A 56,129-nucleotide genomic window follows, 5' to 3' on the forward strand; every position below is an offset into this window, starting at 1 on the left:
TGTGGTCACCTTTCGTCCAGGGCAGAAGTTGAAGGCCCGAGTTGAGGCTTATGCTGGAACCAAGTCATAACGACGAACTACCCGTCATCCCGGGCAAACGCTATTTCACCATTGGTGAAGTCAGCGAGCTGTGTGCGGTAAAACCGCACGTGCTGCGCTATTGGGAGCAGGAGTTTCCTCAACTCAACCCCGTCAAACGCCGCGGAAACCGCCGGTATTATCAGCGCCAGGACGTGCTGATGATCCGGCAGATCCGCGCGCTCCTTTACGATCAGGGGTTCACCATCGGCGGCGCACGCTTGCGTTTGTCCGGCGATGAAGCCAAAGACGACACCACCCAATACAAGCAAATGATCCGCCAGATGATCGCTGAGCTTGAAGATGTACTGGTGGTGCTCAAGAAATAAAAAGCTGCGTTTGAATACTTCCAGTTTTCAAAAGCTTGCGATATATTCTTGAGCGCTCTTCGAGACGAAGGGCGGTTTCAAACCAGTCGGGGCGTAGCGCAGTCCGGTAGCGCGCTAGCATGGGGTGCTAGGGGTCGAGTGTTCGAATCACTCCGTCCCGACCATATAATTCAAGGGGTTGCGAGATTTTTCTCGCGACCCCTTTTTATTCTATAGCGCTTTTCCCCCTACAAAACGACTGGCTCTTGCTGGAATCTTCTATCAGAACGGCTTGCTCCAGCCCTTGCCTGATCGCGCTAATTGGATTGAAATAGGCTTGATGGCTTTATAGTGGCTTTTTCTACATTGCTCATTAACGATCGACGGCATTTTGGCCTCGATGCAGGGAGGCAAATTGATGCGAGCTCTTTTGAGGTATCCGACGCAGGTTGGCACCTTCTACATTGCCCACTCGACTGACGGGCGATTTCACCCAGTGTTTGATGATGAGAGCCTGGGCAGCTATCGAAGCATTACCCATGCGATGAATGATCTGACAAGTGATGCAACTAGCTCGGTGCTGCACCCCAAAACATTTGAGTTGCTGGATACTTCTGTTCTCGGATTACCAGATAATCCTGGCGAGTGGATCCGCGTTTAGGTTTCATACGTCCCATGGCGTCGCTTCTCGGGTGCCTGCGGGCAACGTTCCTTATTTATTTACTTTCTTAGAGCGTCGTATGGTGAGTATGAAAAAAATAGGTTTGTATGCGGGGATTTTAGGCGCTTTGGCGTCAGTAGCTGCGCTGGTATTACCAGGAACCGCCGTGTCGCAGAGTAGCAGCGGGGCAAATAGTCCAGTCATTTCTGGGAACGGCAATACCGTTAACTACCAGTCGCAGACTGGGTTCCCTAGCGCTGAAACAATCAGGGCACAACGCCCTAATATCAGTGAGCGGCAGTACCAAGCGATACAACCGGGAATGACGTATGACGAGGTACTAGAAATCGTGAAAATACCCGGTAAAGAAGCCGCAAGTACGGGGAGGGTTCAGGTCTACACTTGGGGTACTGAAGTGTATGTCTACATGACGGTGACACTGGTGGATGGCAAGGTCCAATCAAAGTCTCATTGATACCGATTCCCTTACTCAGGCGTCTTGTGGTGTCGTCGATGAGTAACTTTACCTTTTAGCAAGAATTTGCCGGCGCAGGACAGCGCTAAGTAAGCATTTTGTCCGTCATAAATATTAATGAGTTTCCTGCCTTCTTTCGTGCCTACAACTGGTCGAACGTGAACCACAAGGCGCGAGGGTATCCGGGCGACATATATCCCGCCTTCCCATGGATAAAGTCGTTAGAAGATCGTGGCAGTTGGCTTGTTAAACAGCCGATAATTACTGAGGCTCCGACGGACTATGTCCGTGAGCTTCTCGCCTGGGGGGCCGGAAAGAACGATCCCCGAATGAGATTTGAGGTCGGTCTGGGCAACGTTTCACTGCTGAGTATCTTCGAACCAGTAGTTGCCAATATCGGTAGTCCAAAGGCCGCGATCACTGCGGCGCTTCAGATCCCCGGGTGCGGGTTGACCTACGCATCGAAGCTGCTGCGGTTCTTGCGGCCGGATGTGCACGCTAGCCTTGATGGGCGTATACGCGAAGCAATGCTTAAAGCCGGATTGCTTAAAAAAATTTACGACAGTAATGAAAATTCGATGGTCCGAGGCTACGTTGCATTCCAGGCCTTCTGCGCTGACCTGGTTACGCAACTCGATGAGGCGAAGATCGCCCGGCTGGGATGTAATCTTCTGGCGGCGCCAACAGAGACAGGCTGGCGAGTGGCAGACGTAGAAATGGCGTTGTTCACTTGGGCCGACCGCTCGAACCCAGGATCAGGTGCTGAGAGCCAGATAACTAACCCTCAGTGAAAGAAGTGTGGCCCGTGCCTTGGCCGCAATCAGCGTTATAAGCCTTTAAAAACCGTTACTTGATCAAAACAAACGCCCGCACGGCACCAGCAGCCTGGAGAAGGAAAATCCTCCTTGTGCTAGCCAGCAGCCTAAGGGCAAGACCAATGGATCAACGAGCAATGAGCTTTAAACCTCGTTAGTGACTCCAAACGGAATATGTACAGATGGCACTACTGTGCTGGCTGAACGTAGATGGCCCGACTGGTCATCGAAGAAAATATGCGGTCTTAGCACACCCAATACCTTCCTTTTTTCGATACCACCCAGAAAAAACGCGTCATTGGCCATCACGCCCCAGCTTTTTAGCGTATTTAAAGCCCGTTCATGTGAAGGCGCATTGCGCGCTGTGACGATAGAAACACGGAAGCGATTTTCGTAACTGGGATCGGCTCTTTTGCGTTGCTCTTCTGCAGCCTGAATCTTCCCCATCCGCACGAGAAACTCCTGCAAAGGGCCAGGATTGTGTGGTTGCATCACGTTTTTAACCTCATGGGCATGAAAGTTCGTAAGACCTTGGCTTTGCATCACCGCCTCGGACTCGTCACCCGCCAATACCCCATCGAAGTCGAATGCAATACGCAGTGAGTTGTCCTGTTCGTCGTCGACGATCGTTGAGTCCAGCACTTGACCAGCAGGGTAGCGAGCCTTGATCGCGGCATCTACGTCCTCTTTGTTGGCAGACAGAAACAAGGCTATGTTCAACGCGGGAATGAACTCATAGGGCGAACGCCCCTGCATGAAAATAGCGCGAGTGATGCCCAGACCGTAATGCTCGATGGTTTTCATCACGCGCAGTCCTGTGTCGGGATCATTTCTGGATAGTAGAACCACCTCCACCAAGGGATCATTTTCGGGATCTGTGCTCAGGTCATTAAGTGATAGCAAGCGCCTGACGAATGAGAACGCAATACCCTTTGGCAAAGGAGTTGTCAGGTTTTCTTCTTGAAATTTTCGATAGTGTTGCTCACCTTGACTTCTGAATACTGCGTCCGACTCGGAGAGGTCGAATACGGCGCTAGATGCAACGCCGATGACTAGACGATTTTCTAAATCGTAGGGCATGAAATGTCCCTCTGAGTGATTGAGTACACGCGACCTTCCCTGTAGGTGTGGTCTGGATGAAGCTCTAAGGTAGCGCACGACGGGGTATGTTTGAGTGCCTGTTTTTCTGTCCACAGTGAATCTTCCACTATTGACTACACTCGACGAGCGGGCATCGCTTTGGCTAATCCTAAAAGTCACTAGAGCTGGCATTTGGACGACAGAGCATCTGAATGGACTTTTGATGAGGTCAGAATCAAATGCAAAGGCAAGGCGATTCGATTTTTCTTAGTGCTTCTGACTTGGTTGGGCATCTTAACTGCCGGCACTTAACGAGTCTTGACTTAGCTGTGGCGAATGGCGAGCTAGAACGCCCTGCTATCTGGGACCCATTGCTGCAGATTCTTTGGGAGCGTGGCGCGCGACATGAACAAGGCTTTGTCGAGCACCTACGATCCCAAGGTCTATCCGTGACATTCATTGACGGTATCGGAGTTGATGACGAATCGGTTGAGCGCACAAGGAGCGCCATGTTCGCTGGGGATGAGATCATAGTACAAGGCGCGTTTCGCGCGAATGGTTGGGTGGGGCGCACGGATGTCCTCAGGCGAATAGAGGCCGAGAGCGATCTTGGAGCATGGTCTTATGAGGTGATCGATACCAAGCTTGCTCGTGAGACGAAAGGTGGAACTGTCTTGCAGCTTTGCTTGTACGCTGATCTAGTCGGCACCATCCAAGGGGGTTGCCCGACACATAGCTATGTAGTTGCCCCATGGTCCGGGTATGAGCCACAGATGTATCGAATGGATGATTACGCAGCGTACTTCCGACGAGTCAAAAGCAGCCTTGTAGCTGCTATCGAGCACGCGGGGGAGGTGATCTATCCTGAACCGAAGGAGCATTGCGACATCTGTCGTTGGCAGAGTCGTTGCGACCGTAAACGTCGAGAGGATGACCATCTCTCGCTTGTGGCCGGAATCACCAAAGTACATATCGATGAGTTAAGGCGGCACGGCATAGAAACTATGACGGATCTAGCAGCTATGCCGGTTCCGCTTCCATGGAGGCCCTCGCGCGGGGCAGTACATTCGTACGAGCGGGTACGAGAGCAGGCGCGCATTCAGGTCGAGGGACGCGACACAGGGAACGTGCTTCACGAACTTTTACCTGTGACGGAAGGATTCGGTTTAGCGAGCCTACCCGAACCCTCAGTCGGGGATATCTTCTTCGATCTGGAGGGCGATCCATTTGCTGGGGAAGGCGGCCTTGAGTACCTGTTTGGTTATACTTTTATTGATGGTAACAATGGCATCGCTTACACGGTTGACTGGGCGCTATCTCGTGAGGAGGAAAAACTGAATTTCGAGCGTTTCATCGACTTCGTCATCGCTCGACAGGAGCAATACCCGGATCTGCACATTTACCATTTCGCACCCTATGAGCCGGCTGCTCTAAAACGGTTGATGGGGCGGCATGCAAGTCGTGAGGAAGAGATTGATGCTCTTTTGCGCTCTAAACGCTTTGTTGACCTTTACAGCGTGATACGAAATGGGCTACGAGCGAGCGTGGAAAGTTACTCGATCAAAAAGCTTGAGCCCTTATATGGTTTCATCCGAGATACAGCGCTTTCAGAAGCAAACATGGCCCTTGCTAAGGTTCAAGCATGTCTTGAGCTGGGAGATTTAGCATTCATCAGTGATGCTGATCGTTATGTTGTGACTGGATACAACCGAGATGACTGCGTATCTACATGGCGCCTTCGGGACTGGTTAGAAATACGGCGCACCAATTTGATCGATGTTGGCAATATCATTCTCCGACCGGAAGTGCCTGAGAGCGTGCCAAGCGAGGCCCTTGGTGAATGGCAAGAGAAGATCAATGGGCTTATCGAACGGTTGACGGACGGGGTTCCTACTGATGCGGCGGAGCGCACGGCCGAGGAGCATGCTCGATGGATTCTCGCGCATTCGCTCGACTGGCACCGCAGAGAACAGAAGGCGCTTTGGTGGGAGTATTTTCGCCTTTCCGACCTTATGGCAGAAGATTTGCTCGACGAGCGAGCTGGACTTTCAGGTCTAACATTTGTGGGTGTGAATGGGGGAACCGCTAAGGCCCCCATTCATCGCTACAGCTTCCCTCCTCAAGAAACGGAGATGCGCGGCAGTGAGGATTTGCACACTTTAGGAGGCAGGAAGCTAGGCAGCGTCGACGCAATTTCTCTGGATGAACGTTGGGTCGATATTAAGAAAAGAGGGGACAGTGCAAATATTCATCCTGAGGCAGTTTTTTCCCACACAGTTATTAATACTACTGTCCTCGCCAATGCGCTTGTTCGCATCGGCGAACATGTCGTTGCTCATGGGATGGAGGGAGGCGGACCCTTTCAGGCCGCTCGTGATCTTCTGATGCGTCTGCCCCCTCGTATAGGCAATCAACCGATCCAGCATGATGGTGAGCCTGCCCTAGATGCCGCACTCCGTGTTGCGGCACATATCGAAAGTGGACTGCTTCCAATCCAAGGGCCGCCAGGTGCCGGCAAGACGCACACAGGCTCACGCATGATCTGTTCTCTCGTACAAACCGGGAAGACTGTTGGAGTAACTGCCAATAGCCACAAGGTCATCCGCAATCTTCTCGATGGAGTTGTGAAGGCTTCTGAAGAAATGGGAATTGAAGTTTGCTGCTTTCAAAAACCTTCGGAGATGGAACCAGATCAGCAGCGATTGCGGTTTGTAAAAAGTAATGCTGATTTGCTAAGCGCCATCGGCAGCAGAGCAAATGTGGCAGGAGGGACTGCTTGGCTGTGGGCGTTGCCTGATGCAGCACACTCCGTAGATGTACTGTTTATTGATGAAGCGGCGCAAATGGCGCTTGCGAATGTAATTGCGGTATCACAAGCGGCGAATAGCGTTGTGTTGCTAGGCGATCCGCAACAACTCGATCAGCCGATGCAGGGTAGTCATCCAGAAGGCACTGATGTTTCAGCTCTGCATCATATTCTTGGTGAAGAGCAGACGATTGCGCCTGACCGAGGTCTTTTTCTTGCGGAGACATGGCGTCTTCATCCGGATATTTGCTCCTATACGTCCGAACTATTCTACGAGGGGCGTCTTCATCCTCGCCCAGGATTGGAGGTTCAAGCAATTCGCTCACCCGGACGCCTCAATGGTTCAGGCCTCCGCTATGTTGCAGTCCTTTCTGAAGGCAATCAGAGTTCCTCGCCGGAAGAGGCTGATTGCGTTCGAACGCTCGTGGAGGAAATCCTTGCGTCAGGCACGACCTGGATCGACAGGCATGGTGTTGAGCGACTGATATCGCTTCAAGATATACTAATCATTGCTCCCTATAATGCGCAGGTGTTCGAGCTACAGGATCGCATTTCGGGAGCTCGGATCGGAACGGTCGACAAATTCCAAGGACAGGAAGCACCGATCGTTATTTACTCGATGACAACATCAAGCTACGTCGATGCACCGCGTGGAATGGAGTTTCTCTACAGCCTAAACCGACTGAATGTCGCTACATCACGTGCGAAATGTGTTTGTGTACTCGTTGCGTCGCCTACATTGTTTGAGGCTCAATGCCGAACACCCCGCCAGATGCAACTCGCCAATGCTTTCTGTCGGTACGATGAACTTGCGATGAGAATATGAGAAGAGCGTACTAACCCTGACTTCTGAGGGGCACGCCGCGCAAGGTAATGGATACAGTGGTCAAGTTATTTTGAACGCTGGCTTGGGTTTATCCGGCCAGTGATTCAGCCTCTGCTGACGTCCTATATTGTGGGCAAAAATCTTCGGGAAAGTAGATGTCATATTGAAGGACGGTGACGCTATGCAGATAGCCACTTCATCATTAAAGGTGAGCAATTCGAGACGTATAGAATGTTTGCGGGTAACGCCTCGTTGCCGATGATGATGCGGTACTCTCATATCTCACCTGACTATTTACAGGGAACCATTCAGTTCGGTCCGACACTACAATAAGCTAAATTCCAATTGTCAGGGAGTGGAAATGAGGAAAACGGTAGATATCAGCAAAGTTGCCGGGATTGAGTATCACGGTAGTTCTGGAATTACTCAGAACTCCATCGACGCCATCGTGAATATCATCAACTCTGGCGAGCAGATCAAGTCAGCCTGGATTTTATCTTGGTTCGATGGAAGCATTGGTGAGCATAGTTTTTTACTAAGTATATTCCCTGCGCGACAGGTGCTTATAAAGACAGGCTTCACGTCGGGGTATTCAGGAGAGGGGCCGAGTGGGCTTTCCACCGCTCTGAAGATCCTACAACTGCATAGAGTAGAGATTGAAGAGTACGACATCGATCGAGCGATGAAGCATCGGATTGAGGCTGGATGCCTACTTTCATCTGATTTGGAAAGACTGGAAAAATCTCGCCCTATTCGTCCAACTAGATTCTACGACTACATCCTACGACAACCAAATTTGCCGCAAGAAACTGACGTCCGTGATGTTCAGCAATGCTTTCCTGCTGCTATCAATTTAGGGCTTCTCGACGAGAGACTTGTAGAGTTGGCGATCAGCCTCCTTGAGAGTCCGGACTCAGCGATTAATACCGCCTTTCGTCGATTAGAAGACATTGTCAGAGATAGAGTAGGCATTTACGACAAGAGTGGCACTCATCTGTTCAAGAAAGCTTTTGAGGGCGACAAGTCCCTGCTCCACTGGAACGATCTGGACGGCGGCGAGCAGGCAGGAAAAGCGGGACTGTTCGTGGCGGTTTTTCTTGCCTACCGTAATCCCCGGGCTCACCGTGAAATCCTCTGCAATCCCCAGGAAGCCGTGCGCGAGTTCATGCTGATCAACCAGCTCTATCTCTTGGAAGCATCGGCGGTGGAGCGGATCACCAACGTCGTCTCCTCTGAATGAGGAGCGGAGTAAGCGCTGGTTATGAATCGCCCCAGGTTTCGTAGACACCTCTTTGCCTTAAACTGACCGTCTTGGCGAAGGGCTGTCGGTGCTGTCCGGGCGATGTGGTCGATTCCATTGGCAGCTCTACTGGCGCGTGTCTAAACTTCAAAGTGCTATCATCGCCGCGTCCAAGTGTCATAGATTAGAAAAAGCGAGCGTTGTAGATGGCAAGGATGATTCCGGAGCATGGACCACACCACACTGAAAGCTACGGTGAGCGTCACCTGTACTCAGTCCTCAAATCCCAGCTACCTGACGAATACACCGTAATCCATAGCCTGCCATGGTTGTGCTCCGCAGTAAGCAAGCTCGACAAACGAGCGAGGCCGACAGGAGAGATTGATTTTCTGATAGTCCATCCAGAAGATGGGGTCTTAGCCCTTGAGGTTAAGAGTGGTGTTTATCGAATCGAGAATTCTTTCTTTGTACATGTCCGCAATGGCTACAAGATAGACCCGCTCAGTCAAACCAAAAAAAATGTCCATGGATTCGCGTCGTGGCTTGGTGCTGACCCGGCACTAGGCCTGAAAATCGGATACGGGTTTGTTTTTCCTGATTCGGATTTTGATCGATCTAATATCCCAGGAATGTACGATACCCAATCCAATCCGCCTCAGTCGCTCTATATAGATTTTGAGGCGTACCCTGACGTCGCTCAGAAAATCATAGACCTCATGAAGTATTGGAAGAGAGCACTTCGAAATTCTGATTTGGGTCCTTCCAGAACCCAAGAGCTGATCGACTACCTTGCGCCAAAAATTGATGGTCAGCCTCGGTGGGCGAGTCGAATTCGCTATGACAATAAAGTTTGGCTTCAGTTAACAAGCGAGCAAAGTTTGGTCGTCCGTTCTGTGCTGAGGAACAAGGACTCACTGATCACGGGCTGGCCAGGTACTGGGAAAACCTTGATAGCTATCGAGGCTGCGAGGAAACTCTCGGTGGAGGGCAAGCGGGTATTGGTCCTCTCATTCAATGCACGGCTCACTGAGCATATTCGTGCGCAGCTTGAAGGCTATCGAACCTGCACAGTGATGACTTGGCACGGTCTCTGCCGTCAAGCAGCAAATGCGCTGAATCATTTATCGGAGGGGGAGGAGTGGTATAAGGTCAAGTGTTTAGAAGATCTCGATATCGCTATTAACAAGGGATTGCTAGGAGAGTATGACGCCCTTGTCGTAGATGAATCGCAAGCCTTAGCAGAATCTTGGTGCAAGACGCTTGTAAGTTGGTTTGATGGGAAGCCAAAAGCATTTTTCTGCGACGAAACTCAAGTATTCAAATTCGAACGCAACGGCGTGACCTTAGACGGCTTGACGGAGATTTTAGGAGTAGCTGCTTTTCCGCTTTCGATCATCTTACGCATGCCGAAAGCAGTTACCGAAATTCTTTCAGAGGTAGTTCCTCCCAAGATCCAGTTGTCCTCACCACGAGTAGCTGAACCGGAAACTGCGCTTGAAATCATCACGTTGACCCCCTGTGAGGAGCTTCTACGTATTAAGTCTGAACTAGTCGCGGGTGGCGTTGGTTCTGAGAATATCGTCGTTTTGACAGGGTCGATAATTGATAGGCAGTATTTTGATTTTTTGAAAGCTGAGAAACTAGCTACTGAAAATATAGCGAAATTTCGTGGTTTAGAAGCTGCCGTTGTTATTGTTTTGGGCGCTGAAGCATTAGATACAGCCGAGCTTTTCAGCGCCTACTCCCGCGCAACGACGAAGTTTGTAGCTATTTACAATGCTCATAATCGTCAATGGAAAGGCCGTCTGGATTTTCAATCGCGGTTGCAGGGGAAGCCTGAAAGTGCAGCGATTTTGAAAAAAGCCCAAGTCCCGCTTCGCATTAGGAATATGGTGGCGCGTTGCACTTCTATTAGACCCTTGGGCATGAAGAGCTTGGATGTAATGTGGGCTGGGGATTGGGGGGCGATGCTGGTTGAATTTAAAGCGCACGAAACTCAACTCGTACTATGGGTTAATTATCTGTCCCGAACTATCTCTCATCCTATATTTATATGGTATGGAGATACGCTCACTAAATTTTACATGGTTGTGCCCGAGTTAAATGGAGAGATTGAATCGTGTGGTCATTATTCTCTGGCTATGGAAGAGTGCAAGGCATGCGGTTCCCTTACTCCGCACAGTGATACTGCGAAAATCAAGTGTGCACTTTGCTATACGGTGGAGAGCAGGTTGTTGCCGCCCGATCAGGATATCATCGACCAAATTTCTTTGTATGATGCAGTGATCACCTCGAGGCTGCCGACACATCAGACTCTACAGTTGCGACCCCATCTTCCTTTAGAGGTGGCAGCAGTAGCAGCACTGATGCGCGCGAATAAAAATAAAGTTCGAAGCAATATCCTCTTGGTCCAATTACCTTCCGGACGAAACCTGTATGCGACCGCGTTCGTGTTTGCACAATCCAGGATCGCAGTCTGCTTGCCTAAGACAACTATGTCGGTAGATGTTCTCGCGGATGAGATTTACTATCGCTACAGGGAATTGGAGCAGATTTCGCTAGCAGAGTGGCGTTCAATTGTTGCGAGCGCCTTCGCCACTTTCAAGCAGAAAGGTTATGTGGTCAGAATTGGTAAAAAGCTATATCAGCCCGTGGAAGATGTAGATGCACCAGTACCTAAGCGGTATGCCAATGATTAATGAGGATGTGCGCAGATGGTGGCTGGTAGAGAATTTAGTGCTGCTCCCAGGGGTAGGTGAGGGGAGTTATGGTCGTTCGAAGTCAATGTCAGAGGTCCTAGACCGCATGCCTGGCGACTCCTGTGTTGGGGGGCTCTGTTATCTCGGCTAATCGAGGTAGCCGTCCATGAGCTTCGACGTTTTTGCGCTCTTTAGCCATTGACTCACTAGCGCGTGAGGCTCGGTTAATTGATAGGGGGCTTCAAACGTTCCCCGGACTATAGGTGAGTTCAAATCAGTGCCAGTCGTGGCGAGCGAGGTGTCACGGTCGAGCACCTGGAATCGGACATTGCCTTCGACCTGAGGAAGTTTGGGTTTGGGTTTGCGTTGCAGTTGTTTTTCCGATTTGGCCCCAGAGGGCCACGGCCAGGCCAAGGAGAGGGATGCCGGGTTTGCAGCAAGCTTTGGCGACGGCGACGTCGGAAACACCAATGTCGTGGGCTAACTTGACCATGGGCATTTGCCATACTTTTTCGAACAGTTCCGCAACGGTGACGCTTACGAATGCGTACATGCAGTCTTTCACTGATGGTGATTTTAGCCATAAAACGGACTACCCCTACTTTTCCCCCCACAAAAATGCCGGCTCTTGATGGACGTTCCTAGACTTTCGTAGAGCAGAACACCGCTGGAGCTCAAGTTAATACTTGCTTAGAAAAATCCAGAGTGAAATTTTGGAAGCTTTCAAGAAGTATAAAAAAGAAGATGGGGTGCTAGGGGTCGAGTGTTCGAATCACTCCGTCCCGACCATATTTCCTGAATAAAATCAGACACTTAAGCCGATCATCCAGATCGGCTTTTTTGTGCTTGCACAAAATCCGCGCAAAACTTGCGCAAAACTACCCGGTGATTTCGCTGATATTCAGGTCAGGGATTGCCTCTGACCAGACGATTTCTGCGTGGTCTTTCTGGAAGCTCTTCGTCATGAGCGCGCTGGCGTGGCCGGCGATCCTCTGACCGTCTTTCGTTAAAAAGAAGTCTGATATAAAAGCGATTAAGGCTATTCATTTGAGGCCAACACCAAATCAAGAGTTATCACAGAGGTCCATTGAAGCGCTGCTCACAAGATTGGGCTTGGCTGACATTCCAGTTATTTTTCACGTGCCGGGAAGGCTGCAGCCTGATTTCCTCTTCGCTGCGGCTTTCTCTGACCGTTCCGCATTGCTCTTGGCCATGGCCTACCTCTTCAATTCCGCTGGTCGGACAAGTCCAGCCAGGTCTGTCGGCCTCGGTGGTGGGCACGCTTGGTGATTCGTCTCACGCAGCTACCTTCAACTGGTGCCATGCACCTCCTTGTGTGACCGTGCTGGCACAGTTTGATGGCACTATCGTGTCAATTCGGTTATGTTTTCCCTTCGGCATGAGGCCGATGGAGGGGGACATGGCTACTAATCGTGAAATTGCGTTGGAGCAGGCGCTTGTCGCAACGTTTGCTGCAGCCAAAAAACTTGGTATCGATCAAGGCACATTGCAACAAGAGTCTCGTGAGATTATTCAGCGCTACAGCCAGTTCGTGGAGCTGGATCAGCCTCATGTCGCCGACGCTCGAAAAGAGCTGGCAGGTGCTTGGGATCAGTTCAAAGCAATTGCGGGCAAATAATTTCGTCCTCTGGCTCACCGGGTGAGTCGTGCAGGATTCGCAAGCTTTCGTTGCGGAACTCCTGCGACACCTTTCCAACAATAATAAAAGGTGTCGTGACACTCCTGAGCATCAATGCCGCAGTTCCGAACTCCGCGGCGATCACATTCCGCAACAGGTTCTGATACGCCTCCTGCTGGTTGTTGAAACCGTGTTCTTTGATCTGACGCCTCAGGTCGGGCTTGAACACCCCGGCGACCTCAACCGTAAACTTCTCGACGCTGTTTTGAGCATTGTGCTTATCGCCGTGGGTTTTTCGCCTACGGATCTACTACGGCTCAAGGCGCGGCATTGATCGCGGGGGTATCGCCTCAACTGCGGGTGGCGTAATTCAGATGCTGAGTCCGCAGGTAAAGGGTTTGTCGCAAAGCGCATCTCCTGAAAACTCACCGTCCTACACCTTTGGCAGCGCCAAAACCACAACAGCGAGCGGCAAACCGGTACCGATCTGCATCGGCGAGCGTCGATGGGGGGGATGATCATCTCGGCCTCGATCCTGGCTGAAGACAAAGTGTAAGCAGAACAGCAGTAAACCAACCGCCCGCGAGGCGGTTTTTTTATGCCTGGAGGAAAGCATGGGCGCAGCGCAACAGATCGAGATCTACGGCGAGAGGGCGGCAGCAGCAAGCCGAAGTCGCCGGTAGAAGCCAGCGACAGCCTAAAGCTGCTGATCGCCGTGGGCGAGGGCGAGTTTGATAGTGTCCCAACCGATTACGACATCTACCTGGACAACACGCCGATCCGCGATGCCAGCGGCAACTACAACATCCCGAACGTGAAGTGGGGCTGGCGCCCGGGCTCGGTGGATCAGGCCTACATCCCGGGCATGCCGTCCGTGGAGAACGAGACCTCGCTGAACATCGAGTTGCGCAGCGATTCGCCATGGGCGCTTATTACCGAATTCCGCTACCGCAAAGTTGCGGTTCAGCCTGACACACTGTTCGTGTCGATATCCCAGTCTGGCGAAACAGCCGACACCCTGGCCGCCCTGCGTAATGCCAAAGAACTCGGATTTCTCGCCAGCTTGGCCATTTGCAACGTCAGCATCAGCTCGTTGGTGCGAGAGTCCGACCTGACCCTGCTAACCCAGGCGGGTCTCAGCGCCTGGAACTGTACGCACCAAGGGTTTAAAAGGCTGGACGTTTTCATTGAAGTACGAGGCGACGTCCGAAACGCTCCTGGCCATTCAGCCTCGCATGCGTGTTCGCGGATAACTCCGAAAGGGATCCCCCAGGACGCCCTGGCCGAGGCATTCCATGACAGCTCTTTACCCGTTCGGGGCGGGGGTATTGATGCAACAAAACTCGGATGCACTCGTTCGCTCCGCTGGTTGCCGTTGGGCGCGGAGGCGAGTGCATTCGGGATAGGTCGGGAAATTGATGACTAGTTGCGCGGACTCACTGCGGTACGACACGCAGAAAAAAGCCCGCGAGAGAGGCGGGCTTCAGGGAGGGGCTTCAGAGGCAGTCGGATTTGCCTATCTGAAACTCGACTACCGGTGAGCTGGTTGAATCTTTGTAGAGGAGGTCAATGGCAAGACCCGATTTCACGAACTGTCCCAAACCTTTTTCATTACAGAAGGCAGTAGCTGCAAGCGCTCTTGCGTCTTTGGTGAATTCATCAGAATCGATTTCGTCTTTCGTAACTTTTGTGAGTGTGTAAGAGATACGCATGACTTCATCGCTGTAGGTCACAGAATCGGCACGAATTGAATCGTCAGATACTTTTCCGGACTGGACACTCATGATGAGCGCGAGCCCCTTGAGTTGGCGCTCCCGCTCCTGCTTTTTCTCTTCCGGGCCAGATTTTGCGTGCCATACCTGTACCAGGATAAAGAGCAAAGTCATTGCCGAAAAAAATATGATTATTCCGCGATACTGTTTCAAGTGAGATTACCGTAGCAAAAGGCCATTACTCATTTGACCATGCCGGTAGCACCCTCTCAAGTCGGAGCAGTTACAACATTGACACCGCAAAATGCTCGACAGCATCCATCCGTTCAGCGGACTGTCTCTGGACGTCGAGGGAATCCAATTCTGGTACGATTGGAGAATGCGCGCAGCACGCCTCAATGCAGAACCCTGCGACTCTCACCAATCCTGATCCGGTCCAGCGCCCGGTTCAATGCATCCAGTGCATCCAGAAGCGCCTTCGCTTCTGCCTCTCGGCCATCGCCCCATAAACGTTCCGCCATTTTGTTCAGGGCCTGGATTGAGCGTTCGATGTCAGCGGCGGTCGCTGATGTCTGGGGTTGCGCTTCTTTACTGGGCATACGGTCATTCATCTGAGGGTATTGGCAATCCCCAGCATGATCGGCGTTCATTGCCGTTCAATCCAGTGGTTACTGTTTCGGCTTGCTCTGAATATCTTCCGAGTCGCTGGAAGTTGCCGCGTCTTTCTCGGTTTCTTTCGATTCTGCACCCGAATTCGAACCCGAGGCTTCTTCACCTTTCTTGTTGGCTTTTTCTTCGTTGGATTCGGATTTGTTGCTGGATTGATTCACGCCCGGAATGGCCGTGGGCGGCGCGGCTGATCCTGCTTTCTCGCTTGCCAGAGTCAAGCCAGAGCCAGCCAGCATCAGGCATGCAAACGTCAGGGTTGCAATCTTCTTGTTCATTTTTTTGGCCTTGCGCTGAGGGGTGTACCGCATTGGAGGCGTCAGTCGCGCCAAGGTGCTGGCGGTTGGACGAACGGTTGTCTCTGCGCAAATGCGGCAAATTGCTGGCCCCCAGGTTTTTCCTTACCGGGCAAAATCGCCTTTTTTCAAAAGGTTAGGTTGGCTATATGCGGACGATTGTCATAACCGTTGCAACGCTTTCCCTGGCTGCCTTCGCTTCGGCCACTGAAGCGAGGGAGTTGAGCAAGAGTCACCGGTTCGCCTGTACCTGGGGCTCGGACATCGCTGCCGGGGCGCAGCAGTCGAAACTGTCGGGGATTTCGTTGTATGGCGCGCGCAAGCAGTTGCAGGTACGCAAGTTCCAGCAGCCGTGGATGCGCATGACGGCGATGGGGATTACCGAGCAGACCTACAACAGCTCGTCGAAGCTCAAGCCGGCGGCGGTCAAGCAGACCTATTACGAACAATGCGTGCGGCATGAGCTGGCCCAGCGATAAATCAAAAAGCCCAGCCTGAAGCGGTTGGGCTTTTTCATGCCTGACGAACCGTCAGCGCTACTTGTCTGTCTCGCAATTGACCATCCACGACACGCCAAAGCGATCGACCAGCATGCCGAAGCGGGCGGCCCAGAACGTCGCTTCCAGCGGCATGTCGACGCGACCGTCCTTGGCCAGCGCATTGAATACCCGCTCGGCTTCGGCAACGCTGTCGACGTTAAGCGATATTGAACAACCGCTCATGCCGCCGGTTGGCCGGTCGGGCGTGGTGTCCGAGGCCATGATCATCTGGTCGCCGACTTTCAGGCAGGTGTGGATCACCAGATGATGATGCTCTTTCGGTACGTGTTCGGCGGCGGGTGTTTCGCCGAAGGTCATGATTGCTTCGAGTTTGCCCTGCAAGGCTTGTTCGTAAAAGGTGAAAGCCTCGCGGCAGTTGCCGTTGAAGATAAGGTAAGGATTGATTCGCATGGCGGCGTTCCTGACAGTAGGCGCGGAGAGAGGCGATGTTCGCCAGGTTCCGCGAAAGGCGGTTAAACCATAGCAAAGCATTGGACGTCGCAACGGCCAGAGTTTTCCAGATGTTTTTCTTCTGAAAACGCCGCGCTTCAGCACGGATAAAACCTGCGGAGTACCATGGCACCTGTATGACCTTTCGAGCTTAATCTGGCATGCCTTTGATTTCCCGCTTCCACGCTTTGTTTGATCAGGCCCGGCGCGCCTTGCTGTTGGTCTGGGCAACATCACGCGGGTTGTTTCTGGGCCTGGTGCTGGCGACCTTGATTGCGGGGGTTCTGCCGGCGCTCGCCGCGTGGTTGGGTCAGCGCATTGTCGATGCGGTGGTGACAGCGATGCAGTTGCACGCGCAGCAGGGCGATGCAGCGCTGTGGCCGGTGTTGCGTTACGTGTTGATGGAAGCGGGGGTACTGGCGCTGTTATCCGGTACGCAACGGGCGCTGTCGGTGCAACAATCACTGTTGCGAGTGCAATTGGGGCAAAAGGTCAACACGCTGATTCTGCAAAAGGCGCAGACGCTGTCGCTGGTGCAATTCGAGAATTCCGAGTTCTACGATAAGCTGGTGCGCGTACGCCGCGAAGCCTCGACCCGGCCGCTGGCGTTGGTGATGAAGTCGCTGGGGCTGATCCAGAACCTGATCATGCTGATCAGCTTCGGTGTGCTGCTGGTGCATTTTTCGCCGTGGGCACTGCTGTTGCTGGTGATCGGCGCGTTGCCGGTGTTCTTTGCCGAGGCGCATTTCTCCGGCGACGCTTTCCGCTTGTTCACTCGCCGGGCCCCGGAGAGTCGGCAGCAAAATTACATCGAAACCTTGCTGTCCCACGAGGCCTATATCAAAGAGGTCAAGCTGTTCGGCTTTGCGCCGTTGCTGCTGCAGCGCTATCGGGACACTTTTGCCAAGCTCTACGCCGAGGATCGGCGCCTCACATTGCGTCGCGATGGCTGGGGGTTCGGCCTCGGACTGCTCGGCACCGGAGCGTTCTACCTGGCGTATGCCTGGGTGGTGATCGATGCAGTGCATGGCAATATCAGTCTCGGCCAGATGACCATGTACCTGGTGTTGTTCAAGCAGGGGCAGAGCGCGGTCGGCAGCAGTCTGAGTGCGATCAGCGGCCTGTACGAAGACGGTCTGTATCTGTCGAATCTGTACGAATATCTGGCCGAACCGGTGCTGGCCGATTCCGGCCATCTCACCGTCGGCGCGCAACCGGGCGATGGCCTGCGCTTTGAAAACGTCGGTTTCCGTTATCCGGGGGCCAGCCGTTCTGCACTGGAAGGCATCGACCTGCACCTGGTGCCGGGCAAGAGTGTGGCGCTGGTGGGGGAAAACGGCTCAGGCAAGACCACGCTGATCAAATTGCTGACGCGCCTGTATCGGCCCGACCAGGGACGCATCCTGCTTGATGGCAGCGATTTGCAGGATTGGGATGAGAACACGTTGCGGCGGCGTATCGGGGTGATTTTTCAGGACTACATTCGCTACCAGTTCACCGTGGGCGAAAATATTGGCGTGGGCGATACCTCGGCGTTCAACGATGAATCGCGCTGGCAGGCCGCAGCGGCGGAAGGCATGGCCGCGCCGTTCATTGAAAGCCTCGACCGTGGCTATGCCACGCAGCTGGGCCGCTGGTTTGCTGGCGGTCAGGAGTTATCGGGCGGGCAATGGCAGAAGATTGCCTTGTCCCGGGCTTACATGCGCCGCGATGCCGACATCCTGATTCTCGACGAACCGACCTCGGCGCTGGATCCGGCAGCGGAAGCGGCAGTGTTCGAGCATTTCAGCCAGCACACCGAAGGGCGCATGACCCTGCTGATTTCCCATCGTTTTTCCAGTGTGCGCAACGCCGATCAGATCATGGTGCTGGAAGGCGGACGGATACTCGAGCAGGGCGCTCACGACAGCCTGATCACCGCCAACGGACACTACGCCAAACTGTTCGATCTGCAGGCTCGCGGCTATCGCTAGGAGTTCTGCGCGTTGCGTACCAGTGCGGGGCCGGCCACGCGCGGCGCGGGTTTTGATTGCATCAGCGCGTCGATCGCCTTGCGATAATTCTGCCCGCCCAGCGCCATGCTGTTGTTATGAGTGGCGCCTGGCACCAGCAGCAGTCGTTTCGGTGGTTGGGCGGCGTTGAACAGCTGCTCGCTGAAGCGCGGCGGCACGAACGCGTCGGCCATGCCGTGCACCACCAGCAGTGGCATGTGAATTTCGGCGATCTTGTCGATGGAGTCGAATTTCTGCGACAGCAGCCAGCGCACCGGCAGCGAAGTATTGGCCACGGCGGCGGCCACGTCGGCGAGAGAGGTGAACGTCGACTCGATCACCAGGCCTTTGACCGGCAGCGGGGTATGGTCCCGAGCAGCGTCCTGGCCGAGTTCGGCGGCCAGATCAATCGCCACGGCACCGCCCAGGGAATGACCGTAGATCAGGCGTTTGCTCGGGTCGGGCTGCAGCAGTTTGAAGCGTTCCCACGCCACACGGGCGTCTTCGTACACGCTGCTTTCCGAAGGCAGGTCACCCTTGCTCTGGCCGAAACCACGGTAGTCGATGGCCAGTACCGAGTAGCCGGCCGCGCGCAACTGCTCGATGCGGAACAGCTGCCCGGTGAGGTTCCAGCGCACGCCGTGCAGATAGAGAATCGCTGGAGCGTTCGGCCGTTCTGCGGGCCACCACCAGGCATGAATATTCTGCCCGGCCTTGAAACTCTTGGGCTGCAAGTCGAGTTCCTGCACGCTGCCCGGCAAGCCGTGATACCAGCCGGCCGTGCCCGGTTCGATGCGAAACAGCAGTTTGCGCTCGGTGTGTTCGAGCACCGCACAACTCGTCGGCACGCCAATGATCAGCGCAGCCATGCAGGCGAACGCCAGACGGCGGCGGCGCAAACGAGTCATGAAGGACAGGAACATTAAACGGTTCACCACAGCGCAGACAAAGAAGGCTTTTTACCAGAAGGCTCGGTCTGCGCGTGATTTTTTCGACCACCGTCTACTCGCAACGATTTCAAAATGCTGCAGCTCAATCCACGCGCAGGACGATTTTGCCGATGTGGTCGCCACCTTCCATGCGTGCATGTGCCTGGGCCGCGTCGTTCAGCGAGTAAACCTTGTCGATGATCGGCAGGCAGCGTCCGGCGGCCAGCGCCGGCCACACATGTTCGCGCAATTGCCCGGCAATCTCGGCCTTTTCCTCAGCGGTTCGCGCACGCAGCAGCGAACCAGTGATCACCGCGCGCTTGGCCATGATCGCCAGCAGGTCGATGTCGTTGGCTTTGCCGCCACCGAGAAAACCCAGCATCACCAATCGGCCATCCATCGCCAGCGCGCTGACATTACCGTTGAGGTACGAGGCGCCCATGATGTCGAGGATCGCGTTCACCCCTTGGCCAGCCGTTTTTTCGGCGATGACCGTGGCGAAATCCTGCTCGCGATAATTGATTGGCTGCCCACCCAGTTTGCTGATTGCCGCACATTTATCGACGCTGCCGGCGGTGGCAAAGGCTTCGATGCCGAATTCGCGGCAGAGCATCAGCGCGGTGGTGCCGATGCCGCTGGTGCCGCCGTGGATCAGCACGCGCTGACCACGCTGGGCGTGGCCGAGGCCAAACAGGTTGGCCCAAACGGTAAAGAACGTTTCCGGGATAGCGGCGGCCTGCACCCAATCCAGTCCTTCGGGGATCGGCAAGGTTTGCCCGGCCGGGACGTTGCAGTATTCGGCGTAACCGCCACCATTGGTCAGCGCGCAGACCTTGTCCCCCAGCGCAAACTGACTGACACCGGCACCCAGCGCCACCACTTCGCCGGCCACTTCCAGACCGGGGATCGGATTCATGCCCGGCTTCATCGGATACTTGCCGGCCCGCTGCAGGGCATCGGGACGGTTGATCCCGGCGGCATGCACGCGGATCAGCACTTCCCCGGCTGCAGCGACGGGCAGGGGCACGTGTTTGGCCTGCAAGACTTCGGGGCCACCGGGTTGAATGATTTCGATACGGGTCATTTCGCTGGGCAGTGTCATATCCGGTCCTGTTGCGTAGGAGGTCTGTAGGTGGGAGTTCAAAGGGGGGGCAATGATTCCCTGCAAAAGCATTCAAGGCATGAGAACAGTGGTGAGGATATCGGCTATCGTTGCCGCTTTAACGCAGCGATTTGGCGGCATAGTGATGCAAATTTGCATCGGCAGGAGATCAGATGAATTGGGATGACGCACGGGTGTTTCTCGCCGTCTGTCGCGAGTCGACACTGCGCGGGGCCGCGCGAGTATTGAATGTGGATCAAGCCACCGTCGGGCGGCGGATCACTGCGCTGGAAAAGTCCCTCGGCGCGACGCTGTTCCTGCGCACGTCCGAGGGCTACGCCCTGACTGCGGTAGGCGAAGCGGCGCTCAGGTCGGTGGAGAAAATGGAACACTCGGCGCTTGAGCTTGAGCGGCAGATTCAGGGCCTGGATGATCGCCTGACCGGCACGGTGCGGGTCAGCACCACCGATTCGCTGGCCATCGATTTCCTGATCCCGGCCATCGCCCGCCTGCACGAACTGCATCCGGACGTGCGCGTGCAACTGGACGCTTCCACGCAGATCCTCAGTCTGGCCAAGCGCGAGGCGGATATCGCCGTACGCAACACCCGGCCCGACAATCCGGACCTGATCGCCCGGCGCATCGCGCGCTGGCCAACCGGGTTATTCGCTTCAAAGGCTTACGTCGACGCCAATGGCGAACCCGAGCCCGGCAGTGCTTTCGCCGGGCATGACCTGGTGGTTTATCAACCGTATCTGCAGAGCAATCGGGACCTGAACCTGGTGGGGGAGCCGATCAGTCGCGGGCGAATCGTCGCCAGCCTCGGTTCCAGCCTGTTGATGCGGCGCTCGATTGCTGCGGGTATTGGTGTAGGAGAAATTCCGGTGTACATGGGCGAGCGCGACGGTCTGGTCAGGCTCTGGCCACAGCGTACCCGCCCGCAACCGTACGAAGTGTGGTTGGTGACCCATGCGGATCTGCGCCATACGGCGCGGGTGAGGGCGGTGATCGAGCAGATCGTCGAAGTGTTTGCGTCGGAAAACGAGTAAGGCGCGTTTTCTAGGCGAACTCACAAGGTCTGACGAAATGGCCTACGCCGGACGCAGAATTCGCTGGCTTGTAGGCCGAAGGACCGGGGGCTATCGTTGCCAAAGGCTGGTGCGAGGCCGCACGCTTGCACTGGAGTGACATACCACGGACGGTATCGGTAGCCCGATAAAGGTGTCGAATTGGAAGCCAGGGAATTCAGTCACTTTCAAAGCAGTGACATAACGGGTAACGGTCAGAGTACGCAAGTCATGGGCGCCATCAGTCGAGAAGAATTCAATGCCAGGATCGAGACCATCGAGACACGAATGGATGCTCGACTGGACGCGGTATCAATGAAAATTGACGGGTTTTTATCTGTTCAGGGAGAACGGGACAAAACTCAAGTCGAACGAGACAAACGCTACGACTTGATTACGCAAGAGATGCGCAGAATCGCCGACGGCGCGCAGGAAGCAGCAAGGCAGGGCGCCACCGTCAAGGCCAACGTCTGGGCAGCAACGGCCGTCCAGTTACTTGGAATAGTCACCATCGTCGTTGGGGCCTATTACGCCAATCAAGCCAACATGTACGTAGCTATACAAACCACCCTAGCGGCGGTCCAGGCGGGCAAGGATGCCCACACACCCAAATCGCCGGAGTTGCCAACGCCGCCACCACCACAATAAAAAACGGCCTTCATATGAAGGCCGTTTTTGCAGATGATAAAACCCTGCCTCATGGCATTTGCGGCAACTCCTGCGGCCGCAGATCGAACACCAGCACTTCGGCATCCACGCCATTGCTCAGGGTCAGTGCCTGTTCTTCACGAATCCGCACGCCGTCACCTTCCTGCAGTTGCACGCCGTTGAGCTCTACGCTGCCACGCGCCACATGCACGTAGGCATAACGACTGGCCGGCAGTTTCAGCGTCGCGCTTTCCTGGCCGTCGAACAGGCCGGCGTAGACACGCGCGTCCTGACGTACTTTCAGCGAGCCATCAGCGCCGTCCGGCGAGATGATCAGTTGCAGGCGACCGCGTTTTTTCTGCGCGCTGAAGTGCTCTTGCTGGTAGCGCGGCTTGGCGCCGGCCACTTCCGGCACGATCCAGATCTGCAGAAAGTGCACCGGCCGGGTGGCCGAATGGTTGAATTCGCTGTGGGCCACGCCACTGCCGGCGCTCATCAGTTGCACGTCACCGGGGCGGATCACCGAACCGGTGCCCAAGGTGTCTTTATGCTCCAGCGCGCCTTCAAGCACATAGGAAAAGATCTCCATGTCACGGTGCGGATGCTGGCCGAAACCCTTGCCGGCCGCCACGCGGTCATCGTTGATCACCAGCAGGTCGGAAAAACCCTGTTCACGCGGGTCGCGGTAGCTGGCAAAGGAAAAGGTGTGGAAGGATTTCAACCAGCCATGATTGGCGAGGCCGCGGTCGGAAGCTTTGCGAAGGGTCAGCATGATGAATTCTCCTTGCAGGACGTTGATTCGTCCGAGTGAGGAGAAGGTTACTGTTAATCGTTTGGGGCAATAAGTAGGTGGAAATTGAAATACTGTCCTGCTCAGGTTGACAGTTTTGCGGAGTCGATCACGCATTCTTTTCGCCGCTCTTTACGCACTTGGCCATAATGCGAGGCCTGCTTCCTTTTCCTTGATTTCAGTGATGTTCACCTATGAAAACCGTGGCAATGGTGCTGTTTCCCGACTTTCTTCTGCTCGACATGGCCGGCCCCATGGAGGTGTTTTCGGTCGCCAATCGCTACTTGAAAGCCGAAGATCACTACCAACTGATCACCTTGGGTACCGAACGCGGGATGCTGCGGGCTTCCAATGGCGTACAGGTACAGACCGACTCTCATATCGACGACCCGGCCCAGGCCTTCGACCTGCTGCTGGTACCGGGTGGACCGGGCGCCTATAACGAAAAACATCCGGCGCTGCTCGCCTGGTTGCAACGCTCGGTGGGGCAGGCTGGTTGCTACGGTTCGATCTGCACCGGGGCTTTTGTGCTCGGGCATGCCGGGCTGCTCGACGGTTATCGCGTGACCACGCACTGGAACTACACCGAGCGGCTGATCAAGGCGTTCCCCGAGGCGCGGGTGGAGACCGATCAGATCTACACCGAAGACCGCAATCTGATCACTTCGGGAGGCGTGACCGCCGGCATCGATCTGGCGTTGGCCGTGGTTGCCCGGGATCACGGGAAAAAAGTCGCCCAGGACGTGGCCAAGGTGCTGCTGGTGGTGATGAAACGGCAGGGCGGGCAAGCGCAGTTCAGTCCGTTGATGGCCGCGGTGGCACCACAGGAAACCGCGATCACCCGGGTGCAGAACCATGTCTTGGAACACCTCGACGAAGCGTTTACGGTCGAGCGCATGGCGGGGCTGGCGAACATGAGCACCCGGCACTTTGCGCGGCTGTTCGCGCGGGATGTGAACATGACGCCGATGGAGTTTCTGCAAAACGCCCGCATTGACTGCGCGCGTAATCTGCTGGAAACCACCGAACTGCCGTTGAAGACCGTGGCCTACAAAAGTGGTTTCGGCAGTGTGCGCCACATGCGTTTTCTGTTCGCTGAAAAGCTCGGTCTGACCCCGGCACAATACCGCCAGCAGTTCAGCTAGAGCGGTTGTGTCCGTGCGGTGCATCCGGATGTCCGTGTTGCGCCCCGTACGGAGGTTGTGCCGTCACCTGCAGCTGCCAAGATAAACGGCAACGCTTGGAAGGGAGAAGTGCTGGACGCCGAGGGCATGCTGCCCGCGCGCGCTGGCGCTGGAAAACGGCATGCACAGCCACAACGACTTACCCGCTGCATCGGTGTTGTATTTTGGGCCATACGCCTTTCATCTGCGCCAACGGTTGATCCTCGACGGGGATCGACAGTTGCGCATGGGCGGGCGCGCCCTCGATATTTTGCAGGTGCTGGTCGAACACGCCGGTCGCGTGGTGCGCAAGGAGCAGTTGATTGCCTGGGTGTGGCCGGACAGTGTGGTTGAAGAGATCAACTTGCGGGTGCACATCGCCGCGTTGCGCCGGGCGTTGGGCGATGGTGAGAACGGCCAGTGCTATATCGTCAACGTGCCGCAGTGTGGTTATAGCTTTATCGCCCCGGTGCACGGCGACAGCGTCGCGCAAGTGGTGTTCGAAACCCAGCAGGCGCCGCAACACAACCTGCCCGCACGCTTGACCCCGGTCATCGGCCGCGATTCGCTGGTCGGCAGTCTGGTGCGGCAATTGCCGCTGTGTCGCCTGATGACGTTGACGGGCCCGGCCGGCATCGGCAAATCCACGGTGGCGCTGCGGGTGGCCGAGTTGCTGTTGCAGCATTACCGCGACGGTGTCTGGTACATCGACCTGTCCATTGCCGAGGATGCGCCGTCGTTGCTCGACTACCTGCTGCACACCCTCGACACCTCGTTCGAGACGTTAGCCTCGCGTCATGCCTTGCTGGTGCTGGATAACGGCGAGCGGCGTCGTGAATCGTGCCGGGCGCTGGTGGAGCGGTTGCTGCTGGCGGCGCCGCGACTGGCGCTACTGGTCACCAGCCGCGAACCGCTGCAGGCCAATCTCGAGACCCTGCAACCGATTGCGTCATTGACCTTCCCCAAGGCATCGGTGCCAACCAGTATCGACGAGCTCATGGGCTATTCGGCGGTGCAATTGCTGATCAGCCGCGCGCGTGCCCGGCAGCACGATTTCAGCCTGCGCGAGCAGGATCTGCACACCGTGTGCGCGATCTGTCGGCGGCTGGACGGTTTACCGCTGGCCATCGAACTGGCGGCGGCGCAGATCGATGCGCTGGCGCTGGTGGGGCTGCAAGCGCAGCTGGACAACGGCCTGCGCCTGCTCAGTCATGGCCGACGCACCGCGCTGCCCCGGCATCAATCCATGAGCGCAGCGCTGGACTGGAGCTATCAGGATCTGCGCCCCTGTGAACGCCGGGTATTGCAGCGCCTGTCGGTATTCAAGATGGCCTTCACCGAGGAAGCCGCGCTGCGGGTCATTGACGGCGTGCATCTGCAGGCGGTGATCGAACGCCTGGCCACCAAGTCATGGTTGACGATCGAGCGGGGGGGCGATTCGCTGCGCTACCGCATGCTCAACACCCTTCGCTGTTATGTCCGCGAACAGTGGGAAACCAGCGTTGAACGGGTGGATAACCTGCAGCGCCTTGTCCGGTACAACGGGCGCAATCGATCAGGCGCGGGCGGACAACTGGTCACGCAACGCCTCGAGCAATAAGCGCACGTTGCGCAGGTCGGGGGTGGCGTAACCTTCGGTGAAGCGCTGATAGATCGGGGTCAGCAGCTCCAGTGCTTCGCGGTGGCGTGATTGACGCTGCCACAGTTGGGCCAAAGATGTGGCGCTGCGTAGCTCCCAGGCCAGCGCGCCTTGAGAGCGGGCGATCGCGAGAGCGTTTTGCAGGAGATGTTCTGCCTGCTCGCTGAGGCGTCCCTGCGGACAATCCGCCACATTCGCCTCATCCGCCAATAACCGCTCAGCCTCGGCCCGCAACACCTCGGCCGTGCTCCAACCTGCCGCGCCACTGCGCGCCCGCTCCAGCAACGCGTCATCGATATGGCGAGCGTCGAGCGTGACCATCAGCTCCTTGATCAGCCCGTTATCCGCCGGAGCGTCGGGCTGGGCCAGGCGCTCATCGATCACCTGCGCATAGTGCCGTCCCCAGCGATAGAACAGCAGCACTGAGTGCTTCTGGGCCTGCTCCAGCAACAGCTGCAACAGTTCACGGGCAGTCTTGGTATCGCCGTTGTAATGGGCGATCAGACAGCTGGCCAGCGCCAGGGTGTAGCAGATCGAAGTGCCGTGGTTGATCTGCACGGCGATGTCCAGCGCTTGCCGAGCGGTGCGCCATGCCTGTTCCGCAAAGCCCTGCAGCCATAAAACACGGGCGAGAATGGTCAGCGAAGCCACGCTCTGGTCGTACTGCACGCCGAAACCGTGGGTAAAGCGGTTGCGGTAGCCACTATGGGCCATGCGCTGGATCACTTGCTCGGCACTGACCCGAGCTTGCGGCTGGTCGCCGGCGAAGTGCAGGGCGAGGACGCGCAAGCGGTGAATGCTCAATGACAGCAGTGGGTCGCCGTGGCCGCCGAGACGGTCGAACTGTTCGCTTTGCAGCAATGCCGCCTGGTAATGCCCGCAACTGAGATTGACCGCCAAATGCCCGGAAATAGCGCGCAATTGCCCGGCGACATCGTGGTGCTGTTGCGCCAGTGCATTGGCCTGGGTGAACGCCTTGATGGTCTCCGGCGAACCGCCCCAGGTGTGGTAGCAGGCGCTGCCGAGTGCCAGTTGCAGAGCAATCTCCAGGCGCGGGCAGGGTTGTTCGGCGCTTTCAAGCAAGGTCAACGCCTGGCGTACATGAGCGCCATATTCCTTGAGCAATGACAGCTCTTGCCACAGCGCGGCCGACGCCGCCGTCAGGCGGATGCCGAGATGGCGCGAGCCGTTGCCGTGCAAGCTCCAGTCGAGGGCGGCGCGCAGATCTTCCAGACTTCGGGCATAGCGCTCGATCCACTGCACGGTCGGGGTGCTTTCCCACTCGGTCCGCGCCTGCTCCATCAGGGCCAGACAACGCTCGGCATGACGTTCGCGAAATGTTTCACGTTCGCCGCTGTGTTCGAGTTTTTCCAGTGCGTAGTGGCGGGTAGTGTCGAGCAGGCGATAAAACACTTCTTCATCGCCGACATCCACATTCAGCAGCGATTTAGCCACCAGTTGCGTGACCGACGCGAGTACCTGGGTGGGGTCGATGTGCTGACCGACGATCACCGCCGCGGCCGATGTCAGGCTGAAGCTGCCGCGAAACACCCCGAGGCGGCGCAGGCAAGTCTGCTCGCAAGGGGTGAGCAGGTTGAAACTCCAGTCCAGCGTGGCGTGTAGCGTCTGGTGTCGTGCATGGCGCTGGTGATTGCCCGCCGCCAGTGGGTGCAGCTGATCCTGCCATTGCTGCAGCAAGCCGCTCAGGCCGAGGCTTTCGACCTGTGCTGCCGCCAGTTCCAGGGCCAGCGGAATACCGTCCAGACGCCGGCAGATCTCCATGACCAGCGGTAAGTCGGCGTCGCTCAATTCAAAGTGTTCATGGGCGACCATCGCCCGTTCGACAAACAGTTGCAGGGCGGCAAAAGCCATCGCCTGTTCGCGATCGAGAACACTCGTCGCAGGCGGGCAGTCGAGGGATTCCAGACGCTGCACGAACTCGCCTTCAGCGCGCAGGCTTTCGCGGCTGGTGGCCAGGATGTGCACCTGCGGCGCCCCGCGCAGGAGGCTCTCGACGAGCAGTGCCACGGCATCGATCAGGTGTTCGCAGTTGTCGATTACCAGCAGCATCTGGCGCTCGCGCAAATGGTTGCTCACCCCTGCCAGCGGATCGCCGTCGTGCACTGCCAGATCCAGCAGGGTAGCCAGTTGCGAACCGATCAGCGCCGGGTCGTTGAGTGGCGCCAGATCCAGCAGACGGATGCCGTCGCGATAGCGTCCGAGCAACTGCTCGGCGACGCGCAGGGCGACGGTGGTCTTGCCGATTCCACCGGGGCCGACCAGAGTGATGCAGCGCTGTCGTGGCAGTTGCTGCATCAAGCTGTCGACCAGCGGCTGGCGACCGATCATCCGGGTGTGGCGCAGCGGCAAGTTGTGGCGACCGGGAGCCGCCTCCAGCGGCCGCTGTCCGTTGGCTTGCACCGTCAGCGGGGCAACGAAACTGTAGCCGCGCTGGGCCACGGTGACGATATAGCGCTGGCCGGCCTGACCGTCGCCCAGCGCCTTGCGCAGGGCGGCCATGTGCACCCGCAGATTGATGTCCTCGACGACACTGTCCGGCCATACACCGGCGAGCAGTTGTTGCTTGCTCACCACTTCCCCGGCATGCGCCAGCAACATCAGCAGAATATCCATGGCGCGCCGACCCAGACGCAGCGGCTGGTCACCTTCCATGACCAGCCGCTGCCCGGTGTAGATCCGATAGGGGCCGAAGCCGATGGCCTGATTCGGGGAAAGACTCAACAGCACACTCCTGCGGTGATGCGGCAATCCTGGCAAATGGACGCTGCGTGAAGATGCAGATCGTCGGGTGCAAGGTATCGCAGCATATTCCTCAGGTTTGGCCATCAGTGCAACGCCAGGCGCCTGCGTAACGCTCAAAAGGTCATGGACCGGGTCCGGGTGTCCTTGTTTTCACGCATGACCTGACAGCGCCAGGCGAATGGATTGATCCCTTCGCTGCGAGTAAACATGTGACAGAAATGTGCCTGATCGCAGAAGCCGCATTCCAGGCTGATCTGCGTCAGGCTCAGGCCGGTGTGGCGGATCAGCAGCTTGGCGCGGGCGATGCGCTGTTCGCGGATCCAGTCCTGGGGCGCCTGCCCGGTGCTGGCCTTGAACGCCCGGGAGAAATGGCTGCGTGACAGCGAGCAGGCGCGTGCCAGCTCGGCCACTTCCAGGCTTTCTCCGAGGCGTTCGTGGATCAGTTGTTTGACCTGCCGCTCCCGTTGCGGGCTGAGGCCGCCGGTGAGCGGCTTGCGGGTTTCGCTGGCAGGGGCGAGGGCGACTGATTGCTGTAAAAGAGCCATGGCCAAAGTCCGTGTCGTGGGGGCAAAAACAACGCTGCGCAGAGGCCTTCATTGTTAAGACGGGAGAGGCAGGCTGACGAGTTAATCGTTGTTAATTCGCAGGCCTGACCCGGATGCAAACCGCCGTTGATCGGGTAAAGTGCTCAGCACTTGCGACTGGTCTTAGAAGGAATTGCAGCCTATGAACCGTAACGATCTGCGTCGCGTCGACATGAACCTGCTGGTGATTTTCGAAGCGCTGATGTTCGAAAAGAACCTGACCCGCGTCGCCGAAAAACTGTTCATGGGCCAACCGGCAGTCAGCGCCGCGCTGGGGCGGTTGCGCGACCTGTTCGATGATCCGTTGCTGCTGCGCAACGGCCGCAGCATGGAACCGACCGCCCGCGCGCTGGCGATTCTGCAGGAGCTGCAACCGGCGATGGATGTGATCTCCGGCGCGGTCAGCCGGGCCAAGGAATTCGACCCGGCGAGCAGTTGCGACGTGTTCCGCATCGGCCTGTCGGACGACGCCGAATTCGGTCTGTTTCCGCCGCTGCTGCGACAGCTCCAGCAAGAGGCGCCGGGCATCGTTGTGGTGGTACGGCGCGCCAACTATCTGCTGATGCCGGCGCTGCTGGCGTCCGGGGAAATCTCGGTCGGCGTCAGTTACACCACCGATCTGCCGGCCAACGCCAAGCGCAAAAAACTGCGCGACATTCCCTGCAAAGTGCTGCGAGGTGATGATCGCCCCGGGCCGCTGACGCTGGACGAATACTGCGAGCGCCCGCACGCGATGGTGTCGTTCTCCGGCGACCTGAGCGGCAACATCGACCTGGATCTGGCCAAGGTTGGCCGGCGTCGGCGCGTGGTGCTCGGCGTGCCGCAGTTCAGCGGTTTGCGTGCGCTGCTCGCCGGCACTGAAATGATTGCCACCGTGCCGGACTATGCCGCGTGTGCGCTGGTCGAAGGCTGCGCGTTGCGCGCTGAAGATCCACCGTTCCCGATCGACGCCGCCCAGCTGTCGATGGCCTGGAGCGGGGTGCATGACAACGACCCGGCCGAGCGCTGGCTGCGCTCGCGAATCAGCCAGTTCATGGCGGCGCCGCTGGATATCCCATCCGCCTGACATCTTCTCCGTGTAGGAGCTGCCGAAGGCTGCGATCTTTTGATTTTGTTGTTGAAGATCAAAAGATCGCAGCCTGCGGCAGCTCCTACAGCACATCCATGCAATTTTCCTGCGCCTGCAAGGAGCATGATTCAACCCGATAAGGATTAGAGGGTAGGGTCATGAGCGCATCACAACACGATGAACAGGCACAGGATGTCGGTCTGCTGTTTCTGCGGGTCAGCGGCGGGCTGTTCCTGCTGTGGGTCCACGGTTTGCCCAAGCTGCTGGACTTCAACGCGCAATTGCAGCAGATCGAAGACCCGTTCCACCTCGGCGCGCACCTGACCTTATGCCTGGCGATTTTCGCTGAAGTCCTCTGTCCGCTACTGATCGTCGCCGGGGTGCTGGCGCGATTGGCCTGCTTGCCTATTCTCTTTGTTCTGCTGGTGGCGCTGCTGGTCGTGCATCCGCAATGGAGTGTGGCCGAGGGGCAGTTCGGCTGGTTGCTGTTGATCCTGTTCGCCACTGTGTTCATCGCCGGGCCGGGACGCCTGGCGCTCAATGTTCGTCTGCCCGGAGTGCTGCGTTATGCCTGAAGCCCTGAGTCCAAAAGCACCGGGGGTCGGTGAAACCGTGACCCTGATCGTCAAGCACCGGGTCAAGGCCGGGTTTGAACAGCCTTACGAAGCATGGTTGCGCAACATCGTCCGGGTCGCCGGGCAGCGCGACGGCCACCTCGGGGTCGACGTGGTGCGCGGCAAGCTGGCCGGTCTCGACACCTACACCTGCGTCCTGCGCTTTTGCTCCACCGAGGCCATGCAGCTGTGGCTGGAATCGCCGCAGCGTCAGGCGCTGGTGGATGAGGCGGCGCCGATGCTCGCCGATGGCGACCAGACTGAAGTCGCACCGGTCAACGAATTCTGGTTCGCGCCGCTGGCCGATGCCGCGAAGCCGCCGCCGCGCTGGAAGCAAGCGGTGATCACACTGTTGGTGATTCTGCCGCACACGCTGCTGGTGCCGCTGATCTGGGGGCCGCTGCTCAAGCTGCACCCGCTGCTTGCCAACTACGTGGTTGCCACGTTCCTGATCACCCTGACCATCGTCCTGTCGGTGGTGTACGTGTTCATGCCCCGCGTGACCCGGTTGTTCGCGCCGTGGCTGGAAGCCGGTCAGGCCCATGCTCACGTCGACCCCGCCAAACAGCCGTCACGCTGACACCCATTCATCTACTCGAAAGGAACTGCGATGAACGCCGATCTGATTCTGTTCAATGGCCAATTTCATACCGTAGACCGCAGCAAGCCGCTGGCCAGTGCCGTGGCGATCAAGGACGGGCGCTTTGTCGTCGTCGGTAACGACACCCAGGCCATGGCCCTGCGCGGTGCAGCCACGCAAGTGATCGACCTGCACGGGCGCTGCGTGATCCCCGGCCTCAACGACTCGCACCTGCACCTGATCCGTGGCGGCCTCAACTACAACCTCGAACTGCGTTGGGAAGGCGTGCCGTCGCTGGCCGATGCACTGCGCATGCTCAAGGAACAGGCCGATCGCACGCCGACTCCGCAATGGGTGCGTGTGGTCGGTGGCTGGAACGAATTCCAGTTCGCCGAAAAACGCATGCCGACCCTTGAAGAACTCAACCAGGCGGCGCCGGACACCCCGGTGTTCGTTCTGCACCTGTACGACCGTGCGCTGCTCAACCGCGCCGCACTGCGCGTCGCCGGTTACACCCGCGACACGCCGAACCCGCCGGGCGGCGAGATCGTGCGTGATGCCAACGGCAACCCGACCGGCATGCTGGTGGCAAAACCCAACGCGATGATTCTGTACTCGACGCTGGCCAAGGGGCCGAAGCTGCCGCTGGAATATCAGGTCAACTCGACCCGCCAGTTCATGCGCGAACTCAATCGCCTCGGCCTGACCAGCGCGATCGATGCCGGCGGTGGTTTCCAGAATTATCCCGACGACTATCAGGTGATCGAGCAACTGGCCAAGGACGACCAGTTGACCGTGCGCATCGCCTACAACCTGTTCACCCAGAAGCCCAAAGAAGAGCTGGCCGACTTTCAGAACTGGACCGGCAGCGTCAAGTTGCACCAGGGCGACGATTACCTGCGGCACAACGGCGCCGGCGAGATGCTGGTGTTCTCCGCCGCCGACTTCGAAGACTTCCTCGAACCGCGCCCGGACCTGCCGCAGACCATGGAGCAGGAGCTGGAACCGGTGGTGCGCCATCTGGTCGAGCAGCGCTGGCCGTTCCGTTTGCACGCCACGTACAACGAGTCGATCAGCCGCATGCTCGACGTGTTCGAGAAGGTCAATCGCGACATTCCGTTCAACGGTCTGCCGTGGTTCTTCGACCACGCCGAAACCATCACCCCGCAGAACATCGAACGGGTGAGGGCGCTGGGTGGCGGTATCGCGATTCAGGATCGCATGGCGTTCCAAGGTGAATACTTCGTCGACCGTTACGGCGCGAAAGCCGCCGAAGCCACGCCGCCGATCAAACGCATGCTTGCCGAAGGCGTGCCGGTGGGCGCCGGTACCGACGCCACGCGGGTGTCCAGCTACAACCCGTGGACTTCGCTGTACTGGATGGTCAGCGGCCGCACCGTTGGTGGTCTGGCCTTGTACGAAGAAGGTCTGCCACGCACTACCGCACTGGAACTGTTCACCCACGGCAGCGCCTGGTTCTCGTCGGAACAGGACAACAAGGGCCAGATCAAGGTCGGGCAACTGGCGGATCTGGCGGCGCTGAGTGCGGACTTCTTCCATGTCGAGGAAGAAGCGATCAAGTGGATCGAGTCGGTGCTGACCGTGGTCGGCGGCAAGATCGTCTACGCCGCCGGCGATTTCGAAGACCTCGGTCCACGCTCGATCCCCGTGCTGCCGGACTGGTCGCCGGTGGTCAAAGTGCCGGGCCACTGGCGCCCGAACTCGCCTTTGCAGGCGCAGGTGCACCAGTGCGTCGGTGCCTGCGCGGTGCACGCGCACAGCCATGAAAAGGCCCGACTGTCGAACGCACCGGTCAGCGACTTCGCCGGTTTCTGGGGCGCGTTCGGCTGTTCCTGTTTCGCTTTCTGATCCCTACAAAAAAGCGCCGGCCAACCGGCACGGCGCTTCCTGCAACATCCATCCCAAGGAGTTTCCCATGAGCGTTCCCTACAAGCGTCTGAACAAAGATGATGCGGTCGTGCTGCTGGTCGATCACCAGACCGGTCTGATCTCGCTGGTGCAGGACTTCACCCCCAACGAGTTCAAGAACAACGTGCTGGCGCTGGGCGACATCGCCAAGTTCTTCAAGCTGCCGACCATCCTCACCACCAGCTTCGACGCCGGCCCCAACGGCCCGATCGTGCCTGAGCTGCGCGAGCAGTTTCCGGACGCGCCGTTCATTCAGCGCCCGGGCCAGATCAATGCCTGGGACAACGAAGACTTCGTCAAAGCGATCAAGGCCACCGGCCGCAAACAACTGATCATCGCCGGTGTGGTGACGGACGTTTGCGTGGCATTCCCGACCCTGTCGGCCATCGCCGAAGGTTTCGAAGTGTTCGTGGTGACCGATTCTTCCGGCACCTTCAACACCACCGTGCAACAAGCGGCGTGGGCGCGGATGTCGGCTGCCGGCGCGCACTTGCTGAACTGGTTCTCGGTGGCGTGCGAGCTGCAAGGCGACTGGCGCAACGACATGGAAGGCCTGGCGCATCTGCTGTCCGAACGCCTGCCGAACTATCGTAACCTGATCAACAGCTACACCAAGTTCACGGCCAAGTAATTGCTTGAACTGAAAGTGCCCGCTTGATTGCGGGCATTTTCATGTGCAGTAAAAAGTGGCGCAATCCACCACCCTCTGTGGCGAGGGAGCTTGCTCCCGCTGGGCTGCGCAGCAGTCCCCGAAATCTTGTGAGCGCTGCGCACTCAAGCGGGAGCAAGCTCCCTCGCCACAAGGTTTGGCGTTCACCTGTTTGACAGGGCTAGCGTTTTTGCAGCCAACCCAGAAAACCACCCTTGCGCACCGCCACCGGTTTGGCCATCAACGCCAGTCGGCTGTTCTGCTGTCGCACGGCTTGCAATTTGTTCAACGCCTGGCCGACTTCGCTGCGCTGTTCCATGCACTGACGGGTCAGGGCTTTGTCGAGGCGGTAGATGATGCTTGATGTCAGTGCGGTGAACGTCGCTTGCGACGGCGTATCGGCGAGGATGCTCTGTTCGCCCATGACCTCGCTCGGCCCCATGCGCCCGGCCTCGGTCTGTCCGCTGCCATCGGGCACGGTTGCACTGACCACGCCAGTGGCGATGACAAACAGACTGTCGGGCACTTCATCCAGATCCAGCACCACCTGACCGGCCGCGTACCGCTGCGCGACCATCGATTCGGCGAGGCGATCACGTTCCTCATGACTCAGCGAGCGGAAGATTTTCACTTCATCGAGCAACGCCCGGGCGCGGGTCGAGGGTTCGATCACGCCATCAGGGTGCCGGGAAATACCTGCCGCTTCGAGATGCCGGTGGGCGAGGTCGAACAGTTGATTGCGCACTTCGCCTTTCTTGCCCAGTTCACTGATGAAGCCGCTGGCAACGTATTCGGACATCTCTTCACCGGCCTCTTTCAACACGGCTTTGGGCGGCGGATTGAGCAGCAGGCTGCTGCTGCCCTGCAAGGTGCGGTCGAGGGCGTCGAGCACCCGCCGCGGGCGAATGTGATTGGGCACCTTGATGCTGATCGAAACCCCGTGCAGGTTGGTCGGGCGACTGAGATTGACGATTTTCGCCTTGGCCGCCACCGAGTTCGGCACCACGGCCAGGGTGCCGGTGCTGGTCAGCAAGTGCGTGGCGCGCCAGTCGATGTCGATGACCTTGCCCTCGACACCGTCGATCACCACGAAATCGTCGACCTGATACGGCTTGGTGGTGTTGAGCACGATCCCCGAGAAAACGTCGCTCAAGGTGCTTTGCAACGCCAGACCAACGACGATCGCCACCACCCCGGAAGTCGCCAGCAAACCTTTGACCGGCAGTTCCAGCACATAGCCGGCGGCCGCGACGATCGCCGCCAGAAACACCAGCGCGCCGATCACGTCCTGCAACAGCCGACCGCTGTGGCCGATGCGCCGCATCAGGATCAGGCCGATCACCTCGGTGAGCACCCGCGCAGCGTACACCCACCAGACAATCCCCAGCGCCGTTGCGCCCAGTTGCATCACCCGGTCATCGGCGAACAGCGGCGCCTGCAACGGGCTGATCTCGGCGTTTATGATCAATGCGCTGAACGCCAGAAACAGCGCCAGGCGAATGCCGACTCCCGGTGCGCGATGCCTGAACGGGGCGAGGTGCCAGAGCAGTGCATCGAGCAGCAGCAGGGCGGCGCTCCAGGACAGTGGGTGGGTGAGGAGGATGGACATGATGTGCTCCACGATGATGAGCGCTGTCGTGGCGAGGGAGCTTGCTCCCGCTTGAGTGCGCAGCGCTCACAAAAACTTGGGGCCGCTGCGCAGCCCAGCGGGAGCAAGCTCCCTCGCCACAGAATGTGGTTGGGCAAAAAACTCGCCACACCGTCAGGTGTGGCGAGTGAGGGGGCCTCAGTTCAGATGCGTCTTCAGCTCCGCCGCGGCCTGCCGCACGGCCGCTTTCACTTCCGGAATCTGACTCAGCGGGTTAAGCAGGCCAAAGTCATGAATCATCCCGTTGTAACGCACCGACGTCACCGGCACACCAGCTGCATCCAGATGCCGTGCGTAGCCTTCACCTTCGTCGCGCAACACGTCGAATTCGGCGGTTTGTATCAACGCGGCGGGCAGGCCCTTGAGCTGTTCGCTGCTGGCGTTCAGTGGCGAGGCGTGGATCTGCGCGCGATCGGCCGGGTTGGTGGTGTAGTTGTCCCAGAACCACTGCATCATGCCTTTGGTGAGGAAATGGCCCTCGGCAAACTGCTGGTACGACGCATCGTCGAACTGCGCGTTGGTCACCGGCCACATCAGCAGCTGGAAGCGCAGGGCCGGGCTCTGCTTTTCTTTGGCCATCAGCGCCACGACCGCCGCCATGTTGCCGCCGACGCTGTTGCCGGCCACCGCCAGACGCTTGCCGTCGACCCCGATCTGCTTGCCGTTTTTCGCGACCCATTGGGTCGCGGCGTAAGCCTGATTGATCGCTGTCGGATACTGCGCTTCCGGCGACGGCGTGTAATCGACGTACACCGCGACCGCTCCAGAACCGACCACCAGATCGCGAATCAAGCGTTGGTGGGTCGGGTAATCGCCCAACACCCAACCGCCACCATGGAAAAACATGAACACCGGCAATTCGCCTTTGACCTTGGCCGGCCGCACCACTTTGAGGTTGATCGTCTGGCCATCGACCTTGATTGCCTTGTCGCTGACTTCAACTCCGGACAGGTCGACTTGTACCGACGCTTGCGCACCGGTCAGCACCGCACGAGCATCCTTCGGGCTCAGTTGTTCCAGCGGTTTGCCGCCGCCGGCGGCGAGGGCTTCGAGGAACGCCTGGGTCTGGTGTTCGACACCAGGGCTGCCAGCGGCGAAAGCGTTGCCGATGGACAGGGCGAGGAGGGATGCGGTCAGGGTTTTTTTGATGTTCATGCTCAATTCCATTTTCGAAAGTTATTGGTGTTATGTCGGGCTGTTTTCAAACCGTGAACACAGATTAATGAGCTGTCGAAAAGTGAAAAAGCGGCTATAAAGCGTTTGACTGTCTACCAGAGAGTGACAATGAACCCGTTCGAAGACATGCGTATTTTTTGCCAGGTCATGGATTCCGGCAGTTTCACTGCCGCGGCCGATCAGTTGGGCCTGTCCAAGCAGTTCGTCAGCCGCCGTTTGATGCAGCTTGAAGAGCGCCTCGGTGTGCGGCTGTTGAACCGTTCCACGCGACGCCTCGACGTCACGCCACTGGGCCAGAGCTACTACGAGTCGGCGCTGCGACTGCTGGGCGAAGTCGAACAGGTCGAGCAGGGCATCGCCGGGCAGACCGCCGAGCCGCGCGGGACCATTCGCGTCAGTGCACCGCTGTCGTTCGCCGTGGCGCATCTGGGGTGTCTGCTGCCGCTGTTTCTGCAGCGCTATCGTGATGTCACCGTGGAGGTGGATTTGAGCGACCGCCCGGTGGACCTGCTTGGCGAAGGTTATGACCTGGCGCTGCGCATTGGTGTGCTGGAAGACTCGACGTTGATTGCGCGGCGCATCGCCGCCATCGAACGGGTGTACTGCGCCAGCCCGGCATATCTGGCCGAACGCGGCACGCCGCTCAATCCCGAAGACCTGCACAGCCACGACTGTCTGCCGTACGGCCATGGTCGTTCGGTGCAATGGCGCTTCAACGCGGGGCAGGGCAAGCCGCTGCTGGTCAACGTCACCGGGCGCATGCGGGTGAACAATGGCGAGCTGCTGCGTGATGCGGCGGTGCAGGGCATGGGGATTACCTATCTGCCGACGTTCATCGTTGGCGCGGCGCTGAAGGACGGGAGGCTGGTGCCAGTGCTCGACGACTACCGCCCCGAACCGCTGACCCTGTCGGCGGTGTACCCGCAGCATCGCCAGGCCTCGCGGCCGGTGCAGGCGCTGGTCGAATTTCTGCGCGAACGCCTGAACCCGACGACCACCCACTCTCTGTAGGAGCTGCGGCAGGCTCGGGCCGCGATCGGACGATCTTTTGACTTTGTTTTTTTGAAGCAAGATCAAAAGATCGCAGCGTGCCGCAGCTCCTACACTGGGTGTATTTCAATTCGGGTTGGCATTGCGCATGTGGTGAACAAGGCACTGGATAACGTCGAACTGCCCGCATAACCCGTGTAGGAGTGAGCCTGCTCGCGATAGCGGTGGTTCAGGCACTGACGATGTTGGTTGTGCCGGCGCCATCGCTAGCAGGCTAGCTCCCACGGTGGAACGGCGGTGTGGCTTACAAAGTCGCAACAACCGTACTGATCGGGCTGTTCTAGACTCGGGGCCGCTCAATCACGAGCATCGCCCGGAGTGCGCCATGGAAGTGCCCGACAATAAAACCGCCATCGACAGCAATCGACAGGCGTGGAACGATTCTGCTCGCCATCATCGTGAATCGGCGGAATGGCAAGCGCTGTTGAACGACGTTTCGCAGGCTGATTTTTCCTGCCTCGACGACACTCTGCACGGCCTGCTGGGACAGGTCGGCGTCGACGGTAAAGCGCTGATTCAGCTCGGTTGCAACAACGGCCGCGAAAGCCTGTCGCTGTACGCCCTCGGTGCGCGCAGTGTGGTCGGTGTCGATCAATCGGAGGCGTTTCTCGAACAGGCCCGCGAGTTGAACCAGCGCTCGCCACACCACGCCGAATTCATCGAAAGCGATATCCATCACCTGCCGACCGCACTGCACAACCGCTTCGACGTGGCACTGATCACCATCGGCGTGCTGAACTGGATGCCCGACATCGGCGAGTTCTTTCGCCATGTCGCGCTGACCCTCAAACCGGGCGGCAAACTGGTGATCTACGAAACCCATCCGTTTCTGGAAATGGTCGACCCCGACGCCGAAGACCCGTACCGCCTCACCAGCTCCTACTTCCGTGCCGAGCCATTCGTGCAGGAAGAACCGATCGTCTACGTTGGCAAGGTCGAGCAGCAGGCTGCCAAGTCCTACTGGTTCGTGCACACCCTCGGCGCCATTTTCAGCGGTGCCATCGCCGCCGGCCTGAACATCGCGCACTTCAAGGAGTATGCGCATTCGAACCGGGAAGAGGTGTACGACCAGTACCTGAATCAGCCAGCGCAGATGCCGCTGTGCTTCACCCTGGTCGCCAGCAAGGCCTGAAGTTTTCCATCGATCCAACGGGCCTCATCGCTGGCAAGCCAGACTCCCACAGTTTTTTGGGACTTGCACAACACCCTGTGGGAGCTGGCTTGCCAGCGAAGGCGTCGATAAGGTCTCAAGTCTGGCTGAAAGAATCTGAACCAACTTTGCCCGTTTGACCCTTCTGAATGTTCGAGCAAGCCTCTGCCACATAGCCGATGGCTCGAAGCAACTCTTCATCGTCGTCATCGCTTAGCACTTGTTTCAGATATTCACGAATGGCCGCGACATCTACGAGTAATGACGGCAACTCCAGGCTGATGAGTTTGTGGCTCAACGTTCTGCTCCCTTGTGTTTTTGCGCCAATTTACTTGATCACGCCATTGGCAACAGTCAGGCATAGCCTTTAGGTCAGGAGGGCGATTCTTTTTCGGGTGTGGGCAAAGTCCTGTGTTACACACAAAACATAGCGAACAGCTACCTGCCTCATCGCGAGCAGGCTCACTCCTACACTTGATCGGTGTCGTACACAAATCCACTGTGGGAGTGAGCCTGCTCGCGATGGCGGCCAAATGGCCGCCATGCCTCTAACGATTGATCACGCCTGCGCCGTCGCGCTCACCACTGGCCGCCCGGGTTTGCGCAGGGGTTCCAGGCGTGAGCCGTCGTAGCGGGTTTCGCGGTAGAAGCGCCAGTGGCCGAACAGGCCGTAGACGTGGGTGACGCGGCCCTGTTCGTGGTAGCCCATGCGGATGTGCAGCTTCAGCGCCGGGATGTTGTGGGTTTCGCAGACGTCGACGACTTTGTCGCAGCCTTGGGCGGCCATCGCTTCCCACAGCGCGACTTGCACGTCCACCGACAGGCTGGTGCCGAAATACGGCCGGGCCATTTCTCCGCCGAATTCGAAGAACTCGCCGGGTTTGACCGGGAACCAGCAGCCGTAATAGTGGCGGTCGTGGTAGTCGCGAATGCTGCCCCAGATGAATGCCACCGCGTGGCCGTCGGCATCCAGATACATGTGCCCGGTGTGGCCTTCGGCGGCGAGTTCGGCCATGGTCTCGACGCGGTCGCCGAAGTGTTTGGCGAAGGCGCCAGTGTTGAGCTGGGTGATATCGACTTTGCGCAAACCTTCGTACGGACGCAGCTTGTGCGGTGGCACCGGGGAGACCAGATCGCGCTCCATCCACAGCAGCTCCCAATGGAAGAACACGTAGCGCTTCCACAAGGTGGCGAAGAGTCGGCCGAGGCCCTTTTGACGAATGCGTTCGCGCAGTTTTTCGATAACACTCATGTTGCCCTCCCTGGCCGAAGCCCGGTGTGGTGGATGTTGCTTTTGTGGGTATAGATCACACCTGCAACGCCGTTTCGAAGCGCCATCTTCGAAAGTATTGCAAGTTATGTAGATCAATCGAGTGCCGCAGCACCGCGTAGAAAGTCCTTGTTCAGGTCGGCATAGGAAACCCGTGGAACGCCCGGCAGCCGCTGCTCTAGCACGCGGCTCAGGGACTCTCCGGGATTGAGATAGGCATCCCCGAAATCGCTCCCGAGCTCATTCGGGTGGGCAACGATTTCCAGCACGCCGTCGGTCGGCGCGGGATCGTTGCGCAGGTCCACCGGGGTGCACACATAGTCCGCCGTGGCTCCGGCCAGACGCTGCAAGCGCCAGTTGAGCAAGCCTTTGAACACGCGTTTCGGCAGGCTGAGGTTCTGCCCCAGGTTGCGCGCCAGACGAATCGGCACGCCTTGCTGAGCGGCAAACCGCGCGACGATTTCACCGATCGGCCAGATGTTGTGTACGTGCTGATGCGAGTCGATATGGCTAGGTCGCACGCCATGTTCGACACAGCGCTGCCACTGCGCCTGCAACTCTTCACGCACCGCGTCACGATCTTCGCGACTGAGCAAAAAGCTGTGCCGTGGCAGGCTCAGATCGAACACGCCATGGCCATCGCAGAAGGTGCGACTGCGCAGGATCGAGCTGCTCAGCGGCCGCCCGTAAGTCAGGTTGAAGTGCAACCCGACCCGACCTTGCAGCGACGGATGCCGGGCCATCGCGCTGGCTGCTTCGAAGGCCGGCATGTTGGCCATGGCCGTGGCCGAGCTGATGACCCCGGCCTGAAACGCGGCGAAGATCGTCGCGTTTTCGTTCGGGCTCAAACCGAAATCGTCAGCGTTGACTATGACTTGGCGAGGCATGATCGCCCTCCGTGGTGACGACGACAGGTGTGGACACAGGGGCAGGTTTGGCCGCGCGTCGCGCCCGCCATTGCTGCACTGATGGTTTGATTCGCTGCCAGAGCCGCAAGCCAAGCCCCAACAGGATCCCGCTGGGGCGCCAGGAATAGAAACTCCAGCGCCAGTGTTCGAGTTGGCCGGTCATGCGTTCGTGCAACTGATGGCTGGAGTTCTCCAGGCTCACCCGCGAGGCATCGATCCAGCGCCAATGCTCGTCCAGTCCCCAGCGAATCCATTCCTCCAGCAGCACCCGGCCGCTGCCCAGATCGGCGTATTGCGGCAGGAACGCAAGGTTGTAATCGTAGAGTCGGCCCTGTTCCAGCAAGCCGAGGCGATAGCTGATACAACGCCCGTTGAGTTCCAGCGTCACCACCCGCACCAGTCCCTGGCCGGCGAGGGCGGTGAAGGCGCGTTCGATCCATTGCCGACTGCGCTCGCTGGCAAAGATCCCCACGCCTTCGTCGCCTTTCCAGCTCACCGCTTCGACTTCGCTGATCGCTTGCAACAGTGGACCCATGCTCTGCGCGTCGGGGCTGATGCGCCGCACCTGGGCGCCACACGCGGCAATTCGTTTGCGTGCGCGCCGCAGCTTGTAGCGTGGGTCGCCGGAGACCTCCTGATGATCGGCGTCGCTGATCAGATGCACCGGCACCCGGCAACTGAGACGGCGTTCGCCAGCAGAGCTGTGAGCCATCCATGCGGTCAGGGCGCTTTCCTCACCCGCCGGCTCGGACAGTTCGTTGAGCTGCAGCAGGGCGTGCGGCAGTTGTCGGCGGATCAGGCGCAAGGCTTCGCGCATGTCTTCGCCCTTGAGTAATGACAGCAGCGCCAGCCGGTCCGCCAACGGATAGCCCAAGTGATGCAGCACGCGGAATGGCACGCCGGCAAAACGCTCGCGGCCCGCCACCAGTGGCAGGCACAGGCGCAATTCGTCCGCATCCCAACCGAGCAGGATGTGCAGGCGCTCACCCGCGCCCAGTGCCTGTTCCGCCGCGCACAACCAGCCCAGGTGGTTGAACGGTGTGTGATCCGTCACCCGCAGGCGCAGCGCTTCATAGGCGGCTGCCGGGAAGTCGGCCGCGCACAGTGAAGTGCGCCATTCGAATCGCGCCGTCATGGGCTCAGGCCGCCGTGGCTGTGACAGGTGGACGGGACGGTTTGCGCAGCGCATCCAGGCGCGAACCGCTGTAGCGGGTTTCGCGGTAGAAGCGCCAGCGCCCGAACAGGGTGTAGACGTTCATGATCCGGCCTTGCTCGGTGTATCCCATGCGCAGGTGTAGTTTCAGCGCCGGGATGTTGTGGAATTCGCAGACGTCCACCACCTTGTTGCAGCCCTGGGCGGCCATGGCTTTCCACAGTTCCAGTTGCAGGTCCACCGACAGTTCGCTGCCCCAGTAGGCACGGGTCAGTTCGCCGCCGAATTCGAAGAACTCGCCGGGTTTCACCGGGAACAGGCAGCCGTAGTAATGCCGGTCGAAATAGTCCCGCGCGCTGCCCCAGATGAACGCCACAGCATCGCCCTGATCGTCCAGGTGCATGTGCCCGGTGTGCCCTTCGTTGGCCAGCTCGGCCATGGTCCCGACGCGATCGCCGAAGTAGCGGGCGAAGGCGCTGGCGTTGTCGGCGGTGATTTTCACCACCCGCAGTGGCGGATACGGTTTGAGGCTGTGCGGTGGTACCGGACTGACCAGATCGCGTTCCATCCACAGCAATTCCTGATGGAAAAACACGTAGTGCTTCCACGCCTTGGCGAGGGTGGCGCGCAGGCCTTTTTGTTTGATGTGCTGGCTGAGTTTGCTGACGATACCCATGTTCTGTACTCCGGCGATATCGCAGGGCGAACGACTGTGGCGAGGGAGCTTGCTCCCGCTCGGCTGCGCAGCAGTCGCCAATGGGGTTGCAAGTATTGGGGCCGCTTCGCAGCCCGGCGGGAGCAAGCTCCCTCGCCACAATTTTGTTTTCGCCATGCATTGTCTGAAATTGGGGTTCATGACGCGCTCCAGCTCAACGCGAACAGGGTTTCCCCCGGCAACTCGAAGCTGACGCGTCCGTCGCGGCAGGCAAGCGGCGCGTCGCGGCTGCGGTTGTCTGCGCCGAAGTAACGCAACGCGCCGCTGTTCAGCGGGCATCTGGCGCCGCTCAGGTCGACACGCTGCAACCGCGTGCCTTTGTTCACCCCGAGCAGGCCACGCTGGTCGTCGTCGGCCATCGCCAGCACGTCGACTTCAAACGCATCGTTCTCCAGCCACAACACCTGATGCAGCCAGTGCTGCGCGATGAACTGCTGGGCCAGACCCACCGGTTTCAGCTCGAAACGCTCAGCGCCCAAAACCCGGATCATGCCCTTGGGGTACTGCGGCTCGTCGGCGGCCTGAAACCAGTTGAGCATCGTCAGCAAGCCGTCCTGCGAAGCGTTGATCACCACCGAGGCCCACCACAGCGAGGCGTAGTGGGTTTCCTGGTCGTAGGGGCTGAGGCTGGAGCCGCTGGACATATTGGTCTGATCCAGCAGCAAGGCTTTGCGCGGCTGGCCGTGGCCATCGAGGCCAACCAGTTCGGCGGCGCGGCGCACGCTGTCGCGGTAGACCCGGGTGGCGAGCAGGTCGCGGATCATCCATTCGTGCCACGCCAGTGCGTCGATCTGCTCGGCGGATTCACCGAGCAAACGTCGCGCCCAGTCGATGCCGCGCTTGTCTGCGGCGTTGTCGGCAAACGGCCCGTTGACCAGCCGTGAACTGGCCGGCATGGCGATGCGCACCCCGGCCCTGGCATTCGCCGGATCACTGCGCACCTGTCTGGCCATGCTGGCGAAAATCGCCCGGTATTGTTCGAAGCTCGAATAGTTGAGGTTCGGCTCATCAGCAAAGCCGATGTAGTGCGTGCCTTTGCCGCCGAGGGCGCGGGTGCCGGCCAGCCATGCATCGAGGCCGCCATTGCTTTGCACATCGGCGCGCAAGTCAGCCTGACGCTGGCTACCGGCGAGCAGGGTGATGTCCTGACGGATGCCGAAGCGCTCCTGATAAGCCAGACGAAACGCGTCTTCGAAGTGCGGATTTTTCGCCGTGACATCGACAAAACTGTAGTAGCTGGCGGCGGTCGGTTTCAGCGCATCCAGCACCGCATGACTGGCGGCGGGCGGCATCACGTAGGGCATGGCGATGCCCAGATCCGGCGTGCGGCCGAGGATTTTGTCGTGCAGGGTCAGGTGGATCTGGCCGGTCTCTTCGCGCACAGGTTTGAGTTGCTGCGGAGTTTGCGCAAACCGATTGGCCGTGCCGTCGAGCCAGAACGCCGCTTTGCCGCTGCCTTGCAGACGCAGGCGCCAGACCTGTTCGCGCTCGCTGACCGGCAACGCCAGTTGATCGAACTGCCAATAGGCGCGATAGGGTTTGAGCGTTAGCGTCAGCGGCTTATCGTCGCCGACCCGTTGCGCTTGCAGAGCGTTCACTCCGCCATGGAACTTGCCGGCGAGCACCGCGTGTTCCCCCGGCGCCACCTTGAAATACAACTCGTCGCCGTTCTGCGTCTGCGCGCTGAAATGCACCTTGGCCGGCTCGAACAGCGCTACCGTGTGCTCATCGTGTTCGACCCGGTAATTGCGGAAGCTGTAGCCGGGAATTTCCAGACGATAACTGGCCGAGCCGGGCAGTAACGGCCAGCTCTGAGTGCCACGGGTTTCGCTGGCCTTGATCAAGCGCTCGCCCTGCAACTTACCCTGGCCGTCGAGCAGGTAAAGATGCTCTTCGTTGGCGTCGGCCTGCCACGCCGGGGTCCAACGCACCGTCACGCTGTCCGGGCGATCGGTTTGCAGGTACAGGCTGCCGTCGCGGATCTCGCCCCAGCGCATCGACGCGGCAAAGGCGTCCAGCGACAGGCCGAGACCGAGCAGCAGGACCAGGCGTTTCATGCGGCCTTCCGTTGCAGCATCTGCCACATCGGCGCGATGTCGCTGGGCAGGATGATCAGGGTTTGCCAGAACGCCACGCCGCTCAAACGGCAGTACAACACCAGCATCGCCACGGTGACGGCCAGATAGGCAATCGACGAAGCCGCTGCTGCGCCGACGATGCCGTAGGCCGGAATCAACACCAGGTTCAGCGCCAGATTGAGCAGGGCGCCGAGGCCCATCAGCAGCGACACCGTGCCGGGGCGGTTTTTTCCCAGCAGGTCCAGCCGCAGGATGCTCGCGTAGCACAGGCCGAGCAGCCCCGGCAGCAAGGCGAGCAGCGCCGGATACGCCGGTTGGTAGGCGATGCCGAACAGGGTGACGATCAACCAGTTGCCGATCACTGCCATGCTCAGGCACGCGCCGAGCATCACCGTGGCGGTCAGGCGCAGGGCCAGCGGGGTGACCTTGTCCATGCCTTCGTCCTGTTGCAGCAGGCGTTTCATCAGCGGCGTGGTCACCGCTTCCGGCACGATCAGCAGCAACTCGGCGGCGGCGCTGGCCATCGCGTAATGACCCAGCGCGGTGCTGCCGAGCAGGGCGCCGATGAACAGGTAGTCCGAGCGCAGAATCACTTGCTGGAACAGCAGGTCCGGATGGCTGCGCGCGCTGTAGCGCAGCAGTTCGTTCTGGCTGGCGCGATCCCACTGCAACTGCAGCGGTTGCGCCCGTTTGAGCCAGACCCAACCGGCCAGCACCACCAGGCTGATCCCGGCCAGCCAGCTGATCAGCGCCGCTTCCAGCGCCGCGCTTTTCCACATCCAGAACAGCGCGAGAAACAGCAGCAGCGGCGCCAGTGATTCGGTCAGGCGCAAGGCATTGAACGCGACCACGCCGCCGGAGGCGTTGTGCAGGGTCAGCAGGCCGCTTTTCAGCACCGTCAGCGGCACCGCCAGCAGCAACAGCCAGGCCAGCAGACCGAGCTGCACCGTGACATCCAGGTCACTGCCGAATTCACGCACCAGCGCCACCACCAGCAAGGTCAGCAGACCGGCGAGCAGGCAACCGAACACCAGCACCTGACTCAGCAGCAGGCCCATCGGCCGTTGCTTGGCAGCCTGATAACCCACGGCCGAGTTCAACCCGCCACTGGTGGCGGCGCTGATCAGGTCGGGCAAGGTGCTGAGCAGCGCAAACAACCCGCGTTCACTCGGCCCGAGGATCCGCGCCAGCAACACGTTGCGCAGCAGGCGCAGGGCGATCATCGCCAGCTTGGTGCCCATGCTCAGCGCCAAGTGCCTGAGGTAGTGGCTACGGCTCATGGGCGGTTGCCACGGAAGATGCGCCACGACAGCAGCTCCGGATTACGTGCGGTACGCTGGCTGACGCCGAAGCGCGGCAGGTTCAGCGGATCACCTTCGCCGCGATAGATGCCGGTGCCGGTGCCCAGGGCGAACGGGTAATCGTGCGCGGCAATCTGCTTGCGCACGCGCTCGTCGTTGTTGCCGTTGGGGTAGCAATACACCGGCAGCGGCCGGTTGCAGCCGTTGTACAAGGCATCACGGCTGCGGCTGATCTCTTCGCTCAGGCGCACATCGTCCAGTTCTGTGAGGATCGCGTGGCTGGCGCCGTGCGGGCCGAAACGCACCAGCCCGGAAGCTTCCATCGCGCGCACCTGATGCCAGTCCAGCGCTTGGGGCTGCGCTTCGGGCGGACATTCGTCGGTGAGGCGTTCGAGCATCGCCGGTTCAAGGGTTTTCAGGCCTTGCAGGTAATGCAGCAGCGACAGGCTGCGCCGGTCGACGTCGATGTCGTCGACCAGCACCGGCACCGGGTGATGAATCGCGTGCAGGCATTCGATCAAGTGCATGCGGGCCTTTTCGCCGTGGCTGCCCCACAGGGTTTCGCCGAGGGTTTCCCACCAGAAGCGCTGACGGCTGCCGATGAAATCGGTGGAGAGAAAAATACTCGCCGGCACCTGGTGTTTTTGCAGCAGCGGGAACGCATTGACCGCGTTGTCGCGCCAGCCGTCGTCGAAGGTCAGCGCCACCCGTGGGCGTTCGCTGCGCAGGGAAGTGGGCGTCAGGATGTCCATCAGCGGCACGCAATCGAAGTGCCGGCGTAGCCACACCAGCAGGTGTTCGAAGGCTTTCGGCCCGACACACAGCTCATTGCGGTGCGGCAGGTCGGCGGCGCGGTCGTTGGCCAGCACCCGGTGCAACATCAGGATCACTCCGGCACCGTGCAACTGGTTTCGTCCCACGGACGAGTTGAGGTAAAGCCAGCCACTGGTGCGTTTTATCAGTTGTTTGATCGCCATGGCTTCGCTCCTCTCAACGGTTTTGTTCAGGGTTCCACTGGGCGTAACGGTGGCCGCGCAGGAACTGCCACAGGCCGATGCTCATGCCTGCCAGCGTCACCAGCAGGAATGCCGCAAGGCGGAACGGTTTGGGTAACCGGTGTTGTGAATCCAGCAGCCCGGCGATCGCGACGGCGTAGCCGAACAGTTGCGCGATCAGGGCCAGTCGATAGAAACCGTGGTCGTTCCACAGCCAGAAGTTGCTCAGCAGCAACGGCAGCAGGAGGATCGGCGCCAGGCGGCGGATCAGTTTGTGGCTGATCAGCGCGATCGAATACAGGCCATGTTTGAGCGGGTTGAGCAGCTCACTGCGCTGGGCGAGGCTTTGCAGGCCACCGACAGTGACGCGTTGACGGCGGCGGAACTGTTTGTCCGCCTCGTCGACACCGTGGTCGATCACTTGCGCCTCGGGCACGTACACAATGCGCTTGAAGGCCACCGGTGCACAGGTGCTGAGAAAGAAGTCGTCGTTGACCTCCGCCGGTACGCTCTGGAACAGCTCGCGGCGCAGGGCGAGCAGGGCGCCGTCGGCCGAGACCATGCAACCGGTGCGGTTCTCCACCCGACGCAGCCAGCCTTCGTAATGCCGGTACAGGCTGTCGCCGACGCTCAAGCCACCGCCGGTCACCGGAATCACCATGTGCCCGGCGCAGGCGCCGACATTCGGGTCACTCAGCGGGGCGAGCAGGTAGCCGAGGGTTTCCCGCGACCATTGGTTATCGGCATCGGTGAACACCAGAATATCGCCAGTCGCCAGCGCCACGCCGGCATTCAGCGTCGCGGCTTTGCCCTGGCGCGGCAGGTCGAGCACGGTGATGCGCGAATCAACCACCTTGTGCGCGCAGGCCACGGTGTCATCAGTGGAGCCGTCGCTGGCGAGAATGATCTGCAGCGTGGCCGGCTGATAATCCTGCGCCAGCAGCGTGCGCAATTTGTGCTCGATGTGCCGCGCCTCGTTGTGCGCGGCGATCACGATGCTGATGTTCAGCGGCGGCGCCGGGCTGTGGCGCCAGGCCGGGAACAGCGGCGCCAGCACGGTCAGCAGCAGCGGGTAACCCAGATAGGCGTACACCGGCAGCAGCAGGCACAGCCAGAAAATGAATTCAGCCACGGGCAGGCCTCCTGGCGTTCCAATGACACAGACTGAGAATGAACGCGGCCCCGGCCAGGTGCAGCCGCAGCCAGTGCAGGCCCCACAGTTGCAGGGTCAGGGCCACGTCGTGATGGCGTGAGCTCTGACGAATGCTCAGCACCAGCGCCGGAATCAGGGTCAGCGACACCATGATTGCCGCGTGATGCGGAAAACCGTTGAGCAGCGCGGATATCGCCAGCAGGTCCAGCAGCCAGGCCATCAGCGACAGCAGCGGAAAGCGCAACAGCCGCAGGCTGAAACCGTGGGTGCGCAGCAGTTGCAGATGACTGCCCTGACGCCACATTTCCTTGCCCATCCACTCGCGCCAGTTCATCTCGTAGCCCCAGTGCAGGGCCACGTTGTTGTTCACCGAGAGCAGCCGTGCGCCTTGTTCGTGCAGGCGCAGGGTGAACTCCTTGTCCTCGCCGGTGCGCAGGTGTTCGTTGAAGCCGCCGACCTTTTTGAACCAGCGCCGGCGCATCAGCAGGTTGGAGCTGGGTAGCCAGTCCACCGGGTGCGAGCTCTGGCTGGACGGGCGCAGCGTGCGCCGTTGCCAGGCAGCGGCGTACCACGGCGCGGCGGCGGGTGTGTGCAGGTCAAGGCCGAACACGTCGGCTTGCGCGCTGTCCTCCAGTTCGAACAATGGCTTGAGCCAGTCTTCGGGCATTTCGACGTCGGCATCGATAAACGCGATCCACTCGCCGCTTGCCAGCAGCGCACCGCGATTGCGCAGCGCACCAATCAGCAGGCCTGGCAGCACCAGCACCTGCGCGCCGAACTGGCGGGCGATGTGCGGGCCGTCGTCGTTCGAACCGTTGTCGACCACGATCAACTCGCAGTCGACATCGGCCGCATGTGCGGCTTTTTGCGCGGCCAGCAGCGTGCGGCCAATGTGCCGGGCCTCGTTGTACATCGGGATAACGATACTGATCCGGTTCATGCCCGGGCCTCCGTCGATGGCGCTTGCTCGGCCTTGAGGCGCAGCACACTGGTTAGCGCGAGCATGATCCAAACGTATTTCTGGTTCGGTGCGCTGAGGAACATCAGGAACAGGGTCAGCGACAGGAAGCTCACCCCGAGGTGGGTCATCAGGTCCGCCTGTTGCCAGTCGCGTCGCAGCATCCACGCGGCGCGCGCGCGGATCAGGTTGTACAGACCGAGGCCGAGCATGCCGACAAACAGCAGGCCGGCGGGAATCCCCAGTTCACTGAAGATTTCCAGATAGGTGTTGTGAGCGCGGCGGTACAGGTCGCCGATCTTGCGATTGGCGGAAAACGCCTTGGCGTAGCCGGTGGTCGCGTAGTGCAGCGGGAAGGTGCCGGGGCCGGAACCGAGCAGCGGGTTCTCGCGGATCATCTGCCCGCCGACCACGATGTACGAGGCGCGCCGGCCGAGGGATTCGTCGTCGTGACCCTTGGCCCCGGCGCTCAATACGCTCAGGGACTGGATGCGCGCGAGGTAACCGGCGGGCATCGCGTAGATCGCCAGCGGAATCACGATGGCTGCGCCGAGCATGGCAAAGCCCAGGTGCCGTGGACGAATGCGGGTCAGTTGCGTGCGGTAGTGCCAGCAGCCGATCAACAGACTCAACGCCACCACCACCAGCCCTGAGCGCGATTCTGTCTTGGTCATGCCGCCCAGCAGCAACAGGCAGCAAGCGCCCCAGAACAAGCGGTGCAGCAGATTCGGCCCACGAATCACCAGCAGCAGCGCCAGCGGAATGGCGAAGGCGATCAGCAGGGCGAAGGCGTTGGGGTCTTCCAGCAGCCCGGCGGCACGCCCCTGATCCTGGAATTTGGTCGAGAACATCGCCATGGCGCAGGTGGCGCTGACGCTCAGGGTCACCAGACGGGCGAACAGGTCGAGGTTCAGTTCGCGGCCGATCAGCAGGGTGATGACAAACAGGATCAGGCCGACGCTTAGTTCACGCAGATGCCCCAGCGACATGCCCAGGTCATCGGTGTTGAGCAGACTGAGGAAATACAGCACCAGAAACCACAGCAGAAACCGCCAGATATTGCTGCGCAGACGCTCGGACGGAATCTGATGCATGGCCAGTTGCAGCATCAGGATCACCGCCAGCGAGGCGCCGATCAGTTTGCTCCCGGACAGCGCGCTGTCCTTGAAGAAACCTTCTAACGGCACCAGCGCGGCAATGCCCAGCAGGCCCCAGGTCGGCTTGCGGTACAACACCGTGAAAGCCACCAGACCAATGACCGCGCCCGGCGCCAGAAACGGATAAGGACTGGCGAGCAGACCGATGCAGACCATGCCGAGCAGGGTGACGATCGAGAGCGGGAAAATCATGCGCGTGCCTCCCGTGCCGTGCGGATGTACAGCTGCGACCAGCGTTCGGCCAGGGCCTTGAGGTCGTAGCGATCCTGTTGCGTACGCTTTGCGTTGTCGCACAAATGCCGGGCCAGCTTCGGCTCGCTCAGCAGGTTGTCGAGCTGACGGGCGAGGTCGGCGCTGTCGGCGGGTGTCGCCAGCAGACCGTTATGTCGGTGCTCGAGCACATCGGGAATGCCGCCGACAGCGAACGCCACCACCGGCACGCCGGCCTGCATCGCTTCGAGCAGAATCATCGGCGTGCCTTCGGTGCGCGAGCTGATCACCAGCGCATCCAGGCGCTGCCACCACGGTTGCATGGCGGTCTGGTAACCGGGCAGGCGAATTCGTTGCTGCAAACCTGCGGCGTCGATCCGCGCCTGCAGCGCATCACGTTCCGGGCCGTCGCCGAGCATCACCGCGTCCAGTTGCGGATGCTGGTGACACAGCGGAATCAGCGCATCAAGAAACAGGTCCGGGCCTTTCTCGCTGCTCAGGCGCCCGACGTAACCGGTGAGCCAGCGCTGGCTGTCAGTGGTGCTGATCAGCGCGTCGGCGGCGGGCAATCCGTTGGGGATCACCTGGAGTTTGTCCGCCTGCACGCTGGCCTGACGATGCAGCATGGCAATGCTCTCGGCCACACACACCACCCGATCCACCGACGCCGTGCGGCACAACTGCAGACTCAACCAGGTGTAGAACTTCTGCTTGCGGCTGCGCGGGGTGAAGCCGTGTTGGGTAATGACCAGCGGCAAACGCAACAGCGTCGCCGCGACCCAACCGAACAACAGCCCTTTGAAATTGTGCGTGTTGATCAGCGGCCGTTCGCTGCGCCGGGCCCGCAGGTGGCGCAACAACTCGCCGAGCCCGGAGCAGCCACGGCAATCCACCCCGGCCTCACGAAAGCGCGCGATCAATGCCGGCGGCGCATCGAGAAACAGCACCTGGTGCTGCCCCGGTGTCGCCAGGCAGTGATCGAGCAGCATGCGCTCGGCCCCATAGAAGCCGCCGCTGCTGAGCAAGTGAATGATCGGCAGCGCGGCATTCGGGGTGGAGGGCGTGTTCAATTGCGCACCCAGTGCACGAAGCTTGGCACGGTCCAGTTCTTGTGCGGATTGCTCGGCAGCACGTTCTCGTCGTTGATCACCAGCAACACCGGCAGGCCCAGTTCGTGGGTGATTTGCGCAGGGTGTTTGAAACGGTGATCGAAGAACTCACGCACATAGACCAGGGCAATCGCCAGCAGCAGACCGGTGAACAAGCCGAACGGAATGATCAGCAGCGGTTTGGGGAACGCCGGTTCGGTCGGCTCGAACGGCGGGCTGAGCACCTTGGCGTTCGACAGATCATCGTTGAGCGAACCGGCGGTGCTGCTTTCGGCGAAGCGCTGGGCGTAGGTCGAGAACGCCGTGTGCAGCGCGTCGATTTCCGTGTCCATCTGCCGCAGCTTGCTCTGGGTCTGCTGCAAGGTGTGGATGCGGTTCTTGAACTCGGCGATGCGCGCGGTTTTCTGATCGATCACCTGTTGCACCACGGCCAGGTCGTTGGTGCGTTCCTGAATGCGGTTGCTCACCACTTTGAGGAACTGCTGGCGGGTGCGGGCAATCTGCTCGCGGGTCAGCAGCATCGGCTCGCTGCCGGGCTGGAACACCGCGAGGTCATTCATGTAGCGGCTGACTTGGGTGGTCAGTTGTTCGCCCAGCTGTTTGATTTCCCGATCCTCGAACGCCACGTTATCGACGGTGGTGGTGAAGGTGAAGGGGAAGGTGTAGTCGTTGAGCTTGTTGCTGCTGGCGGCCGTCAGCGCGGTTTTCAGGTATTCGAGCCAGCGCTGGCTCTGTAGCAGACGATCCTGGTACAGGTTCAGGGCCTGCTCTTCGGTATTGATCGCGTTCAGGCGGAAGGTGATTTCTTCCTTCGGATCGGACGATGCAACACTTTCCAGCAGCGCTTGTCGATTACCTTCCAGCCCGTCGAGACGCACCTGATACAGGTGCTTCTTGGTTTCATAGAAGGATTGCGGCAGGTCGATCGATTGCAGCGCCTGACGGCTGCCCAGATAGTTCTGCAGCAGGGTGGCGACGAACGTCGTGCCCTGATGCGGATCGGGGAAGCTGTAGACGATCGAGATCACGTTGGAGCCGGGCAGGGTCTCGATTTTCAGGCTGTTGATCGCATCTTGCGTGAGGCCGTCGAGCACGGTGTCACGCACCGGATCGGTTTGCAGCCCGAGCATGTTGCGCAGCGGGTTGATCAGGTACTGCCGCAGCGGCGACGTGACATAGCGCCGGAACGGTTCGCTCACCAGTTTGGCGAACACGCCCACCGGCGGGTTGTACTCGCCCTTGTCGCGCAGCTCGCTGATGGTCTGGCGGATCAGCGCCGGCGACCGGAGGATGTTGCTTTCGGTTTCCATGTCCGCCAGCGACGGCGGAATGAAGGTGGCGTTATCGACCGTCAGTGACGTGGTGGCGTCACCCTGGGAGAGTTTTTTCGACTGCACGATCACCTGAGCGGTGATATCGAAGCTCTGTTTGAGCACCAGCGGCAGCAGCAACGCGATGACTGCAAAGATCAGGAAGACCCGTTTCACCAATTGCTTGTTGGCGAAGAAGATCCTGAAGAACTCATGCAGGTAGTTTTCCTTTGGATTCATGATCGGTCACCTGAGAGTCAGTTGTTGTTACTGCCTTTGTTGTCGACGCGGTAGCCGAAGCTGAAGCCCACGCCCTGGAACAGCACCACGTCGGCCAGTTGCCTGGCCAGATCGCCGGCACTCGCCAGTTTGGTTTTCGGCACGAACAGCATGTCGTCCGGTTGCAGGTAGGCGATCTGCGACGCGTCGCCCGACAGGGCTTTTTCCACGTCGTAGTGCACGGCCTGCACCTGGTTGCCGTTGCGCCGCATGATCACCACCGAGTCCAGCCGCGCCTTGACGTTGGTGCCGCGCGCCAGGGTCAGCGCTTCAAGCACCGACACTGGACGGCGGATCGGGTAGGAACCCGGTTGGCCGACTTCGCCGAGCACGTAGATCTCGTTGCCGGCGGTGGACTTGAGCATCACATCGACGCTCATCCGCCCCGGCAATTGCGCGTACTTCTGGTTGAGGAAGGTTTCCAGTTGATTGATGGTCATGCCTTGCAGCGGCACCGCACCGATTTCCGGAAAACTCGCATAACCGTCATTGCCCACGGTGATCTCGCGGCTCATGCCGGTGGCGGGGTGATTCAGCGCACTTTTCAGGTTCTGCTCATTGGTCAGCGGGCTGATGACCTGCACGGTCAGCTGATTGCGGTTGGGCTGGAACAGCTGTTTGCGCTGATAGGCACGCTGGATTTCATCGCGCGCCTCATCGGCGGTCAGGCCGGCGATTTTCACCGAGGTGTTGGCGCCCGGCAGGTTGATCGTGCCGTCAGGCAACACCAACTGGTTGCCGTTGAGCTGGCTGGCAGCGGTGAAGTTCAGGCCGATCTGGTCACCCGACTGCACGCGGTAGGCGTCCGAACCGCTGGTGCTGATGTGGAAGATCACATCCAGCACGTCTTGCGGACGCAGGGTCTGTTCGACCTTGGGCATGTCGGTGGCCTGGGCGTTGGCCGGGGTGGCGGTGAGAATGTTCACCGGCATGTTCTGGGTTTCGGAAGTGCTGGAGCAGCCTGCAAGCGGCAGCATCAGCAGAACAAGTATCTTGGCGTTCATGGCGTCATCCTTCGCGTTTGCTTACAGGTTTTTGTAGAGCCACTTGGGCATGTAGTACTTGCGCCGGTTGAACACGCTGCCGACCACCTTCGCGCCGGCCTGGGTCAGGCGTTGCACGGCGGCCTGGGCGACTTCCCAGCGGGTGTCCTCGGCGCGCACCACGAACACCACGCCATCGACCTGAGTGGCGAGCACCAGCGTGTCGGCGGCGGAATACACCGCGTCACCGTCGATCACCACGAAACGGTACTGGGTGCCCAAGCGGTCGAGCAGCGGGCTCAGGCGCTCGGCGGTCAGGTGTTCCAGGGTGCGGATCGGCCGGCCATTGGGCAGCACATGAAAAGGCAGGCTCGAGACCTGCACCACGCAGTCCTGCAACAGCGGCGGGTTGTCCGGGTTGAATAGCAGGTCGCGCAGGCCGCGCTCCTTGCCCAGGTTCAATTGCTGCGTGAGGTTGCCTGCCGACTGGCTGGCATCGACCAGCAACACCTGGCCGCTGCTCATCTGCGCCAGTTGGCTGGCCAGCGCCAGGGCACTGGTGGTGGTGCCCGCGCCGGGGTTGGCGGCGGTCAGGAACAGGATCCGCAGATCCAGATCCAGTACGGTCGAAATCAGGTTCGATTCGCTGGGGTTGGCAATGCTCAGGCTTTTGTTGGTTGAACCGTCCATTAGCTTGCTCCGTGGCCGCTGAATACTGTGAAGGGGGTTTTCAACAAGATCTTCAGATCAAGCAGGAGGCTCTGCTCGGCGATGTAGCTGAGGTCCAACTCAACGCGCTGGTCGAAGTCGATGTTGCTGCGCCCGGAGATCTGCCACAGGCCGGTCATGCCGGGGTAGATGCTCAGGCGCGCAAGGTGGTTGTCCTTGTAGCGGTAGGCGTTGAACGAAGTCGGCCGCGGGCCGACCAGACGCATGTCCCCGCTGACCACGTTGAACAGGTTGGGCAGTTCATCGAGGCTGGTACGCCGCAGGAAACCGCCGATGCCGGTGATGCGTGGATCCTTGTCGATCTTGAAGTCGATGGCGTCGACCCCGTGCTTGTTGAGGTGGCGCAGCGATTCCTTCAATTCTTCGGCGTTGCAGACCATGGTGCGGAACTTGTACATGCCGAAGGTGCGGCCGCGATAACCGGTGCGTTTCTGCACGAACATCACCGGTCCCGGGCTGGTGAATTTGATGGCCAGCGCCAGGCCCAGCAGCAGCGGCGAAAACACCACCAGAATCAGCAACGCACCGAAGCAGGCCAGCACCCGGTTGGTGCGCGACAGCGTCCATGGCCGGCCACCGTCGCGGCCGGTCAGCCAGCCACGGCCCTGCCGGTGGATGGCGCTATCGAGGCGCATTCGGTGCTCGGGATCCATGCGCTTGTCGCGGCGCATCTGATTGATCGGTACACCTTGTTCATGTCCAGTCATGGGGTCCTCCGCTGATGTTCAGCCGCGAGCGGCGCGTGGGCGACAGGCAGTGGGGTAGTAGTCGCGAAACCAGGCGATGAACCGCCCCAGTCCTTCATCCAGCTCGATCCGGGGCTGGAACCCGGTGGCCTGGGCCAGATCATCGGTCTCGGCACAGGTGTTGAGCACATCGCCCGGTTGCAGGGGCAAGAGCTCGACAATGGCTTTCTGGCCGAGGTGTTTTTCCATCAGCGCCAGATAGGTTTTCAGCTCCACCGGGTGGTGGCCGCCAATGTTGAACAGG

52 protein-coding genes, 1 tRNA gene and 5 pseudogenes (1 of these 58 running past the window's edge) are annotated in these 56,129 nt (G+C 59.3%); 26 read left to right on the plus strand and 32 right to left on the minus strand.

What is annotated here, in order from left to right; genetic code table 11:
• The 6 genes and pseudogenes from ihfA to ACIP8I_RS19970 form a co-directional block, all read left to right on the plus strand.
• Positions 1–70: pseudogene (ihfA, locus tag ACIP8I_RS19945) on the plus strand (integration host factor subunit alpha); the annotation flags it as partial.
• Positions 51–407: a MerR family transcriptional regulator gene (locus ACIP8I_RS19950; protein ID WP_003179985.1), complete on the plus strand. Its 357-nt coding sequence runs from the start codon at positions 51–53 to the stop codon at positions 405–407. The pseudogene ihfA and the gene ACIP8I_RS19950, both read left to right, overlap by 20 nt.
• Before the next feature lie 87 nt (positions 408–494).
• Positions 495–571 (plus strand) — tRNA-Pro (locus ACIP8I_RS19955).
• Between the two features lie 233 nt (positions 572–804).
• Complete coding sequence (locus tag ACIP8I_RS19960; RefSeq protein ID WP_400763266.1) at positions 805–1,047, plus strand: hypothetical protein; 243 nt, start codon at positions 805–807, stop codon at positions 1,045–1,047.
• A 79-nt stretch (positions 1,048–1,126) separates the two neighbouring features.
• Positions 1,127–1,522 carry a hypothetical protein gene (locus tag ACIP8I_RS19965; protein WP_400763268.1) on the plus strand — a complete coding sequence of 132 codons (396 nt, stop codon included), beginning with the start codon at positions 1,127–1,129 and terminating at the stop codon, positions 1,520–1,522.
• A 329-nt stretch (positions 1,523–1,851) separates the two neighbouring features.
• Positions 1,852–2,313: a hypothetical protein gene (locus tag ACIP8I_RS19970; RefSeq protein ID WP_400763271.1), complete on the plus strand. Its 462-nt coding sequence runs from the start codon at positions 1,852–1,854 to the stop codon at positions 2,311–2,313.
• 168 nt (positions 2,314–2,481) lie between these two features.
• Here the strand turns inward: ACIP8I_RS19970 and ACIP8I_RS19975 are convergent, their stop codons facing one another.
• Positions 2,482–3,417, minus strand: coding sequence for a 5'-nucleotidase (locus ACIP8I_RS19975; RefSeq protein WP_177105192.1), 936 nt, complete (start codon positions 3,415–3,417; stop codon positions 2,482–2,484).
• A 239-nt stretch (positions 3,418–3,656) separates the two neighbouring features.
• Here ACIP8I_RS19975 and ACIP8I_RS19980 point away from each other — a divergent pair, with 239 nt between their 5' ends.
• From ACIP8I_RS19980 to ACIP8I_RS19990, 3 genes are all read left to right on the plus strand, one after another.
• Positions 3,657–7,049: a TM0106 family RecB-like putative nuclease gene (locus ACIP8I_RS19980; RefSeq protein ID WP_400763274.1), complete on the plus strand. Its 3,393-nt coding sequence runs from the start codon at positions 3,657–3,659 to the stop codon at positions 7,047–7,049.
• Positions 7,050–7,410: 361 nt separating this feature from the next.
• Positions 7,411–8,289: a TIGR02391 family protein gene (locus ACIP8I_RS19985; protein WP_400763276.1), complete on the plus strand. Its 879-nt coding sequence runs from the start codon at positions 7,411–7,413 to the stop codon at positions 8,287–8,289.
• Positions 8,290–8,495: 206 nt separating this feature from the next.
• Positions 8,496–10,988, plus strand: a complete 2,493-nt coding sequence (locus ACIP8I_RS19990) for an NERD domain-containing protein (RefSeq protein WP_400763278.1) — start codon at positions 8,496–8,498, stop codon at positions 10,986–10,988.
• An 878-nt stretch (positions 10,989–11,866) separates the two neighbouring features.
• Here the strand turns inward: ACIP8I_RS19990 and ACIP8I_RS19995 are convergent.
• Positions 11,867–11,992: pseudogene (locus tag ACIP8I_RS19995) on the minus strand (integrase); the annotation flags it as partial.
• A 416-nt stretch (positions 11,993–12,408) separates the two neighbouring features.
• Here ACIP8I_RS19995 and ACIP8I_RS20000 point away from each other — a divergent pair.
• A complete protein-coding gene (locus tag ACIP8I_RS20000; RefSeq protein WP_367085121.1) occupies positions 12,409–12,627 on the plus strand; it encodes a hypothetical protein in 219 nt (72 codons plus the stop codon).
• Here ACIP8I_RS20000 and ACIP8I_RS20005 read toward each other — a convergent pair.
• On the minus strand, positions 12,605–12,856 hold the full coding sequence (locus tag ACIP8I_RS20005) for a hypothetical protein (RefSeq protein WP_400763281.1): 252 nt from the start codon (positions 12,854–12,856) through the stop codon (positions 12,605–12,607). The genes ACIP8I_RS20000 and ACIP8I_RS20005 overlap by 23 nt on opposite strands.
• A gap of 112 nt (positions 12,857–12,968) precedes the next feature.
• Between ACIP8I_RS20005 and ACIP8I_RS20010 the strand changes: the two are divergent.
• From ACIP8I_RS20010 to ACIP8I_RS20020, 3 pseudogenes are all read left to right on the plus strand, one after another.
• A pseudogene (locus tag ACIP8I_RS20010) lies at positions 12,969–13,183 on the plus strand (tail assembly protein); the annotation flags it as partial.
• Between the two features lie 58 nt (positions 13,184–13,241).
• Positions 13,242–13,552: pseudogene (locus ACIP8I_RS20015) on the plus strand (hypothetical protein); the annotation flags it as partial.
• 9 nt (positions 13,553–13,561) lie between these two features.
• A pseudogene (locus ACIP8I_RS20020) lies at positions 13,562–13,762 on the plus strand (SIS domain-containing protein); the annotation flags it as partial.
• Between the two features lie 361 nt (positions 13,763–14,123).
• Here the strand turns inward: ACIP8I_RS20020 and ACIP8I_RS20025 are convergent.
• The 3 genes from ACIP8I_RS20025 to ACIP8I_RS20035 form a co-directional block, all read right to left on the minus strand.
• Positions 14,124–14,552, minus strand: coding sequence for a hypothetical protein (locus ACIP8I_RS20025; RefSeq protein ID WP_400763283.1), 429 nt, complete (start codon positions 14,550–14,552; stop codon positions 14,124–14,126).
• 182 nt (positions 14,553–14,734) lie between these two features.
• Positions 14,735–14,938 carry a hypothetical protein gene (locus tag ACIP8I_RS20030; RefSeq protein WP_367086171.1) on the minus strand — a complete coding sequence of 68 codons (204 nt, stop codon included), beginning with the start codon at positions 14,936–14,938 and terminating at the stop codon, positions 14,735–14,737.
• A 69-nt stretch (positions 14,939–15,007) separates the two neighbouring features.
• Positions 15,008–15,283, minus strand: a complete 276-nt coding sequence (locus ACIP8I_RS20035; protein WP_400763285.1) for a hypothetical protein — start codon at positions 15,281–15,283, stop codon at positions 15,008–15,010.
• 167 nt (positions 15,284–15,450) lie between these two features.
• Between ACIP8I_RS20035 and ACIP8I_RS20040 the strand changes: the two genes are divergently transcribed.
• On the plus strand, positions 15,451–15,780 hold the full coding sequence (locus tag ACIP8I_RS20040) for a hypothetical protein (RefSeq protein WP_400763288.1): 330 nt from the start codon (positions 15,451–15,453) through the stop codon (positions 15,778–15,780).
• A gap of 57 nt (positions 15,781–15,837) precedes the next feature.
• Here ACIP8I_RS20040 and ACIP8I_RS20045 read toward each other — a convergent pair whose 3' ends face one another.
• The gene (locus ACIP8I_RS20045; protein WP_183780942.1) at positions 15,838–16,251 is read right to left on the minus strand and encodes a VOC family protein; all 414 of its coding nucleotides are present in this window, start codon (positions 16,249–16,251) and stop codon (positions 15,838–15,840) included.
• Positions 16,252–16,451: 200 nt separating this feature from the next.
• Between ACIP8I_RS20045 and ACIP8I_RS20050 the strand changes: the two genes are divergently transcribed.
• Positions 16,452–18,263: an ABC transporter ATP-binding protein gene (locus ACIP8I_RS20050; protein ID WP_400763291.1), complete on the plus strand. Its 1,812-nt coding sequence runs from the start codon at positions 16,452–16,454 to the stop codon at positions 18,261–18,263.
• On the opposite strand, the gene ACIP8I_RS20055 is transcribed toward ACIP8I_RS20050, so the two are convergent.
• Both ACIP8I_RS20055 and ACIP8I_RS20060 read right to left on the minus strand, forming a co-directional pair.
• Positions 18,260–19,204: an alpha/beta hydrolase gene (locus ACIP8I_RS20055; protein ID WP_400763293.1), complete on the minus strand. Its 945-nt coding sequence runs from the start codon at positions 19,202–19,204 to the stop codon at positions 18,260–18,262. The genes ACIP8I_RS20050 and ACIP8I_RS20055 overlap by 4 nt on opposite strands.
• A gap of 109 nt (positions 19,205–19,313) precedes the next feature.
• Entirely contained in the window at positions 19,314–20,312 is a 999-nt protein-coding gene (locus tag ACIP8I_RS20060) for an NAD(P)H-quinone oxidoreductase (protein WP_400763294.1), read from the minus strand.
• Between the two features lie 173 nt (positions 20,313–20,485).
• Here ACIP8I_RS20060 and ACIP8I_RS20065 point away from each other — a divergent pair, with 173 nt between their 5' ends.
• Together ACIP8I_RS20065 and ACIP8I_RS20070 are read left to right on the plus strand one after the other, a co-directional pair.
• Positions 20,486–21,361, plus strand: a complete 876-nt coding sequence (locus tag ACIP8I_RS20065) for a LysR family transcriptional regulator (protein ID WP_400763296.1) — start codon at positions 20,486–20,488, stop codon at positions 21,359–21,361.
• 249 nt (positions 21,362–21,610) lie between these two features.
• A complete protein-coding gene (locus ACIP8I_RS20070) occupies positions 21,611–22,027 on the plus strand; it encodes a hypothetical protein (protein WP_400763298.1) in 417 nt (138 codons plus the stop codon).
• A gap of 49 nt (positions 22,028–22,076) precedes the next feature.
• On the opposite strand, the gene ACIP8I_RS20075 is transcribed toward ACIP8I_RS20070, so the two are convergent.
• Positions 22,077–22,799, minus strand: a complete 723-nt coding sequence (locus ACIP8I_RS20075; protein ID WP_400763300.1) for a pirin family protein — start codon at positions 22,797–22,799, stop codon at positions 22,077–22,079.
• 212 nt (positions 22,800–23,011) lie between these two features.
• Here ACIP8I_RS20075 and ACIP8I_RS20080 point away from each other — a divergent pair, with 212 nt between their 5' ends.
• Complete coding sequence (locus ACIP8I_RS20080; protein ID WP_400763302.1) at positions 23,012–23,962, plus strand: GlxA family transcriptional regulator; 951 nt, start codon at positions 23,012–23,014, stop codon at positions 23,960–23,962.
• A 160-nt stretch (positions 23,963–24,122) separates the two neighbouring features.
• The gene (locus ACIP8I_RS20085) at positions 24,123–25,580 is read left to right on the plus strand and encodes an ATP-binding protein (RefSeq protein ID WP_400763304.1); all 1,458 of its coding nucleotides are present in this window, start codon (positions 24,123–24,125) and stop codon (positions 25,578–25,580) included.
• On the opposite strand, the gene ACIP8I_RS20090 is transcribed toward ACIP8I_RS20085, so the two are convergent.
• Both ACIP8I_RS20090 and ACIP8I_RS20095 read right to left on the minus strand, forming a co-directional pair.
• Complete coding sequence (locus tag ACIP8I_RS20090; protein WP_400763306.1) at positions 25,536–28,361, minus strand: ATP-binding protein; 2,826 nt, start codon at positions 28,359–28,361, stop codon at positions 25,536–25,538. The genes ACIP8I_RS20085 and ACIP8I_RS20090 overlap by 45 nt on opposite strands.
• Positions 28,362–28,495: 134 nt before the next feature.
• Positions 28,496–28,927: a helix-turn-helix domain-containing protein gene (locus tag ACIP8I_RS20095; protein WP_400763308.1), complete on the minus strand. Its 432-nt coding sequence runs from the start codon at positions 28,925–28,927 to the stop codon at positions 28,496–28,498.
• Positions 28,928–29,108: 181 nt separating this feature from the next.
• Here ACIP8I_RS20095 and ACIP8I_RS20100 point away from each other — a divergent pair, with 181 nt between their 5' ends.
• The 5 genes from ACIP8I_RS20100 (at position 29,109) to ycaC (ending at position 33,789) form a co-directional block, all read left to right on the plus strand.
• A complete protein-coding gene (locus ACIP8I_RS20100) occupies positions 29,109–30,032 on the plus strand; it encodes a LysR substrate-binding domain-containing protein (RefSeq protein ID WP_400763310.1) in 924 nt (307 codons plus the stop codon).
• A 161-nt stretch (positions 30,033–30,193) separates the two neighbouring features.
• On the plus strand, positions 30,194–30,610 hold the full coding sequence (locus tag ACIP8I_RS20105) for a DoxX family protein (RefSeq protein WP_098964597.1): 417 nt from the start codon (positions 30,194–30,196) through the stop codon (positions 30,608–30,610).
• Positions 30,603–31,229, plus strand: coding sequence for an antibiotic biosynthesis monooxygenase (locus tag ACIP8I_RS20110; protein WP_400763312.1), 627 nt, complete (start codon positions 30,603–30,605; stop codon positions 31,227–31,229). Before ACIP8I_RS20105 ends, ACIP8I_RS20110 begins: the two co-directional genes overlap by 8 nt.
• A 30-nt stretch (positions 31,230–31,259) precedes the next feature.
• Positions 31,260–33,098 (plus strand): amidohydrolase, encoded by a 1,839-nt coding sequence (locus ACIP8I_RS20115; RefSeq protein WP_400763314.1) that lies wholly within the window; start codon positions 31,260–31,262, stop codon positions 33,096–33,098.
• 67 nt (positions 33,099–33,165) lie between these two features.
• On the plus strand, positions 33,166–33,789 hold the full coding sequence (gene ycaC / locus ACIP8I_RS20120) for an isochorismate family cysteine hydrolase YcaC (protein WP_007961287.1): 624 nt from the start codon (positions 33,166–33,168) through the stop codon (positions 33,787–33,789).
• 199 nt (positions 33,790–33,988) lie between these two features.
• Here the strand turns inward: ycaC and ACIP8I_RS20125 are convergent, their stop codons facing one another.
• Together ACIP8I_RS20125 and ACIP8I_RS20130 are read right to left on the minus strand one after the other, a co-directional pair.
• Positions 33,989–35,416, minus strand: a complete 1,428-nt coding sequence (locus ACIP8I_RS20125; RefSeq protein WP_400763316.1) for a mechanosensitive ion channel family protein — start codon at positions 35,414–35,416, stop codon at positions 33,989–33,991.
• Between the two features lie 177 nt (positions 35,417–35,593).
• Positions 35,594–36,610, minus strand: coding sequence for an alpha/beta hydrolase (locus tag ACIP8I_RS20130; protein WP_400763318.1), 1,017 nt, complete (start codon positions 36,608–36,610; stop codon positions 35,594–35,596).
• Positions 36,611–36,739: 129 nt separating this feature from the next.
• Between ACIP8I_RS20130 and ACIP8I_RS20135 the strand changes: the two genes are divergently transcribed.
• On the plus strand, positions 36,740–37,642 hold the full coding sequence (locus ACIP8I_RS20135) for a LysR family transcriptional regulator (RefSeq protein ID WP_258675181.1): 903 nt from the start codon (positions 36,740–36,742) through the stop codon (positions 37,640–37,642).
• 364 nt (positions 37,643–38,006) lie between these two features.
• A complete protein-coding gene (locus tag ACIP8I_RS20140; protein ID WP_400763321.1) occupies positions 38,007–38,813 on the plus strand; it encodes a class I SAM-dependent methyltransferase in 807 nt (268 codons plus the stop codon).
• A gap of 115 nt (positions 38,814–38,928) precedes the next feature.
• Here the strand turns inward: ACIP8I_RS20140 and ACIP8I_RS20145 are convergent, their stop codons facing one another.
• The 18 genes from ACIP8I_RS20145 to ACIP8I_RS20230 all read right to left on the minus strand — a co-directional run.
• Positions 38,929–39,129: a hypothetical protein gene (locus ACIP8I_RS20145; RefSeq protein ID WP_007961298.1), complete on the minus strand. Its 201-nt coding sequence runs from the start codon at positions 39,127–39,129 to the stop codon at positions 38,929–38,931.
• Positions 39,130–39,390: 261 nt separating this feature from the next.
• A complete protein-coding gene (locus ACIP8I_RS20150) occupies positions 39,391–40,083 on the minus strand; it encodes an N-acetyltransferase (RefSeq protein ID WP_367085098.1) in 693 nt (230 codons plus the stop codon).
• A gap of 113 nt (positions 40,084–40,196) precedes the next feature.
• Positions 40,197–40,988: a ChbG/HpnK family deacetylase gene (locus ACIP8I_RS20155; RefSeq protein ID WP_400763325.1), complete on the minus strand. Its 792-nt coding sequence runs from the start codon at positions 40,986–40,988 to the stop codon at positions 40,197–40,199.
• On the minus strand, positions 40,960–42,144 hold the full coding sequence (locus ACIP8I_RS20160) for a GNAT family N-acetyltransferase (RefSeq protein WP_400763327.1): 1,185 nt from the start codon (positions 42,142–42,144) through the stop codon (positions 40,960–40,962). Before ACIP8I_RS20160 ends, ACIP8I_RS20155 begins: the two co-directional genes overlap by 29 nt.
• Positions 42,145–42,148: 4 nt before the next feature.
• Complete coding sequence (locus ACIP8I_RS20165; protein WP_400763330.1) at positions 42,149–42,838, minus strand: GNAT family N-acetyltransferase; 690 nt, start codon at positions 42,836–42,838, stop codon at positions 42,149–42,151.
• A 176-nt stretch (positions 42,839–43,014) separates the two neighbouring features.
• A complete protein-coding gene (locus tag ACIP8I_RS20170) occupies positions 43,015–44,934 on the minus strand; it encodes a hypothetical protein (RefSeq protein WP_400763332.1) in 1,920 nt (639 codons plus the stop codon).
• On the minus strand, positions 44,931–46,235 hold the full coding sequence (locus ACIP8I_RS20175; RefSeq protein WP_400763335.1) for a lipopolysaccharide biosynthesis protein: 1,305 nt from the start codon (positions 46,233–46,235) through the stop codon (positions 44,931–44,933). Before ACIP8I_RS20175 ends, ACIP8I_RS20170 begins: the two co-directional genes overlap by 4 nt.
• Complete coding sequence (locus ACIP8I_RS20180) at positions 46,232–47,233, minus strand: polysaccharide deacetylase family protein (protein WP_007961316.1); 1,002 nt, start codon at positions 47,231–47,233, stop codon at positions 46,232–46,234. Before ACIP8I_RS20180 ends, ACIP8I_RS20175 begins: the two co-directional genes overlap by 4 nt.
• A gap of 13 nt (positions 47,234–47,246) precedes the next feature.
• On the minus strand, positions 47,247–48,383 hold the full coding sequence (locus ACIP8I_RS20185; RefSeq protein ID WP_400763337.1) for a glycosyltransferase family 2 protein: 1,137 nt from the start codon (positions 48,381–48,383) through the stop codon (positions 47,247–47,249).
• Positions 48,376–49,344, minus strand: coding sequence for a glycosyltransferase (locus tag ACIP8I_RS20190; protein ID WP_400763339.1), 969 nt, complete (start codon positions 49,342–49,344; stop codon positions 48,376–48,378). The genes ACIP8I_RS20185 and ACIP8I_RS20190 overlap by 8 nt, the downstream gene beginning before the upstream one ends.
• A complete protein-coding gene (locus ACIP8I_RS20195; RefSeq protein WP_400763341.1) occupies positions 49,341–50,711 on the minus strand; it encodes an O-antigen ligase family protein in 1,371 nt (456 codons plus the stop codon). The genes ACIP8I_RS20190 and ACIP8I_RS20195 overlap by 4 nt, the downstream gene beginning before the upstream one ends.
• On the minus strand, positions 50,708–51,799 hold the full coding sequence (locus tag ACIP8I_RS20200) for a glycosyltransferase family 4 protein (RefSeq protein ID WP_400763342.1): 1,092 nt from the start codon (positions 51,797–51,799) through the stop codon (positions 50,708–50,710). The genes ACIP8I_RS20195 and ACIP8I_RS20200 overlap by 4 nt, the downstream gene beginning before the upstream one ends.
• Positions 51,796–53,388 (minus strand): Wzz/FepE/Etk N-terminal domain-containing protein, encoded by a 1,593-nt coding sequence (locus ACIP8I_RS20205; protein WP_007961331.1) that lies wholly within the window; start codon positions 53,386–53,388, stop codon positions 51,796–51,798. Before ACIP8I_RS20205 ends, ACIP8I_RS20200 begins: the two co-directional genes overlap by 4 nt.
• A 17-nt stretch (positions 53,389–53,405) precedes the next feature.
• Positions 53,406–54,431, minus strand: a complete 1,026-nt coding sequence (locus ACIP8I_RS20210; protein ID WP_400763345.1) for a polysaccharide biosynthesis/export family protein — start codon at positions 54,429–54,431, stop codon at positions 53,406–53,408.
• Between the two features lie 21 nt (positions 54,432–54,452).
• Positions 54,453–55,100, minus strand: coding sequence for a CpsD/CapB family tyrosine-protein kinase (locus tag ACIP8I_RS20215; RefSeq protein ID WP_007961335.1), 648 nt, complete (start codon positions 55,098–55,100; stop codon positions 54,453–54,455).
• Complete coding sequence (locus tag ACIP8I_RS20220) at positions 55,100–55,774, minus strand: sugar transferase (protein ID WP_400763348.1); 675 nt, start codon at positions 55,772–55,774, stop codon at positions 55,100–55,102. The genes ACIP8I_RS20215 and ACIP8I_RS20220 overlap by 1 nt, the downstream gene beginning before the upstream one ends.
• Positions 55,729–55,836, minus strand: coding sequence for an ESPR-type extended signal peptide-containing protein (locus ACIP8I_RS20225; protein ID WP_227698836.1), 108 nt, complete (start codon positions 55,834–55,836; stop codon positions 55,729–55,731). Before ACIP8I_RS20225 ends, ACIP8I_RS20220 begins: the two co-directional genes overlap by 46 nt.
• A gap of 28 nt (positions 55,837–55,864) precedes the next feature.
• Positions 55,865–56,129, minus strand: partial view of an NAD-dependent epimerase gene (locus ACIP8I_RS20230; RefSeq protein WP_367085086.1) — the 3' portion only. 773 nt of this gene lie beyond the right edge of the window; 265 of the gene's 1,038 nt are visible here — the last part of the coding sequence; its start codon lies off the right edge, out of view; the stop codon is at positions 55,865–55,867.

It is taken from the genome of Pseudomonas sp. NPDC088414, assembly GCF_044753325.1.
Taxonomy (GTDB): Bacteria; Pseudomonadota; Gammaproteobacteria; order Pseudomonadales; family Pseudomonadaceae; genus Aquipseudomonas.

Coding starts and splice junctions, on each gene's coding strand:
- ACIP8I_RS20140 (WP_400763321.1), top strand. CDS start 38,007: ATGGAAGTGCCCGACAATAAAACCGCCATCGACAGCAATCGACAGGCG.
- ACIP8I_RS19970 (WP_400763271.1), top strand. CDS start 1,852: ATGAGATTTGAGGTCGGTCTGGGCAACGTTTCACTGCTGAGTATCTTC.
- ACIP8I_RS20055 (WP_400763293.1), bottom strand. CDS start 19,204: ATGTTCCTGTCCTTCATGACTCGTTTGCGCCGCCGCCGTCTGGCGTTC.
- ACIP8I_RS20075 (WP_400763300.1), bottom strand. CDS start 22,799: ATGCTGACCCTTCGCAAAGCTTCCGACCGCGGCCTCGCCAATCATGGC.
- ACIP8I_RS20100 (WP_400763310.1), top strand. CDS start 29,109: ATGAACCGTAACGATCTGCGTCGCGTCGACATGAACCTGCTGGTGATT.
- ACIP8I_RS20155 (WP_400763325.1), bottom strand. CDS start 40,988: ATGCCTCGCCAAGTCATAGTCAACGCTGACGATTTCGGTTTGAGCCCG.
- ACIP8I_RS20030 (WP_367086171.1), bottom strand. CDS start 14,938: ATGCCCAGTAAAGAAGCGCAACCCCAGACATCAGCGACCGCCGCTGAC.
- ACIP8I_RS20180 (WP_007961316.1), bottom strand. CDS start 47,233: ATGGCGATCAAACAACTGATAAAACGCACCAGTGGCTGGCTTTACCTC.
- ACIP8I_RS19975 (WP_177105192.1), bottom strand. CDS start 3,417: ATGCCCTACGATTTAGAAAATCGTCTAGTCATCGGCGTTGCATCTAGC.
- ACIP8I_RS20225 (WP_227698836.1), bottom strand. CDS start 55,836: ATGAACAAGGTGTACCGATCAATCAGATGCGCCGCGACAAGCGCATGG.
- ACIP8I_RS20215 (WP_007961335.1), bottom strand. CDS start 55,100: ATGGACGGTTCAACCAACAAAAGCCTGAGCATTGCCAACCCCAGCGAA.
- ACIP8I_RS20070 (WP_400763298.1), top strand. CDS start 21,611: ATGGGCGCCATCAGTCGAGAAGAATTCAATGCCAGGATCGAGACCATC.
- ACIP8I_RS20095 (WP_400763308.1), bottom strand. CDS start 28,927: ATGGCTCTTTTACAGCAATCAGTCGCCCTCGCCCCTGCCAGCGAAACC.
- ACIP8I_RS20060 (WP_400763294.1), bottom strand. CDS start 20,312: ATGACACTGCCCAGCGAAATGACCCGTATCGAAATCATTCAACCCGGT.
- ACIP8I_RS20150 (WP_367085098.1), bottom strand. CDS start 40,083: ATGAGTGTTATCGAAAAACTGCGCGAACGCATTCGTCAAAAGGGCCTC.
- ACIP8I_RS20170 (WP_400763332.1), bottom strand. CDS start 44,934: ATGAAACGCCTGGTCCTGCTGCTCGGTCTCGGCCTGTCGCTGGACGCC.
- ACIP8I_RS20065 (WP_400763296.1), top strand. CDS start 20,486: ATGAATTGGGATGACGCACGGGTGTTTCTCGCCGTCTGTCGCGAGTCG.
- ACIP8I_RS19980 (WP_400763274.1), top strand. CDS start 3,657: ATGCAAAGGCAAGGCGATTCGATTTTTCTTAGTGCTTCTGACTTGGTT.
- ACIP8I_RS20040 (WP_400763288.1), top strand. CDS start 15,451: ATGCGGACGATTGTCATAACCGTTGCAACGCTTTCCCTGGCTGCCTTC.
- ACIP8I_RS20050 (WP_400763291.1), top strand. CDS start 16,452: ATGCCTTTGATTTCCCGCTTCCACGCTTTGTTTGATCAGGCCCGGCGC.
- ACIP8I_RS20210 (WP_400763345.1), bottom strand. CDS start 54,431: ATGAACGCCAAGATACTTGTTCTGCTGATGCTGCCGCTTGCAGGCTGC.
- ACIP8I_RS20195 (WP_400763341.1), bottom strand. CDS start 50,711: ATGATTTTCCCGCTCTCGATCGTCACCCTGCTCGGCATGGTCTGCATC.
- ACIP8I_RS20085 (WP_400763304.1), top strand. CDS start 24,123: ATGCACAGCCACAACGACTTACCCGCTGCATCGGTGTTGTATTTTGGG.
- ACIP8I_RS20135 (WP_258675181.1), top strand. CDS start 36,740: ATGAACCCGTTCGAAGACATGCGTATTTTTTGCCAGGTCATGGATTCC.
- ACIP8I_RS20220 (WP_400763348.1), bottom strand. CDS start 55,774: ATGCGCCTCGATAGCGCCATCCACCGGCAGGGCCGTGGCTGGCTGACC.
- ACIP8I_RS20105 (WP_098964597.1), top strand. CDS start 30,194: ATGAGCGCATCACAACACGATGAACAGGCACAGGATGTCGGTCTGCTG.
- ACIP8I_RS20045 (WP_183780942.1), bottom strand. CDS start 16,251: ATGCGAATCAATCCTTACCTTATCTTCAACGGCAACTGCCGCGAGGCT.
- ACIP8I_RS20130 (WP_400763318.1), bottom strand. CDS start 36,610: ATGAACATCAAAAAAACCCTGACCGCATCCCTCCTCGCCCTGTCCATC.
- ACIP8I_RS20000 (WP_367085121.1), top strand. CDS start 12,409: ATGGCTACTAATCGTGAAATTGCGTTGGAGCAGGCGCTTGTCGCAACG.
- ACIP8I_RS20165 (WP_400763330.1), bottom strand. CDS start 42,838: ATGGGTATCGTCAGCAAACTCAGCCAGCACATCAAACAAAAAGGCCTG.
- ACIP8I_RS19985 (WP_400763276.1), top strand. CDS start 7,411: ATGAGGAAAACGGTAGATATCAGCAAAGTTGCCGGGATTGAGTATCAC.
- ACIP8I_RS19965 (WP_400763268.1), top strand. CDS start 1,127: ATGGTGAGTATGAAAAAAATAGGTTTGTATGCGGGGATTTTAGGCGCT.
- ACIP8I_RS20125 (WP_400763316.1), bottom strand. CDS start 35,416: ATGTCCATCCTCCTCACCCACCCACTGTCCTGGAGCGCCGCCCTGCTG.
- ACIP8I_RS20175 (WP_400763335.1), bottom strand. CDS start 46,235: ATGAGCCGTAGCCACTACCTCAGGCACTTGGCGCTGAGCATGGGCACC.
- ACIP8I_RS20115 (WP_400763314.1), top strand. CDS start 31,260: ATGAACGCCGATCTGATTCTGTTCAATGGCCAATTTCATACCGTAGAC.
- ACIP8I_RS20080 (WP_400763302.1), top strand. CDS start 23,012: ATGAAAACCGTGGCAATGGTGCTGTTTCCCGACTTTCTTCTGCTCGAC.
- ACIP8I_RS20190 (WP_400763339.1), bottom strand. CDS start 49,344: ATGAACCGGATCAGTATCGTTATCCCGATGTACAACGAGGCCCGGCAC.
- ACIP8I_RS20205 (WP_007961331.1), bottom strand. CDS start 53,388: ATGAATCCAAAGGAAAACTACCTGCATGAGTTCTTCAGGATCTTCTTC.
- ycaC (WP_007961287.1), top strand. CDS start 33,166: ATGAGCGTTCCCTACAAGCGTCTGAACAAAGATGATGCGGTCGTGCTG.
- ACIP8I_RS20110 (WP_400763312.1), top strand. CDS start 30,603: ATGCCTGAAGCCCTGAGTCCAAAAGCACCGGGGGTCGGTGAAACCGTG.
- ACIP8I_RS19960 (WP_400763266.1), top strand. CDS start 805: ATGCGAGCTCTTTTGAGGTATCCGACGCAGGTTGGCACCTTCTACATT.
- ACIP8I_RS19990 (WP_400763278.1), top strand. CDS start 8,496: ATGGCAAGGATGATTCCGGAGCATGGACCACACCACACTGAAAGCTAC.
- ACIP8I_RS19950 (WP_003179985.1), top strand. CDS start 51: ATGCTGGAACCAAGTCATAACGACGAACTACCCGTCATCCCGGGCAAA.
- ACIP8I_RS20160 (WP_400763327.1), bottom strand. CDS start 42,144: ATGACGGCGCGATTCGAATGGCGCACTTCACTGTGCGCGGCCGACTTC.
- ACIP8I_RS20035 (WP_400763285.1), bottom strand. CDS start 15,283: ATGAACAAGAAGATTGCAACCCTGACGTTTGCATGCCTGATGCTGGCT.